General features: G+C 71.0%; 55 protein-coding genes and 1 pseudogene (2 of these 56 running past the window's edge). 23 read left to right on the forward strand and 33 right to left on the reverse strand.

Annotated elements, in window-relative coordinates:
- From ACZ43N_RS16060 to ACZ43N_RS16070, 3 genes are all read right to left on the reverse strand, one after another.
- A protein-coding gene (locus ACZ43N_RS16060) for a serine/threonine-protein kinase (protein ID WP_468098173.1) crosses the window boundary here: on the reverse strand, positions 1-994 show its 5' end (the start). 1,109 nt of this gene lie to the left of the window's left edge; the window shows 994 of its 2,103 coding nt (coding positions 1-994); the start codon lies at positions 992-994; its stop codon lies off the left edge, out of view.
- Between the two features lie 176 nt (positions 995-1,170).
- Positions 1,171-1,638: a MarR family winged helix-turn-helix transcriptional regulator gene (locus ACZ43N_RS16065; RefSeq protein WP_468097988.1), complete on the reverse strand. Its 468-nt coding sequence runs from the start codon at positions 1,636-1,638 to the stop codon at positions 1,171-1,173.
- Positions 1,635-2,243, reverse strand: a complete 609-nt coding sequence (locus tag ACZ43N_RS16070; RefSeq protein WP_468097989.1) for a DJ-1/PfpI family protein — start codon at positions 2,241-2,243, stop codon at positions 1,635-1,637. The genes ACZ43N_RS16065 and ACZ43N_RS16070 overlap by 4 nt, the downstream gene beginning before the upstream one ends.
- A 389-nt stretch (positions 2,244-2,632) precedes the next feature.
- Here ACZ43N_RS16070 and ACZ43N_RS16075 point away from each other — a divergent pair, with 389 nt between their 5' ends.
- Entirely contained in the window at positions 2,633-3,988 is a 1,356-nt protein-coding gene (locus tag ACZ43N_RS16075; RefSeq protein WP_468097990.1) for an aminotransferase class III-fold pyridoxal phosphate-dependent enzyme, read from the forward strand.
- A 91-nt stretch (positions 3,989-4,079) separates the two neighbouring features.
- Here ACZ43N_RS16075 and ACZ43N_RS16080 read toward each other — a convergent pair whose 3' ends face one another.
- Together ACZ43N_RS16080 and ACZ43N_RS16085 are read right to left on the reverse strand one after the other, a co-directional pair.
- Entirely contained in the window at positions 4,080-5,663 is a 1,584-nt protein-coding gene (locus tag ACZ43N_RS16080) for a helix-turn-helix domain-containing protein (RefSeq protein WP_468097991.1), read from the reverse strand.
- Between the two features lie 7 nt (positions 5,664-5,670).
- The gene (locus tag ACZ43N_RS16085) at positions 5,671-5,847 is read right to left on the reverse strand and encodes a hypothetical protein (RefSeq protein ID WP_468097993.1); all 177 of its coding nucleotides are present in this window, start codon (positions 5,845-5,847) and stop codon (positions 5,671-5,673) included.
- A 797-nt stretch (positions 5,848-6,644) separates the two neighbouring features.
- Here ACZ43N_RS16085 and ACZ43N_RS16090 point away from each other — a divergent pair.
- From ACZ43N_RS16090 to ACZ43N_RS16100, 3 genes are read left to right on the forward strand one after another with little or no spacing between them, the layout of a single operon-like run.
- The gene (locus ACZ43N_RS16090; protein WP_468097994.1) at positions 6,645-7,331 is read left to right on the forward strand and encodes a GntR family transcriptional regulator; all 687 of its coding nucleotides are present in this window, start codon (positions 6,645-6,647) and stop codon (positions 7,329-7,331) included.
- The gene (locus ACZ43N_RS16095) at positions 7,328-9,805 is read left to right on the forward strand and encodes a glycosyltransferase (RefSeq protein ID WP_468097996.1); all 2,478 of its coding nucleotides are present in this window, start codon (positions 7,328-7,330) and stop codon (positions 9,803-9,805) included. Before ACZ43N_RS16090 ends, ACZ43N_RS16095 begins: the two co-directional genes overlap by 4 nt.
- A gap of 55 nt (positions 9,806-9,860) precedes the next feature.
- Positions 9,861-10,511 (forward strand): hypothetical protein, encoded by a 651-nt coding sequence (locus tag ACZ43N_RS16100; protein WP_468097997.1) that lies wholly within the window; start codon positions 9,861-9,863, stop codon positions 10,509-10,511.
- A 50-nt stretch (positions 10,512-10,561) separates the two neighbouring features.
- On the opposite strand, the gene ACZ43N_RS16105 is transcribed toward ACZ43N_RS16100, so the two are convergent.
- Entirely contained in the window at positions 10,562-10,852 is a 291-nt protein-coding gene (locus ACZ43N_RS16105) for a hypothetical protein (RefSeq protein WP_055716663.1), read from the reverse strand.
- Positions 10,853-11,036: 184 nt separating this feature from the next.
- On the opposite strand from ACZ43N_RS16105, the gene ACZ43N_RS16110 reads away from it, so the two are divergent.
- Positions 11,037-11,489, forward strand: coding sequence for a hypothetical protein (locus ACZ43N_RS16110; RefSeq protein ID WP_468097998.1), 453 nt, complete (start codon positions 11,037-11,039; stop codon positions 11,487-11,489).
- 179 nt (positions 11,490-11,668) lie between these two features.
- Here the strand turns inward: ACZ43N_RS16110 and ACZ43N_RS16115 are convergent, their stop codons facing one another.
- A complete protein-coding gene (locus ACZ43N_RS16115; protein ID WP_468097999.1) occupies positions 11,669-12,055 on the reverse strand; it encodes a hypothetical protein in 387 nt (128 codons plus the stop codon).
- Positions 12,056-12,492: 437 nt separating this feature from the next.
- Between ACZ43N_RS16115 and ACZ43N_RS16120 the strand changes: the two genes are divergently transcribed.
- From ACZ43N_RS16120 to ACZ43N_RS16130, 3 genes are read left to right on the forward strand one after another with little or no spacing between them, the layout of a single operon-like run.
- Positions 12,493-12,762, forward strand: coding sequence for a hypothetical protein (locus ACZ43N_RS16120; protein ID WP_468098001.1), 270 nt, complete (start codon positions 12,493-12,495; stop codon positions 12,760-12,762).
- Positions 12,755-13,378 carry a DUF6879 family protein gene (locus ACZ43N_RS16125; protein WP_468098003.1) on the forward strand — a complete coding sequence of 208 codons (624 nt, stop codon included), beginning with the start codon at positions 12,755-12,757 and terminating at the stop codon, positions 13,376-13,378. The genes ACZ43N_RS16120 and ACZ43N_RS16125 overlap by 8 nt, the downstream gene beginning before the upstream one ends.
- A 50-nt stretch (positions 13,379-13,428) precedes the next feature.
- Positions 13,429-15,843, forward strand: a complete 2,415-nt coding sequence (locus tag ACZ43N_RS16130; RefSeq protein ID WP_468098004.1) for an ATP-binding protein — start codon at positions 13,429-13,431, stop codon at positions 15,841-15,843.
- A 989-nt stretch (positions 15,844-16,832) separates the two neighbouring features.
- On the opposite strand, the gene ACZ43N_RS16135 is transcribed toward ACZ43N_RS16130, so the two are convergent.
- On the reverse strand, positions 16,833-17,189 hold the full coding sequence (locus ACZ43N_RS16135) for a hypothetical protein (RefSeq protein WP_468098006.1): 357 nt from the start codon (positions 17,187-17,189) through the stop codon (positions 16,833-16,835).
- Between the two features lie 732 nt (positions 17,190-17,921).
- Between ACZ43N_RS16135 and ACZ43N_RS16140 the strand changes: the two genes are divergently transcribed.
- On the forward strand, positions 17,922-18,428 hold the full coding sequence (locus ACZ43N_RS16140; RefSeq protein ID WP_468098007.1) for a winged helix-turn-helix domain-containing protein: 507 nt from the start codon (positions 17,922-17,924) through the stop codon (positions 18,426-18,428).
- A 344-nt stretch (positions 18,429-18,772) separates the two neighbouring features.
- Here ACZ43N_RS16140 and ACZ43N_RS16145 read toward each other — a convergent pair whose 3' ends face one another.
- A complete protein-coding gene (locus ACZ43N_RS16145; protein WP_468098008.1) occupies positions 18,773-19,909 on the reverse strand; it encodes an alkene reductase in 1,137 nt (378 codons plus the stop codon).
- Positions 19,910-20,071: 162 nt separating this feature from the next.
- Between ACZ43N_RS16145 and ACZ43N_RS16150 the strand changes: the two genes are divergently transcribed.
- From ACZ43N_RS16150 to ACZ43N_RS16165, 4 genes are all read left to right on the forward strand, one after another.
- Entirely contained in the window at positions 20,072-20,638 is a 567-nt protein-coding gene (locus tag ACZ43N_RS16150) for a TetR/AcrR family transcriptional regulator (protein ID WP_468098009.1), read from the forward strand.
- Entirely contained in the window at positions 20,635-20,931 is a 297-nt protein-coding gene (locus tag ACZ43N_RS16155; protein ID WP_468098010.1) for a YciI family protein, read from the forward strand. The genes ACZ43N_RS16150 and ACZ43N_RS16155 overlap by 4 nt, the downstream gene beginning before the upstream one ends.
- 437 nt (positions 20,932-21,368) lie before the next feature.
- The gene (locus ACZ43N_RS16160) at positions 21,369-21,518 is read left to right on the forward strand and encodes a hypothetical protein (protein ID WP_468098186.1); all 150 of its coding nucleotides are present in this window, start codon (positions 21,369-21,371) and stop codon (positions 21,516-21,518) included.
- 115 nt (positions 21,519-21,633) lie between these two features.
- Positions 21,634-22,209, forward strand: a complete 576-nt coding sequence (locus ACZ43N_RS16165; protein ID WP_468098012.1) for a DUF4232 domain-containing protein — start codon at positions 21,634-21,636, stop codon at positions 22,207-22,209.
- A 1-nt stretch (position 22,210) separates the two neighbouring features.
- Here ACZ43N_RS16165 and ACZ43N_RS16170 read toward each other — a convergent pair whose 3' ends face one another.
- Together ACZ43N_RS16170 and ACZ43N_RS16175 are read right to left on the reverse strand one after the other, a co-directional pair.
- Complete coding sequence (locus ACZ43N_RS16170) at positions 22,211-22,588, reverse strand: hypothetical protein (protein WP_468098175.1); 378 nt, start codon at positions 22,586-22,588, stop codon at positions 22,211-22,213.
- A 54-nt stretch (positions 22,589-22,642) separates the two neighbouring features.
- Positions 22,643-23,101 (reverse strand): hypothetical protein, encoded by a 459-nt coding sequence (locus ACZ43N_RS16175; RefSeq protein ID WP_468098013.1) that lies wholly within the window; start codon positions 23,099-23,101, stop codon positions 22,643-22,645.
- 176 nt (positions 23,102-23,277) lie between these two features.
- Here ACZ43N_RS16175 and ACZ43N_RS16180 point away from each other — a divergent pair, with 176 nt between their 5' ends.
- Both ACZ43N_RS16180 and ACZ43N_RS16185 read left to right on the forward strand, forming a co-directional pair.
- Positions 23,278-23,658 (forward strand): hypothetical protein, encoded by a 381-nt coding sequence (locus ACZ43N_RS16180; RefSeq protein ID WP_468098014.1) that lies wholly within the window; start codon positions 23,278-23,280, stop codon positions 23,656-23,658.
- 417 nt (positions 23,659-24,075) lie between these two features.
- Positions 24,076-24,318, forward strand: a complete 243-nt coding sequence (locus ACZ43N_RS16185) for a DUF6087 family protein (protein WP_468098016.1) — start codon at positions 24,076-24,078, stop codon at positions 24,316-24,318.
- 167 nt (positions 24,319-24,485) lie between these two features.
- Here the strand turns inward: ACZ43N_RS16185 and ACZ43N_RS16190 are convergent, their stop codons facing one another.
- The 4 genes from ACZ43N_RS16190 to ACZ43N_RS16205 all read right to left on the reverse strand — a co-directional run bounded on the left by ACZ43N_RS16190 (position 24,486) and on the right by ACZ43N_RS16205 (position 27,571).
- Positions 24,486-24,794, reverse strand: coding sequence for a helix-turn-helix domain-containing protein (locus ACZ43N_RS16190; RefSeq protein WP_468098017.1), 309 nt, complete (start codon positions 24,792-24,794; stop codon positions 24,486-24,488).
- Positions 24,791-25,165 (reverse strand): type II toxin-antitoxin system RelE/ParE family toxin, encoded by a 375-nt coding sequence (locus ACZ43N_RS16195; protein ID WP_468098019.1) that lies wholly within the window; start codon positions 25,163-25,165, stop codon positions 24,791-24,793. The genes ACZ43N_RS16190 and ACZ43N_RS16195 overlap by 4 nt, the downstream gene beginning before the upstream one ends.
- A 467-nt stretch (positions 25,166-25,632) precedes the next feature.
- On the reverse strand, positions 25,633-26,151 hold the full coding sequence (locus ACZ43N_RS16200) for an AAA family ATPase (RefSeq protein WP_468098020.1): 519 nt from the start codon (positions 26,149-26,151) through the stop codon (positions 25,633-25,635).
- A gap of 136 nt (positions 26,152-26,287) precedes the next feature.
- On the reverse strand, positions 26,288-27,571 hold the full coding sequence (locus tag ACZ43N_RS16205; RefSeq protein ID WP_468098022.1) for an adenylosuccinate synthase: 1,284 nt from the start codon (positions 27,569-27,571) through the stop codon (positions 26,288-26,290).
- A 199-nt stretch (positions 27,572-27,770) separates the two neighbouring features.
- Between ACZ43N_RS16205 and ACZ43N_RS16210 the strand changes: the two genes are divergently transcribed.
- The 3 genes from ACZ43N_RS16210 (at position 27,771) to ACZ43N_RS16220 (ending at position 32,065) form a co-directional block, all read left to right on the forward strand.
- The gene (locus tag ACZ43N_RS16210) at positions 27,771-28,709 is read left to right on the forward strand and encodes a diacylglycerol kinase family protein (protein WP_468098024.1); all 939 of its coding nucleotides are present in this window, start codon (positions 27,771-27,773) and stop codon (positions 28,707-28,709) included.
- 1,071 nt (positions 28,710-29,780) lie between these two features.
- The gene (locus ACZ43N_RS16215) at positions 29,781-31,301 is read left to right on the forward strand and encodes an APC family permease (protein ID WP_468098025.1); all 1,521 of its coding nucleotides are present in this window, start codon (positions 29,781-29,783) and stop codon (positions 31,299-31,301) included.
- Between the two features lie 143 nt (positions 31,302-31,444).
- On the forward strand, positions 31,445-32,065 hold the full coding sequence (locus tag ACZ43N_RS16220) for a TIGR04222 domain-containing membrane protein (RefSeq protein ID WP_468098027.1): 621 nt from the start codon (positions 31,445-31,447) through the stop codon (positions 32,063-32,065).
- Positions 32,066-32,467: 402 nt separating this feature from the next.
- Here the strand turns inward: ACZ43N_RS16220 and ACZ43N_RS16225 are convergent, their stop codons facing one another.
- Positions 32,468-32,800, reverse strand: coding sequence for a hypothetical protein (locus tag ACZ43N_RS16225; RefSeq protein WP_468098028.1), 333 nt, complete (start codon positions 32,798-32,800; stop codon positions 32,468-32,470).
- A 286-nt stretch (positions 32,801-33,086) separates the two neighbouring features.
- Between ACZ43N_RS16225 and ACZ43N_RS16230 the strand changes: the two genes are divergently transcribed.
- Complete coding sequence (locus ACZ43N_RS16230; RefSeq protein ID WP_468098176.1) at positions 33,087-33,491, forward strand: DNA-binding protein; 405 nt, start codon at positions 33,087-33,089, stop codon at positions 33,489-33,491.
- Between the two features lie 26 nt (positions 33,492-33,517).
- On the opposite strand, the gene ACZ43N_RS16235 is transcribed toward ACZ43N_RS16230, so the two are convergent.
- A complete protein-coding gene (locus ACZ43N_RS16235) occupies positions 33,518-34,075 on the reverse strand; it encodes a GbsR/MarR family transcriptional regulator (RefSeq protein ID WP_468098029.1) in 558 nt (185 codons plus the stop codon).
- Between the two features lie 102 nt (positions 34,076-34,177).
- Between ACZ43N_RS16235 and ACZ43N_RS16240 the strand changes: the two genes are divergently transcribed.
- The 3 genes from ACZ43N_RS16240 (at position 34,178) to ACZ43N_RS16250 (ending at position 37,196) form a co-directional block, all read left to right on the forward strand.
- Entirely contained in the window at positions 34,178-35,140 is a 963-nt protein-coding gene (locus ACZ43N_RS16240; RefSeq protein WP_468098031.1) for an ABC transporter ATP-binding protein, read from the forward strand.
- Entirely contained in the window at positions 35,137-36,828 is a 1,692-nt protein-coding gene (locus tag ACZ43N_RS16245) for an ABC transporter permease (protein ID WP_468098032.1), read from the forward strand. The genes ACZ43N_RS16240 and ACZ43N_RS16245 overlap by 4 nt, the downstream gene beginning before the upstream one ends.
- 173 nt (positions 36,829-37,001) lie before the next feature.
- On the forward strand, positions 37,002-37,196 hold the full coding sequence (locus tag ACZ43N_RS16250) for a hypothetical protein (protein WP_468098034.1): 195 nt from the start codon (positions 37,002-37,004) through the stop codon (positions 37,194-37,196).
- Between the two features lie 33 nt (positions 37,197-37,229).
- On the opposite strand, the gene ACZ43N_RS16255 is transcribed toward ACZ43N_RS16250, so the two are convergent.
- From ACZ43N_RS16255 to ACZ43N_RS16320, 14 genes and pseudogenes are all read right to left on the reverse strand, one after another.
- Positions 37,230-38,012, reverse strand: a complete 783-nt coding sequence (locus tag ACZ43N_RS16255) for a carbohydrate-binding domain-containing protein (RefSeq protein WP_468098035.1) — start codon at positions 38,010-38,012, stop codon at positions 37,230-37,232.
- 323 nt (positions 38,013-38,335) lie between these two features.
- Positions 38,336-39,556: a cytochrome P450 gene (locus tag ACZ43N_RS16260; RefSeq protein WP_468098036.1), complete on the reverse strand. Its 1,221-nt coding sequence runs from the start codon at positions 39,554-39,556 to the stop codon at positions 38,336-38,338.
- Between the two features lie 142 nt (positions 39,557-39,698).
- Entirely contained in the window at positions 39,699-40,430 is a 732-nt protein-coding gene (locus ACZ43N_RS16265) for a dienelactone hydrolase family protein (RefSeq protein WP_468098038.1), read from the reverse strand.
- Positions 40,431-40,785: 355 nt separating this feature from the next.
- On the reverse strand, positions 40,786-41,451 hold the full coding sequence (locus ACZ43N_RS16270; RefSeq protein WP_468098040.1) for a response regulator: 666 nt from the start codon (positions 41,449-41,451) through the stop codon (positions 40,786-40,788).
- Positions 41,448-42,809: a sensor histidine kinase gene (locus ACZ43N_RS16275; protein WP_468098042.1), complete on the reverse strand. Its 1,362-nt coding sequence runs from the start codon at positions 42,807-42,809 to the stop codon at positions 41,448-41,450. The genes ACZ43N_RS16270 and ACZ43N_RS16275 overlap by 4 nt, the downstream gene beginning before the upstream one ends.
- A 118-nt stretch (positions 42,810-42,927) precedes the next feature.
- Positions 42,928-43,302: pseudogene (locus tag ACZ43N_RS16280) on the reverse strand (LuxR C-terminal-related transcriptional regulator); the annotation flags it as partial.
- A 376-nt stretch (positions 43,303-43,678) separates the two neighbouring features.
- The gene (locus ACZ43N_RS16285; RefSeq protein WP_468098044.1) at positions 43,679-44,584 is read right to left on the reverse strand and encodes an alpha/beta hydrolase; all 906 of its coding nucleotides are present in this window, start codon (positions 44,582-44,584) and stop codon (positions 43,679-43,681) included.
- Between the two features lie 345 nt (positions 44,585-44,929).
- On the reverse strand, positions 44,930-46,222 hold the full coding sequence (kynU, locus tag ACZ43N_RS16290; protein ID WP_468098045.1) for a kynureninase: 1,293 nt from the start codon (positions 46,220-46,222) through the stop codon (positions 44,930-44,932).
- Positions 46,215-47,060: a tryptophan 2,3-dioxygenase family protein gene (locus ACZ43N_RS16295; protein ID WP_468098046.1), complete on the reverse strand. Its 846-nt coding sequence runs from the start codon at positions 47,058-47,060 to the stop codon at positions 46,215-46,217. The genes kynU and ACZ43N_RS16295 overlap by 8 nt, the downstream gene beginning before the upstream one ends.
- A gap of 454 nt (positions 47,061-47,514) precedes the next feature.
- On the reverse strand, positions 47,515-47,928 hold the full coding sequence (locus ACZ43N_RS16300) for a DUF3151 domain-containing protein (protein WP_468098047.1): 414 nt from the start codon (positions 47,926-47,928) through the stop codon (positions 47,515-47,517).
- A gap of 72 nt (positions 47,929-48,000) precedes the next feature.
- Complete coding sequence (locus ACZ43N_RS16305; RefSeq protein ID WP_468098048.1) at positions 48,001-49,575, reverse strand: MFS transporter; 1,575 nt, start codon at positions 49,573-49,575, stop codon at positions 48,001-48,003.
- Positions 49,576-49,745: 170 nt separating this feature from the next.
- Positions 49,746-50,768, reverse strand: coding sequence for a class II fructose-bisphosphate aldolase (gene fbaA, locus ACZ43N_RS16310; protein WP_468098050.1), 1,023 nt, complete (start codon positions 50,766-50,768; stop codon positions 49,746-49,748).
- Between the two features lie 165 nt (positions 50,769-50,933).
- On the reverse strand, positions 50,934-51,488 hold the full coding sequence (gene pyrE / locus ACZ43N_RS16315; protein ID WP_055523665.1) for an orotate phosphoribosyltransferase: 555 nt from the start codon (positions 51,486-51,488) through the stop codon (positions 50,934-50,936).
- A gap of 34 nt (positions 51,489-51,522) precedes the next feature.
- Entirely contained in the window at positions 51,523-52,317 is a 795-nt protein-coding gene (locus ACZ43N_RS16320; protein ID WP_468098051.1) for an aldose 1-epimerase, read from the reverse strand.
- Between the two features lie 174 nt (positions 52,318-52,491).
- Between ACZ43N_RS16320 and ACZ43N_RS16325 the strand changes: the two genes are divergently transcribed.
- Positions 52,492-52,743: a hypothetical protein gene (locus tag ACZ43N_RS16325; protein ID WP_468098052.1), complete on the forward strand. Its 252-nt coding sequence runs from the start codon at positions 52,492-52,494 to the stop codon at positions 52,741-52,743.
- A gap of 175 nt (positions 52,744-52,918) precedes the next feature.
- Here ACZ43N_RS16325 and ACZ43N_RS16330 read toward each other — a convergent pair whose 3' ends face one another.
- Positions 52,919-53,860 carry an SRPBCC family protein gene (locus tag ACZ43N_RS16330; RefSeq protein ID WP_468098054.1) on the reverse strand — a complete coding sequence of 314 codons (942 nt, stop codon included), beginning with the start codon at positions 53,858-53,860 and terminating at the stop codon, positions 52,919-52,921.
- A gap of 111 nt (positions 53,861-53,971) precedes the next feature.
- On the reverse strand, positions 53,972-54,535 hold the 3' end of the coding sequence (locus ACZ43N_RS16335; RefSeq protein ID WP_468098055.1) for a polyamine aminopropyltransferase. The gene runs 1,083 nt beyond the window's last position; the window shows 564 of its 1,647 coding nt (coding positions 1,084-1,647); its start codon lies beyond the right edge, outside the window; the stop codon is at positions 53,972-53,974.

The following is a 54,535-nucleotide window of genomic DNA, read 5'->3' on the forward strand; positions in this document are numbered from 1 at the left end:
CGGCAGCCCCCGCGGCCCCGGCTGCGCCCAGGGCGCCCGCCCCGTTCTGCCCCTGGCTCCCCGGCGCGGCCTCCTCCGGGTCCTCCGCGTCCAGCAACTGGACCGCGTGGCGGCCGAGTTGGGCGACGAGGGCGCTCGGGAGCCAGGGGTCGCGGGAGCGCCCCGCGAAGACCGTGTCCTCGGCGCCGGTGCGCTGGAGGATCTGGGCGAGCGTGGGGCGGGCGGCGGGGTCCTTGCGCAGGCAGTCCCGTACGAGGTCGTAGAGCCCCTCGGGCAGGCCCACCAGGTCGGGTTCCTCCTCGGCGATGCGGAACATCAGCGCGTGGACGCCGGAGTTGGCGGCGCCGAAGGGGAGGTCGCCGGTCGCGGCGTAGGCGAGGACGGAGCCCAGACAGAAGACGTCGCAGGCGGGGGTGATGCGGTCGCCGCGCACCTGCTCGGGCGCCATGAAGCCGGGCGAACCGACGAGGGCGCCGGTGCGGGTGAGGCCGCCGTCGGTGACCGTCTCCAGCGCCCGCGCGATACCGAAGTCGATGACGCGGGGCCCGTCGATCGTCACGAGGACGTTGGACGGCTTGAGGTCGCGGTGGATGAGTCCCGCCGCGTGGATGTCCTCCAGCGCGTGGGCGAGTCCGGCGGCGAGGATGCGCACCGTCCGCTCGGGCAGCGCGCCGTGGTCCCTGCCGACCACGGCCTGGAGGGACGGGCCGGCGACGTATCCGGTGGCCACCCACGGGATGTCGGCCTCGGTGTCCGCGTCCAGCACCGGCGCGGTCCAGTACCCGCCGACCTGCCGGGCGGCCTGCACCTCCTGCCGGAACCGGGCCCGGAACTCCTCCTGGACGGCCAGTTCCTGCCGTACGTGCTTCACGGCGACGGTACGGCCGCGGTCGGACCGCGCCAGATACACGTTGCCCATCCCGCCGGCGCCCAGCCGCGCGAGCAACCGGTACGCCCCGATCCGCTGCGGATCCCCCGGCCCGAGCTTCTCCATGGCCACCGCCCCGCCTCTCCCCCGTGCGATCCCCAGCGCATCTGTACGCGCGCGTACGTAGGTGTACGCACGCCTGTCGCGTACGTACGGTTACGCCGTGTACATGCCGAACGTGCCGAACGTGCGCAACGAACCGATCGTAGTGCGGAGGCAGGAGGTGGCGGGCGAGCCGGTGTCTACGGTTCCGTAACAGCCTCCCGCCCGGCGGACAGGTCCTCCAGCACTGCCGACAGACCTTCCAGGACCCGTACGGTCTCCGCGAACCGCTCCTCGCCGAGGGCCTCGGCGAGCCGGTCGGCGAGGGCCGCGTGACCGGGGTTGATCTTCGCGACGGCGGCGCGGCCGGCCGGGGTCGGGGTGAGGAGCTTGGCGCGGCGGTGGGCCGGGTTGGGGACGTACTCGGAGAGGCCCCGGTCGACGAGGAGGTCGGCGACGCGCTGGACGCTCTGCCGGGTGATGCCCATCGCGCGGGCGACACCGGAGACGGGCAGCGGCTCGGGGAGCACCGCGCCGAGGACCTGCCACCAGGCCGCCGTGAGTCCCGCCGGTCGGGCCAGCTCGTCCGCGACGGACAGGAACTGGCCGTTGAGCCGGAAGATCCCGAGGGCGGTGCGGCTGAGCAGGTCCTGCCGTGCGCGGCTCATCGGGCGGCGGCTTCCAGGACGGCGTACGCCTCCGGGTCCGAGTCGTGGAACAGGCGGTACCAGGCGTCGAGCACCTCGCCCTCGTAGACGCCGAGGAGCCGGAGGACCTCGCGGGCGAAGGCGACGGGTTCGGTGGGGCCCGCGGTGACCAGCAGGCCGTCCGCGTCAGTCACGGCGTCCGCGTCGACGTAGTGCTCGGCACCCTTGTAACCGGTGGCGGCGAGATAGAAGGGGACCGCGCTGGTGTGGGCCCGGTCGTCCAGCAGCCCTTCCCGGGCGAGCCCGGCGGTCGCCCCGCAGATCGCGGCGACGGGGACGCCGGCGGCCAGGAACTCCCGCGCCTTGCGGGCGAACGGGGCGAGGTCGTCGCCGGTGTCCCAGAGGTCCGCGCCGGTGAGGATCAGCAGAGAGCTGTCCTGCGGGCGGAGGTCCGCGAGGGGGGCATCCGGCTGGATCCGGACGCCGGCGATGGTCCGCACGGGGTCTGTTGCCGGGCCGACCGTGCGGATCTCGTGGCCGGCGCGGGCCAGCCAGGCGGTGGTGTGGCCGGTCTCCCAGTCGGCGTAGGTGTCGTAGACGGCGAGGTGGACGGGGGCGCTGGTCATGGCTTCTCCTCCGGGGCCGTTCGCTGCTATGACAGCATGCTGACACTTTGCCAGGATGCTGTCAATGGGGGCCGCGTTATAGCTCGGGGTGCGCCGTCTCTTCGGCGGGTGCGGGTGCGTCGTGGTTTCTCGCGCAGTTCCCCGCGTCCCGGAAAGCACCGGGGCTGCCCCGCGCTTTTCAGGGGAGGGCGGGCCGCAGGCCCGGCCCTCCGGGGCGCGGGAAGCTGCGCGAACAACCCCCACCCACCCGCATCCGGCGTACAACAGGTGCCACCCCTCACCCGGCGCCCAACCGGCCCCCTGGGGCGACACACTGTCGCGGTGCGGCGCCCTGCCGCAGACAGGACGCCGATGTCGGGGCCGCACCACCGGCACCTACCCTCGACGCCATGACCCCTCAGCCCAACCCCCAGCTCGGCGCCGCGGTGAAGGCGGCGGACCGTGCGCACGTGTTCCACTCCTGGTCCGCCCAGGAGCTCATCGACCCGCTCGCAGTCGCCGGCGCGGAGGGGTCGTACTTCTGGGACTACGAAGGCAAGCGCTACCTGGACTTCACCAGCGGCCTCGTCTACACGAACATCGGCTACCAGCACCCGAAGGTCGTCGCGGCCATCCAGGAGCAGGCGGCGACGCTCACCACGTTCGCCCCGGCGTTCGCGATCGAGGCCCGTTCGGAGGCGGCCCGGCTGATCGCGGAGCGCACCCCGGGCGACCTGGACAAGATCTTCTTCACCAACGGCGGCGCCGACGCCGTCGAGCACGCCGTCCGCATGGCCCGCCTCCACACCGGCCGCCCCAAGGTGCTGTCCGCGTACCGCTCGTACCACGGCGGCACACAGCAGGCGGTGAACATCACCGGCGACCCCCGCCGCTGGGCCTCCGACGCCGGCACCGCCGGGGTCGTGCACTTCTGGGCGCCCTTCCTCTACCGGTCCCGTTTCTACGCGGAGACCGAGGAGCAGGAGTGCGCCCGCGCCCTGGAGCACCTGGAGACGACGATCGCCTTCGAGGGGCCGTCGACCATCGCCGCGATCATCCTGGAGACCGTGCCGGGCACGGCCGGGATCATGGTCCCGCCGCCGGGCTACCTGGCCGGTGTGCGGGGGCTGTGCGACAAGTACGGCATCGTCTTCGTCCTCGACGAGGTCATGGCGGGCTTCGGGCGGACCGGCGAGTGGTTCGCGGCCGACCTCTTCGACGTCGTCCCCGACCTGATGACCTTCGCCAAGGGCGTGAACTCCGGTTACGTCCCCCTCGGCGGTGTCGCCATCTCGCCCGCCATCGCGGAGACCTTCGCCCGGCGCCCGTACCCCGGCGGTCTGACGTACTCCGGGCACCCGCTGGCCTGCGCCGCCGCCGTCGCGACGATCGACGTCATGGCGGAGGAGCGCGTCGTCGAGAACGCGGCGGCGCTCGGCGCGTCCGTCATCGAGCCGGGGCTGCGCGCACTGGCGGAGCGGCACCCCTCGGTGGGCGAGGTGCGCGGCGTCGGCATGTTCTGGGCGCTGGAGCTGGTCCGGAACAAGGAGACCCGGGAGCCGCTCGTCCCCTACAACGCCGCGGGCGAGGCCAACGCGCCGATGCAGGCCTTCGCGGGCGCCGCCAAGGCACAGGGCCTGTGGCCCTTCGTGAACATGAACCGCACCCATGTCGTGCCCCCGTGCAACATCACGGAGGCCGAGGCCAAGGAGGGCCTCGCGGCCCTCGACACGGCACTGACGGTGGCGGACGAGTACACGACCTGACGCGCCTTCGCGGCCCGCACCGCCGCGGTCCCGGAACGCCGCGGTCCCGGCCCCCGGTGTCCCTGGGGCGACCGTGGACACCGGGGGCCCGTCATCTCTCGGGTGATCCCGTAGGTCTGTCCTCGGCCGCCGGGGAGTCGGGGTTCCGCGGTGTGCGGGGTGCGTACCAGTCGGTCGGCTGTTCCGGGCCGGTCCCACGCACGGCCGTCGGGCTCGGCCGGCCACCGGGGATGGTGATGCGCAGCCGCACCGGCAATCCGGCCGCCGTGGGCCGGTGGCCCGGTGCCCGCGCGCCGTGCTGACCACGGCCGAAGGCGAAGAAGTCGCCGAGCGCCCGTTGCGCGGACGAAGGGCGGTCCGTGGGGTCGGCGGCGGCGCGTCCGCCGCCGGGTGGAGCGGAGGTACCGCCCGCCGGGGGACCCTCGGGTTCCGGTGTCCGGCAGGGGATGTCGGCCTCGTGGTAGTCGCCGCAGGTACGACACCGCCAGTCGGGCGCCGTCCCGACCGGCCGAGCGCTGTCCGGCCGAGCGCTGTCCGGCCGAGCGCTGTCCGGCCGAGCGCTGTCCGACTGCGCGCTCTCCGTGATCGTCTCCAGGCCGGCCGCGTCCTGCGGCGTCGACGTGAAACCGTGCGCGGGGCCGGGCCACGCGCGTCCCGGCACCCGACGGGGCAGGCGCGGCCGTTCGACGGACGCGGGAACCCTCAGGGACAGCGTCGGGGTGTCCTGGGAACCGAGGGGCGGCGCGGAGGGGACGGCGCGCTCGACGACGGCCGGGGAACTGCACTCCGTGCACAGCGCGGCCCGCCAGCCCTGCGAGTCGTCGTACCCGAAGGACGGCCGCGCGCACTCGGGGCAGGACAGGTCTCCCCGCCGCTGCGCCTGGTCGACCAGGAGTTCGCGGGTCATACGGGCGGCCCGGTATGCCTCCGTCTCGTGCGGCTCGGGGATGTGGACCAGGAGCTTGATGCCCGGTCCCCGTCGCGCGGACGACTCCAGGTCGCTCATGAGGAGCTGGAGGTCTCGGGGGGTGACGCGATCGTGGGTGGTCAGGCGGTCGAGGAGACCGGTCTGCCCGGTGCGGCGAAGACGGGTGCGGGTGCTGCGCCGGGCGCGATCCGCCCTGTCCCAGGCCTTTCCCCACTCCGGGAGTTCGGACCTGCGCATGCTGAGAGCCTCGGCGAACGCCTGCACGAAGGGGCGGCTGGGCTTGGAGCGGCCCTTCAGAACCCGGCCGGCGGTGCTGTGCGGCAGCCGCCCCAGGCCGCCGATGCGGGCGTCCAGACTGCGCAGGGGCGGGCAGCCCGCGTTCTGGTAGAGCTCCAGCATCGCGGAGTGCAGGTCGGCGAAGTCCTTGACGAGGCTGATGTGCACTCCGCCCCGGCGCCCGCTCAGCACCATCAGCGCCTGTGCCTCGTCGCGCCGGGCGAGTCTCCAGTACTTCTCGGCTTCCTTGGCGGACAGGCCGCAGGCCCTCGCATAGGCGAGGACGACCTTCAGATTCCTGGGCACGCTCCGGCCGGACGCGGCGCGCGCCAGGGTGTCGGCGCTGTAGTCGGTGCGGGCGGCGAGTTCCGCGTAGGTGAGCCCCACCGCCTCGCGGCCGGCGCGAAGCCAGGCCGCGAGGGAGTGCAGGGTCTTGCCGCACTGACCGATCGGGTTCTCACGGCGGCCCATGAGGGGGTCAGACCTCGGGGGCCGGTTCGTCCCGGCCGCTGCGCAGCTGACGCAGCAGCCGCAGGCCGAGGGCCGCCGCCTCCGCGACGAGGAGGACCACGCCGGCGGTCGGGAGGCCCGTCGCGGCGAGGGCCGCCGCGACGACGACGATGACGATCAGAACCAGGGCCTCGGGGCCGGTCACCGGACGGGGCCTGGCGGAGGACACACCACAGGGAAACAGGGTCAACGTTCCTTCTCCAATTGTGCGCGTACTGCGGGCAACGAGGTTGCTGTGCAAGGCGGTTGCTGCCGCCCCTCGTGAGAAGTGATGTTGCAGCATGCGTCGGCCGCGGAGCTAACTCACGGCCCGCGTTACCGCAGGCGCGTCCCTTTGCCGGTCCCGCGGCCGGCGGTGCATGTGCCCTGGTCGCAAAGGTCACGCCGGCATCTTTCCCGCAGGTGCGTCCCACCTTTGTGGCCTGCAGGTCGGCCCCTCGCGGCGGATTCCGCAGCGGTGTCCCGAGCGCAGGCACCGCTTCCGGTACCCCGTCGACCCACTCCGCCGCAGGTCAAAGCCGTGGGGCCGGGGCGAATTCCGCACCGTCATCCCGGTGTTGACCTGACGGCACGGCATACCCGATCTTTGATCCTGCATCCGTCACCGCCCTCGGCCGTGGCGGAGCTTCTCCGATGTACTGCGGGCAAAACAGTGATCCGGAGACACCCGAAGACCCGTTGCTGCGCGTCTTCAACCGGTCCTGGCGCCCACACCCGGCGCCAGGACCTTTTCCCCGCGGGACAGGCCCCCCCCACACACGGACAGCTGCCCCGACAGGCCGGTCGCGCGGTTGACGCGCTGCCGTCGCGCGGCGTGAGACACCGGCCCGACCGAAACAGTGCTCCCGGAACCCGAACGCGTAAGGTGACGTGCTCGTAAGAGAACGCAGAGACCACGCACAGGAATGCGTACGCGTACGCGGATGGGGGAACCGGACCACGATGCCCGGCACCGGCGGCGGCAATGGCGCCGTGACTCGAAGCACCCTGCGGCAGCAGCTCGCGGACGCGCTCCGTGACGAGGTGCTGGCCGGCAGACTGAAGCCGGGGCAGGAGTTCACGGTGAAGGAGATCGCCGAGCAGTACGGGGTGTCGGCGACGCCCGTGCGCGAGGCGCTGGTGGACCTGTCCGCGCAGGGACTGCTGGACGCGGTGCAGCACCGCGGGTTCCAGGTGCACGAGTACTCGCCGGGCGACTACCGGCACATGGTCGAGGCCCGCACCCTCATCGGCGACGGCATGTTCCGCCGGCTCGGCGACCGGAAGATGGACACCCGTACCGCCGCGGCGCTCGCCGGGGTACGGCGGCGCGGCGAGGAGGCCCGGCGGGCCGCGACCGCCGGTGATCTCAACGTCCTGATCGGCTACGACCTGCGGTTCTGGCGCGAGCTGATCGTCCTGTTCGGCAACCCCTACCTCTCCGACTTCCTGCACCGGCTGCGGGTGCAGTCGTGGGTGTGCGCGGTGCAGCACCTGCGCCGGGCGGACGACCTCAGGGGCCGGCTGTGGGACCGGTACACCGACCTCGTCGACGCGCTCACCCGCCGGGACGCGATCACCGCACAGGAGATCATCGCCGAGTACGACGACCACTCGCTGACCCTCGTGGAACGGCTGGCCGACGGATGAGCGAGGCCCGCACGGGCGCCGGCCCCCGGGTCGGCGTCGATCTGTCCGTCGTCATCCCCGCCTACAACGAGGAGCACCGTCTCGCCCCCACCCTCGACGCGATCGTCGCCCACCTCACCGCGACGGAGGCCGCCGAGACCTGGGAGGTCCTCGTCGTCGACGACGGTTCGACGGACGGAACGCGCGAGGTCGTGGCCGCCGTCACCGAGCGCGACTCACGGGTGCAGCTCATCAGGGGCGGGCCCCGCAACCGGGGCAAGGGCCACGCCCTGCGCCTCGGGGTCTGCGCCTCGTACGGCCGCCGGGTCCTCCTCACGGATGCCGATCTCGCCGCGCCCATCGACGAGTTGGAGCAGCTCGACAAGGCGCTCAGCGACGGGCACGCGGCGGCGATCGGCTCCCGCGAGGCACCGGGTGCGCGCGTCGAGCGGCGGCAGCACCGGCTGCGTGAGAACCTCGGCCGCGCGGGCAACCTGCTGATACGCGGGCTCGTGGTGCCCGGAATCCGTGACACCCAGTGCGGGTTCAAGCTGTTCGACGGCGAACGGGCCCGCGAGGCGTTCGCCGCCTCCCGTCTCGACGGGTTCGGGATCGACGTCGAGATACTGCGGCACTTCCGGCGCGCCGACTGGTCCGTCGCCGAGGTGCCGATCCGCTGGTCCCACCAGCCCGGTTCGAAGATCCGCGCCCGGGACTACGCCCGCGTCCTCGGCGAACTCGCCTCCCTGAAGGGCCGTTCGGCGCGGTCGGCGGCGCGTTCCCTGCGCCCCGCCGACATGCTCGCGGTCCTCGTCTTCCTGCTGATGGCGGTGGCCCTCTACGCCGGCCGCTGGATCGACCCGAACGGCCGCTACCTCCCCGACTCCCTCCAGGACCAGAACCAGTGGGAGTGGTTCTTCGCCGTCACCGCCGACAACGTCGTCCACCTCAGGAACCCCCTGTTCACCGACTTGCAGGGCTTCCCCGACGGGGTGAACCTCATGGCCAACACGGTCATGCTGGGCCTGTCGGTCCCCTTCACCCCGGTGACGCTCGCCCTGGGGCCGGCGGTCTCCCTCGGTCTCGTCATGACGCTGGGCCTGGCCGCCACCGCCGCCGCCTGGTACCGGCTGTTCGTGCGACGGCTCGTACGGCACCGGGGCGCGGCCTTCACCGGCGCTGTCCTCGCCGCGTTCGCGCCCCCGATGGTCAGCCACGCCAACGCGCACCCGAACTTCATCGTCCTGTTCATGATCCCGCTGATCATCGACCGGGCGCTGCGGCTGTGCACGGGCGCCCGCACGGTACGGAACGGTGTCGTCCTCGGCCTGATGACGGCGTATCAGATCTTCCTCGGCGAGGAGCCCCTCCTGCTCGCCGCGATGGGCATGCTGCTGTTCGCCGCCGCGTACGGGGCCGTACGGCGGGACGTGACCCGCGCCTGCTGGCGCCCGCTGCTGAAGGGCCTCGGTGTCGCGGCCCTGACCACGCTCCCCCTGGTGGCGTTCTTCCTGTCCTGGCAGTTCTTCGGCCCGCAGAGCTACAAGAGCATCGGGCACGGTGACCACGCCGGGAACAGCCCCCTCGCCCTGCTCTCCTTCGCCGAGCGCTCGCTCCTCGCGGGCGACCGGGAGCGGGCGGACGCGCTCTCCCTCAACCCGACCGAACAGAACGCCTTCTACGGCTGGCCGCTGGTGCTGCTGGCCCTCGGCATCGTCGTACGCCTGTGGGAGCGCCCGCTGGTGAAGGCGCTCGGTTTCACCGCGGTCGCCGCCGCCGTCCTCTCCCTCGGCTCCGAGATCCGCCTCCCGCGGACGGACCTGGTGCTGCCCGGACCCTGGGCGCTGCTCGCCGACCGGCCGCTGTTCGAGTCGGTCATCGAGGGCCGGGTGGCGATGGTCTGCGCGCCGGTGCTGGGGACGCTGCTGGCGCTCGCCTTCGAACGTCTGGCGGCGGCGCCGGGCCTCGGCACCCGGTATGTGGGCTTCCTGGCGATCACGCTGGCGCTGCTGCCGATCGTGCCCGCCCCGCTGAAGTCGGTGGACCGGCCCGAGGTGCCGTCGTTCATCGCGGACGGCACCTGGCGGTCGTACGTCGACACGGGGGCCGGCGAGACGCTCGTCCCGGTGCCGCTGCCGGACCCCGGTAACGCGGAGGCGCTGCACTGGCAGACCACGGCCGACTTCGGCTTCCGGATGCCCGGCGGCTACTTCAACGGCCCCTTCGGCGAGGACCGCACCGGGATCTACGGCGCCGTCCCGCGCCACACCTCCGCCCTGCTGCGGGAGGTGCGCTACAGCGGGCGCACCCCCGCGATCGGGGAGGCCTGGCAGGCGCAGGCCCGCAAGGACTTCGCGTACTGGCACGCCGGGGCGCTGGTCCTCGTGCCGCAGTACTACGACAAGCAGTTGCGCGTCACCGTGGACAGGCTGGTCGGGCGTCCCGGTAAGTGGGTGGGCGGTGTGTGGGTATGGGACCTGCACGAAGGGGACTGAAGGCGGCGTTCAGCGACTACGCTTCTTCCCCGCCCACACTGTGAGGAGTGCTCCTTTGGCCTGTGACCTCTGGCTGGTCCCGCTCGTCGACGTGCTGTGCCACACGCCCGACAACCCCTTCGCCGAGGAACTCGCGCTCTACAACCAGGTGCTGGGCGAGGCAGGACTGCCGCCGGTGCCGGTGTACCAGTACATGCCCGGGCTGACCGGGGAGGTCGCCCCGATCGCGGGCTTCGACTACGACGCGCTGCACTTCCTGCGCCGGGCGTACCTGCTGCAGGTGTGCGGTCTGCCGGTGACGCCGGTGGGCGAGCTGGGCGGCGACTACGAGCAGTTGCTGGAGATGTTCGAGACGACGGCCCAGCAGTCGCATCTCGTCTGGCACTACGACCACGCGGGCGCGTACGTCCCCGTGGACTTCCCGCACCCGCTGGCGAACGACGAACTCCTCGCGGGCAACGGTCCCTTGGGTTCCTCCCAGGGCCTGCTGCGCGAACTCGAGACCGTGGGCCCGGCGATCGGGATCGACCCCGCGAACCCGCCTCTGGCCCCCGCCCCGCCGCTCGCGCCGACGTCCCTGGAGGAACCGGCCGCTCCCGCGCCGTTCGACTCCAGCCCCTTCGCGCGCGAACGCCACGTCTGGCTGGGCCTGAACGCGGCGGCCACCCGCAGCCTGGCCCAGGGCTCGATGATCATCTTCAGCTGACGGGGAGGCCGGGCCGGCTGCGGGGGCGGCGAGGGCCGGGGGACGCCGCCTCAGCTCAGTTTGGCGAGGCCCGTCTGCAGGTCGTCGAAGTTCATCACCGGCGTGTAGTCGATGCTGGCGCCCATCTCCATGAACAGCGGCTCGGCGATCGAGGGCATGTCGGAGGAGTCCGTCATATCGAAGAACAGGTACATCGTGCGCCGGCCCTGATCGACGGTGAAGTAGGTGGACTCCGGCCTGGTGCGCTCCATGAGCGCCTCCATCATCTGGGGCAGCTTGCCGCTCCGCAGCATCTCGCTGGACCGCTGGGTGTCGAAGGACGCCTTCAACAGCACGCGCATGGCAGTCTCCTCTCCGCCCCCCTGAGAACTCCCGGCCACCACCCCCCTCTCCCACCCCGTGGACCACACCGGGCACAACCTCAGGATATGCCCGCCAAGCGAACAATGTCCGCCGAGCCGCCAGGCCACCCCACCCCGCGAAAACCGGATGCCGACGAGCGAGAGCCCCGGGCACCATGCGCCCATGGCCACCGAACTGGACGGGATGATCGAATGCCGCCCCGGCGCGCGTCCGTGGGGCCCCGACGACGAGGACTCCGTCTGGCACGCCGCCATGGACCTCTTCGTCCTGAACGTCGGCAACGCGTACGACGCGCTCGCCTGCCTCTTCGGCGTCCGCGACGACACCGGTTTCCGCCCCCTCGCCGAGAACCGCGGCTTCCCGGACACCGCGTCCGAGGCCTTGCGGGACGCGTACGCCCCGTACGCGGACTCCACCGACCTTCGCGGCACGACATGGATCACCTGGTCGGAGCTCGCCTCCGCGGACTGGCACGAGACCGACCGCTCGGGCGGCCGAACCCGAGCCATGGCCGCCGGGCCCGACACCCACTGGGGCCCCGTCTGGACCGTGATGCGCACACTCTCCACCCTCCACGGCCCCGACAACGTCCGGCTTCTAAGGGCTGTCCCGTAATCCGCGGTGGATCAGCGCACGGCGTCGGATGCTGGGGGCACCTCCCACGCCGTTCAGGCAGTGGGGGAGCATCGCAAGGCGGAGGGGCGTCCGCATACTGGATGTATGCGGGCGTTCCGACAACGCGGCGAGGTGCCGTAGCCGGCGTCGTGCGCCCGCCGGGGATTACGGGACAGCCCTTAGCCGCCGATGTTCAGGTCGCCGTTGATGTCACGTGCCTGGACGACCGTGCCGTGGAACGTCCCGCCCGAGATCTCGTTGCGCACGTCACCCGGACCGGTCGGTGAGCCGTGCAGCGCTTCGGCCCGGCGGCGCCAGGACTCAAGCGCCCGGGCAAAGGCCGGATCCTGTCGGGCGCGCACAGCCAGCGTCTCGGACAGCTCCCGGGCCCGCTCGGCGTCGTCCGCCGCCGCGTCGAGAGCCGTCAGTTCGCCCCCTCCCCACGGCTCTCCTTCCGACTGCCGACGTCCGACGAGGTCGCGCAGTGATGCCCAGATCTGCTGCCCCGCGGCACCCGCGGTACCACCGGCAAGGGCCATGAGCAGTTCAGGCGCGATCGGGTCCACGAACACCCTCCCCCGTGTGTCAGCGGTGTACGTCGCGGACCGAGAGTAGGACAACACGACTCCGCGCGGACAGTGCGGACGACGGAACACCGGTGTGCTGTTCGCCCCGTACGCGGTGAGCGTGGATCCGGTGCCACGCGCTCCACTCGTCCATGACGTCCCGTCGCCCACGGGCGCGCATTGTCTTCCTACCCGCTCGGGTCCGGCGGTACGGGCCGGGCGTATCCGGGGCGGGCGTCCGGTGGGCGGATCCTGGCGTGAAGCCGGTACGCAGCAGCCCCCAGCGGTGGTCCCGTCAGCCGTCCCCCGCCCATGCGCTCCCGGAGCGGCACGGCCGGAAGCCGCCCCGCATTGACCCAATGCCCGGTTGTTCTGAGTATCGAAGCGGATACAATCCGTAGTAGCTGAATGTGCAACCAAATGGACTGGGGGCGAGGATGACCCGTGCATGGGAGGCCAACCCTTCCGCGTTATTCGAGCGGAGGCTGGGCAAGTCGGCCAAAGAGCTGGGCAATTCGGACGGCCGGGATGAATGCCCGGACATCTGGCAGCTGGACAACGGCGACATCGCTGTCATCGGCAGGGACCTCACGGCCGCCTATGACGCCCGCCTTCCTGACGGAGTGAGCCTCGCGCCGGACGAGCGTTTGGTGGTCATCCCCGGAAGCATGCTCAGCGCTGCGAAGGCGGACATCCCCGATGCTTGACCTACTTCCCCCGGTTCTCGCTCCCGAGGGCGGCGAACGCCTTACACGCGACGCCTACAAACGGGACTTCCGAGCACGTGAGGCAGCGATCCACGACGCGGACTCCTGGAAGCTGGAGCGGCTTCAGTACTTCGAGGAGCAAGGCAGTTCCAGCCGTGACGCCCTGCGCCGAGGAGATTGGGAGATGGCGCTGCGGCTGCTGGAGGACCGGCGGGACAGCCTGCTCGCCGCCGCTCGGGAGGACACCCGCAGGGGTCATCGCTTCCACCGCGTGCGAGTGGTCGAGAAGCCGTTGTCGCCGTACGTGCAGTGGGAGCTCCACTCGCACAGGCAGCGCGCCGAGTACGGAGAGCGGATTCGCGTCGTCACCGCCGAGCACGTGGCTTCGGTTGAGCGCGAGCACCGTCTGCCGGAAATCGTCGTCCTCGGTGGCGGCACTCTCTTCCAGGTCCTCTACACCGAGGCCGGGGCCACGCTCGGCGCGGTCCGCTACACCGACCACGATCCGGTCAGCAGCTGGGAGAACTACATCAGGAAGCTCTACGAGGCGGGGGAGGACGTGAGGTCCTATTTCGAGCGCGAGGTGGCGCACCTGCCCGCGCCCAGGACGCTGTAGCCTCCCCGGCCCCGGGGCAGCCTCGCAGGAGGACGGAGCAAGCGATCACCGTGTCCGGCACTGACGACGACAACCACCACCCCGGCAGCACCCACTCCGAGGTGTCGGGGACGTCCTCCCGCGATGTCGTACAGGCCAGGGACATCGCGGGAGGCATCCACTTCCACGAACCGGCGCTGTCAGACCGTGGCTCCGCGGCCCCCACGCCGCGGCAGCTTCCCGCCGACGTACGCGGTTTCGTCAACCGGACCGAAGAGCTCAACCAGCTGAACGCGGTGCTGACCAGCGAGAGCGACGATCCTCTCGTGGTGTCGTTGTACGTGATCGCCGGCACTGCGGGCGCGGGCAAGACCTCGCTCGCTCTGCGCTGGGCCCACCAGGTCCGCGATCGCTTTCCCGACGGCCAGCTCTACGTCAATCTCCGCGGCTACGATCCGGGGCGACCGGTCGGCGCCGAGGAGGCGCTGCGCCGCTTCCTGACCTCTCTGGGAGTCCGTGCGCAATCCGTGCCCCAGGACCTCGACGCCGCTGCCGCGCTCTACCGCTCGCTGCTGGCCGACCGTCGGACACTGATCGTCCTCGACAACGCTGCCACGGCGGCCCAGGTCCGTCCGCTGTTACCCGGCAGCGCGAGCTCCCTGGTCGTCGTCACCAGCCGGAGCCGGCTGTCCGGCCTTGCGGTCCGGGACGGAGCACGTCGGCTCACCCTGGGAACACTGCCAGAGCGCGAGGCCATCGCCCTGTTGCGGGCCGTCACCGCCGACTACCGGCCGGAGGACGACGAACAGCAACTCGCGGAACTTGCCCGGCTCTGCGCCCGGCTGCCCCTGGCCCTGCGCATCGCCGCCGAACGTGCGGCCAGCCACCCCCACATGCGACTGCACGACCTGACGGCCGACCTGCGTGACGAATCCGCCCTGTGGGACGCCCTGAGCACCGGCGACGACGACGAAGCCGAAGCAGTCCGCACCGTCTTCGCCTGGTCCTACCGGGCGCTGCCCGACCAGGCGGCCTGGCTGTTCCGTCTGCTGGGCCTACATCCCGGGCCCGAGTTCAGCCTGGCTGCCGCCGCGGCCCTCGCCGGCGTGACGCCGGTCCGGACGCGCCAACTGTTGGACTCCCTGGTCGGGGCCCATTTGCTGGAACAGACCGCCCCGGACCGCTACCAGTTTCACGACCTGCTACGCGCCTACTCCCTTGACCAGGCTCAGCACGAGGAGCCCGAGGAAGGCCGGAGAGCCGCACTGCGCCGCGTCCTGGAGTGGTATCTCCACACAGCCGACGCTGCCCAGAGCTGGATCAGCCCCGACGAGGACCACCTGGACCTCACGTCGCCTCCCGGAGGTGTGTGCCCCCTGTCGTTTCCCGACTACGACGCCGCGGTGGACTGGGCCGAGCGTGAACACTCCAATCTCCTGCAGGCTGTCCGTACGGCAGCCGCCACCGAGGAAGACGGTCTCGCCTGGCAGCTGTGCGCCGTCCTGTGGCACGCGCAGTACCCCTCTGCCGGGGGCGCCGACTGGCTGAGAGTGGGCCCCGTCGGACTGGAAGCGGCAGGCAGGTCCGGCGACCGTGCCGCGGAGGCCCTCCTGTTCACGGAGCTCGGTATGGCGCACTCCCGGGTCAACCGTCTGCCCGAGAGTCTGGAGTGCCACCGAAACGCGCTGGGCATCTGGAACGAGCTGGGCGACCGTCTCAACGCGGCGCACTCGCTCAACCTGATCGGACTGAACCACCTCCATCGCAGGCACCTCGACGCCGCCGCCCGCCACTTCGGTCAGGCCATCGCTGCCTTCGAGGAACAGCAATCGGCTCACTGGGCCGCCACCGCGCTGTCCAACCTCGCGACCACCCACTACCGAGCCGGACGCCTTCCACAGGCCGCGACAGCCATTGAGCAGGCGCTGACAGCACACCGAGCCCTGGGCAACAAACGCGGCGAGGGCAACGTCCTGCGCCTGTTGAGCGGACTTCAGAGAGAGCAGGGGGACATCGAGGAGGCCCTGATCTCCGCTCAGACGGCCGTCGACATCGCCCTCGGCCTCCGCAACCTCCGCCTGGAGGCCTACTGGCTGCTCGCTCTCGGCGAGGCCCAGCAGACCCGCGGCGACCTCGCCGACGCCCTGATCTCCTACCAGCGCTCCGCCACGCTCGAACTCCACCTCGGTGACCGCAGCAAGCAGGCCTTGGCGTGGCACCGTACGGGTGAGGTCTACCGTCGGCTCGACCGCCAGACGGAGGCGGCCGACTTTCACCGTCAGGCCGCCGCCACCCACCACGAACTCGGCGACGCCTGGCACGAGGCCCTGGCCCTCGACGGCCTGGGATCGGCCCTGTCCTACGAAGACCCTCGGGCGGCCCGCAGGCACTGGGCCGAGGCCATGAGGCTCCTGGCCGACTTCGACGACCCACGAGCGGTGGCGACGCGGGCGCGTGTCGAACTCCGCCTGGCGGAATCCGACTGAGTGCGTTGCGGCAAAGGTAGTCCCTGTTCGATGAGCAGGGGCTTCTTCGTGTGCGGGGCGTGATCGCGGAGAGGTAGGGCAGGCAGCGGACGGCTTGTTGTGGATCGAGGAGCGTGCGATGCCGTCGGTGCGGGTTGACGGAACAGCGTGAGGCGCGGAGGAGCAGGATCTGGAGTCCTGGACGGAGGTTCTGGAGCAGGCGCAGGCGGAGGTGGATGCCGCGCGGGAGCGGGTCGAGCGGGGCCGGGTGGGGTGTGAGGAGCTGGTGTCGGTGCTGGCCGAGGAGAGCCCCGTGAATACGCCGGTTCACATGCCGTCTGGCGGTGAGATGGCTGCCGCCGTGGGTCGAGCGGCTCCGGCACGGGGGCATGGCGAGAGGCCGCCGGTGTGGCGGTCGTCGGGGTGGCAGTACGCCTTCGGACGCCCGCCCTGTCTGAGCAGCCAGGCCGGCACCGGCATCGCGGAGCGGACCTCGGCCCACTCCGCGTCCGTCATGTCACTCGGACAGCACCGCGCCCGCCATCCCGGAGCGATCGAACCGAACCTGCGCACGTAGCAGTCACACCCAGGGGTGACCGCGGTGGACGCGAGTACAGCAGGGCTGGTCAACTCGTCGGACAACGGGTCCCCTTGCTCGTGACCGGCCTCAACAACCACGTCACTGCCAAGAGGCCCGTTTCTTCATGCCCACAACCACACCGGCAACCCTGTCCGAATGATCACCCGCACCACAGGCTTCGAACGAGATCCGGTTTGCCACAACGCACTGAGCCAAACCCTGCTGGAGTTGCACGACGCCATCCGGTTCAACAGCTGATGCCCTGGAGGAGAGCCCCGGCGACCGCCGGGACCTTGCTCAGCAGGGCGATCGGCTGACGCTGCTGCTGCAGGCTGCTGCAGTGGCGGTCGAGTCCGCGCCAAGCGCCTGTCGGCCATGCGGCTTGAACTCGGGCCAGAACGCAACCCGGTGAACCTGTGTGGTCAGAGCGCTAGCAGGTGATCGACTTGGTGGGGCCGGTCCTACTGTCGGTATTCTCCCCGTCCAGCCACACCCGCCAGGTGTGAGTACCACTGCACCTGGCCGGCAGGGAAATGTTGCCGGAGCTGTCGCCGCTGGCGTTCCAGCCGTCGCTGTTCGCGGTGTACCAGATCCCCAGGACCTTGCGCTGAATCTTGATCTTCATGTAACCGCAGCCGCTGCCGGTCCAGGCACCGTATCCGGTGACCTGGCCGCCGCCGGTCTTCAGCACATTGCCGGCCGTAACGCTGCAGGAGGCTGCGGCAGCCGGTGACTCTCCCGCGAGGAGGAGTCCCCCGGCCATGACACCTCCGAGCACAGCGGACATGGTCCTCTTCTTGAAGTTGCGCATGTTGATTCCCCCGTGGGCAGTCTTGAGGAGCGGAAAGGAGTAGATGAACGTGCGGAGTACGTGGTGCTGGTGACCTGGGCCCCCAGCACCACGGCTTCCCCTGCCTCAGACTGGACGGTCGACAGCTGAATCCACGACCTGATTCGGCCTGGACCGAACAACGACATAACGGAATTTCCGTAGGAGTTTGACTCACAGCTTCGGGGAGCGATGGTCTTTCGCATTCACTTCACAGCTGAGGATTTGGCCCGCACGAGAGTGGCCGAGGCGCCCATGCCGTTAGTAGAGCTGAAGGCGGCTGCACGGGCCTTGCAAGATCGCAGTCAACTGGCTCGGCTGAGTAGCTGGCGTCGTCATGCACTCGCACAGCTATCCCCTTCAGCACGTCTGACCCTGGACTTCATTCCCTCTGCAGGTTGGTCACCAACTCTCCTCGGTGCGCCCAGGGCCGGCGCGCCGGAGGAACTCATCGAGCAGGTACGTGCGACACCGGTGTCCCAGATCCGGAAGGAGTTGACTACGATCCTCCCGCGAAACAGCCCAGTCTCGCCTCTGACTCACCGCCTCACCGACGCAGACTTCCTCCAAGAAGTCTGCGATGGCCTCAGCGCTCTCTACGAGGCTCTCCTCGCTCCCTACTGGCCAGAGATAGTTGACGCCCTCGTATCTGATCGGTCAGTGCGTATGCGGCAGGTGCTGCACGGGGGCGTGGAGCTGCTACTCAGCCAGGTCAATCCGCAACGTATGCGCTGGAAGGCTCCGATACTGGAAATCTCCACACCGAAGGACGACAACGAATACGATCTGCACCTAGGAGGCCGAGGCCTGCTGCTCATGCCCTCGGTGATGCTGAACAGTCCTGTTATCCACTACGACGCTGAGCCCCAGCCTGCCGTCACCTACCCAGCCAGTTATGACCAGCCCTTGCGTCGGCTGACCTACTTCACGCCCAAAACCGTCCCCACACAAGGCACCGCACCAGTCGCAGCGCTGCTCGGGCACACACGTGCGGCTGTACTTGCGGCCATCGCCGAGCACCCAGGCTGCTCAACCAAGGAAGTTGCCGCCTTCACGGGGTTGTCCACATCCAGCGCCAGCGAACACGCCACCGTCCTCCGTGAAGCTGGGCTAACTACCACCGTCAGGCACCGCAACACGGCGCTGCACAGCCCAAGCCAGCTAGGGCTCAGCCTTTTGAACCACACCTCAAACTGAGCTGACACCGACCTCCGGTCCGTCCTGGTCTATCCCGTCGCGCGGCACCCGCTGTGGCTCCACGAGCTCAGTAGGCCGGGGACTGGGCCCGGTGGCTGTCGCTCCGTTTCCAGTCCCCGACCCTACTCAGACCCTGGGCATCGACAGTGGCTTCAGAAGCTGTTGTCTTTTCGATCTTGAGAGATGCGCGTCGAACGGGAGTCCCGATCGGGTGGTCGCGGGGTGCTGGGCGCATATGAACAGGGCCTCCTGAACACAACGGAACCGCTAGTGCTGAGATTGATCATGGAGCGGGGCCTCTGCGCGGGAGGGGACTGAGCGTCAGGAGCCGGTCCGGGGGCTGATCAGGGTGCAGACCCGGCCACGGTCTGGGCGTCGGCCTGGGGCGTGAGGGCGCGGGTCTGGGGTGCGTCGTCCCGGTAGGACGGGTAGTCCGTGTAGCCGGCCTGTCCTCCGCCGTAGAACGTGGCGGGGTCGGCGGCGGCCAGTGGCAGGTGCTCGCGGTAGCGGCGGACCAGGTCCGGGTTGGCGATGAACGGCGTGCCGAAGGCGACCAGGTCGGCATGCCCGGCGTCCAGCGCTGCTCGGGCGCGGGCGAGGTCGTAGCCGTTGTTGGCGATGTACGGGCCGGTGAACCGCTCCCGCAGCGCGCGGTAGTCGAGGGAGACGGCCGTCGTCGCCATGCCGCCTTCCAGGACGTGCGCGTAGGCCAGGTTGCGTGCGCTCAGCTGCCCGAGGAAGTACTCGAAGTGGCCCTGCGGGTCGGAGTCCGACATCGAGTTGAAGCCGTTCTCCGGTGTCAGGCGAACCCCCACCCGCTCGGCGGGCCACTGTTCGCATACGGCGTCGAGGACCTCGTTCAGCAGGCGCATGCGGTTGGCCGCGCTACCGCCGTATGCGTCCGTGCGGTGGTTGGTCTGGTTGCGCAGGAACTGGTCGATCAGGTAGCCGTTGCCGGCGTGGACCTCGATGCCGTCGAAGCCCGCCTGCTTGGCCAGCGCGGCGGCGCGGCGGAACTGGTCGACGATGCCCGGCAGCTCGCCGGCGTCGAGCGCGCGGGGCGTCACGAAGCCCTGCGGGCCGGTGTGGGTGACGGCCTGGCCGGCGGGTGCGAGCGCCGAGGGGGCGACGGGCACCTGCCCGTCCAGCAGGCTCGGGTGGGAGACGCGGCCGCAGTGCTGCAACTGGACGAAGATGCGCCCGCCCTCCGCGTGGACCGCGTCGGTCAGACGCCGCCAGCTCGCCGCCTGGGCGGCGGTGTGCAGGCCAGGCGTGAAGGGATAGCCGACCGCCTGCGGAGAGACAGTGGTGGACTCCGCGACGATCAGGCCCGCAGTGGCGCGCTGACGGTAATGGTCGACCATTAGCGAGGGAACGCAGCCGTCGGCGTCGGCGCGGTTGCGGGTCATCGGCGCCATCACCATCCGGTTGGCGAGCGTGAGGCCGCCCAGGTCGAACGGCGCGAACAGGTCGAGGTGCATGCGGAGCTCCAGCGTTGCGGCGAGCGTCGTAGGACAGTTGTCCTAGGGCGCCGTCACGCTAGGCCGCAGATCACGGCGGTGTCAACGGCTTGACGATCTAGGACGGCTGACCTACGTTATGCCTCTAGGTCGACTGTCCTACAGTGTCGGAAGGGGATCACCATGACTGCTGTGGCGACCCGCGAACAGATCGTCGCGGCGGCCGACCGGCTCTTCTACCACCACGGCTACGAGCACACCTCGTTCGCGGACATCGCCGGAGCCGTCGGCCTGTCGCGGGGGAACTTCTACTACCACTTCAAGTCCAAGGACGCGATCTTGGACGCGGTGATCGATGCCCGCCTGGCCGACACCCGGCGGATGCTGGAGCAGTGGGAGGCCGAGGCGCTGACCCCGGCCGGCCGGATCATGCGGTACGTCGAGATCGTGCTGACCAACCGCGCCGACATCCAGGACTACGGCTGCCCCGTGGGCACCTTGACCACGGAGCTGGCCAAGCTGGAGCACGCCATGCTCGGCCAGGCCGGCCGCCTGTTCACCCTGTTCCGCACCTGGCTGCGCGAGCAGTTCGCACTGCTCGGACCGGCCGAGCAGGCCGACGAGCTGGCGATGCACGTGCTCGCCTTCAGCCAGGGCGTCGCCGTCATGGCCAACGCCTTCCACGACGAGGCGTTCATCCAGCGCGAGGTCGACCGAATGCGCGACTGGCTGCGCACCTACGAGAGATGAGAGAAAGCATGTTCGTGGTCCTGCTCCGGTTCTCCGACAACAAGGCCGCCGCCGCCCAGCACATGGCCGGCCACCAGGAGTGGATCCAGCGCGGCCTGGACGACAAGGTCTTCCTGCTGGTCGGCAGCATCCAGCCGGGCCTCGGCGGCGCGGTCCTCGCCCACAACACCTCGCCCGAGGAACTGCGCAAGCGCGTCGACGAGGACCCGTTCGTCGTCCAGGACGTCGTCACGGCGGAGATCATCGAGATCGCGCCGGGCATGGCGGACGAGCGGCTGAACTTCCTACTGTGACGAGACCGTTCCTCGGCCCCGACGGCGCACCGCGCTGCGCGTGGAGCGGCGCCCTCCAGGGGGCGCGTCGTCCGACCGATTAGCCAGCAGCGGCCCTATCCCTGGTGGAAGCGTTTCGATCGAAACGCTTCGCACGGGCGTTCCAATCGTTTCGGTCGAAACGTTTGGTGTCCCATCCATGCCTCACGGCTCCGGTCAGCCCAAGATGCTGCCCCCTCCCGGGCCGACCGTACGCGCCGGGTGGTCTCGATCTCAGTGCCAACCGCAGCACCGTGCCTTACTTGCCTGACAGATCCAGATGCTCGCCGACCTGCTCAGGCGACCGGGGAACCCCAGATAACCCGCCTCGCGGTCGAGAGTGCCAAGGGCGTCTGCCACGGCGCGGATCAGCCGGCCGTGGACGGCCTCCAGGTCGCTGCGACGACCGCGCCTCCGGCATGGTCGACTCCGTCGACGCCAAGTCCCTCACGATCACGTGGGAGGGCGGCGTCGGCGACGAGACGTTCCAGAAGGCGGAGGGGGCGCTGCCCTCGGGGCTGCCGACGGATCTGACGGCGGATCTGCCGACGGCGAGCGCCGGGTCGTAGATGTCGTAGATCATGTGTCGGGCGGGCCGCGGAACCTCCGGGTTTCGCGGCCCGTTCGCACACAACCACACCGCCGGCTACGACAGCGGCCTTGAACTCCCCGGGAACCAACTCCATGCGCACCGTTTCCTTCGCCACCGCCGCCGCCCTTCTCGCGGCCCTCACGCTCACCGCCTGCAGTGGTGGCAGCGACGACGGGAACGGGGGTGGCTCGGGCGGCGGGGACTCCGGCAAGGGCACGAGCAGTTCCGCTGCCGCGAGTAGCGCCTGCACGACGGATCAGGGTACGCACACCGAAGTCGGGGCCCACACTGCTGCTCCGGCCGTCGGTGACGAAGGCGCCGTCCACATCATCGTGACCAACAAGGGCACCGACGACTGCACCCTGGAAGGCGCCCCCACCAAAGTCGAGTTGCTCGGCCCCACCGATTACGACGTCAAGCCGCAGGAGGGTGTCTCAGAGGCGGCGCCGCTGACACTGGCGCCAGAGCAAGCGGTCACATTTACGGTCTCGTACGTGCGTGGGGACGCCAGTAACGGCCAGAAGGGCGCGGGCTTTACCGGCCTGCAGTTCTTCCTGCCCGAGGACGACAAGGCAAGCGCCCACGAGTGGCCGGATGCCGACGTCGCAATCAAGTCCGAGGGCGAACTCGAGGCATCAGTGGGCCCCTTCCTGTCGGTCGGCGACTGACTCAGGGCAGCCTCGGCCGGACCCCCACCTGGGCCCGGTCCGCCGCCTCCGCGCCCTGTCGCCAGCCGGCGGCGTCGCGTGCCGCCGCCGTGGTGACCCGTCCGGCGTACCCGCCACGGGGCGAATGTGGGGACTGACCCGCAACCGGGCCCCCAGTGGTCGACGCACCGATGCCCGAGTACACGCCAGCTGTCTCATGAAGCCTCCCGGATCGCGGTCCAGCCCGCGCTGTTGAAGGCCTCGTCAGGTCCGGGAGCGGGGATCCGTAGGCGAAGCCGGTCGGTTCGTCGCCGTCGAATCCGACGACGCAGGTGAAGCCCGGCTTGCTGGTCCAGTGGTCGACGAACCAGTCGAATCGCTGGTGGAATTCGTCATCCATGGCGTCGGCGTAGGCGTCGGCGTGCACGTCTATCAGGCTGGCGACGCTCGTCACTCAGGTGCGTCTTGGCGGTGATCCAAGCCTCGCCGCCCCGGACGAAAGCCTCCGCCCGCCCGACCGCGCACCCCTTGGGGGCATGGAGGGTAAGAGATCGGTCCCCGGCGTCTTCACGTCCTTCTCGTCCGGCCCTGCCTGCATGACGCCGTGCAGCAGGAGGGTGGTGGCATCGCGGTTGGCCCCGGGCAGGGACTCGGCGGACACATGACGGGCGGCGGCACGCAGTTGGGAGAGGGCTGGGTCGGTGTGCGCGTCGCTCTGCATCCAGGCCGAGTTGCGGCGCAGGGCGGCCCGCAGGCGCCGCTCCAGCAGCACCTCCCGGTAGTCACCGCGTTCCCCTAACCCTTTCAGGCGGGCGCCCTCGATGTGTTGCCCGCCCATCGCCTTCAAGTGCTCCAGCAGCGGCCGTTCCGCCTCGACTTGCTCGGTCGTACCCTCTGCCGTTCCGGCAGCCATGGCCGCGCCTCCCCGGCGTCACGGTGATCCGTACGAGAAACATTGTGCTGCAAGGGTGGCGGTAGCGGTGGGGGCGCAGTTCTCCGATGCCCGCCCAGGCCATCCACGTCATCGCCTGGGCATCCACCACCACAGCTAAGATCAAGAAGCAGTGCAAGTGACGGGACTTCCTCACGATGACGACCTCCAAGGCACGCCTCACAGCACTGATCACACCGGTTGAGCAGGAAAGCCAGGACGAAGCGAAAGCACTGGCGGACGAGGGTCGGACGACCAAGGCAATCCGCCGACTGCGCAAGAACTCTGGCCTCGCACTCCATACGGCCCCGACCGCTTTGGATCTGCTCACCGAGGGGAAGCCTCTGCCGACCACCTATGGCCAGGCGCTGGAGGCACTACGTCGACTCGACGCGCCACTGGTCGAGGAGATGACGAACCTTCTCCGCAACGGCGACCGTGATTCCGCGATCAAATCCCTGCGGAAACAGACGGACATCGACCTGGCGGGCGGCTATCACCTCGTCATGGAACTGAGTGCACAACTCGACACTCACTGACGATTCCAAGAAGCGGTTTTCCGTCGCTCGTAGAATTGCACCGCAATGTTTTCGCCCACCCCTTGATCATCCAAGGGGTGGGCTGAGCGTGTTGGGGAAGAAGTAGAGGGCTGAATGCCTGCCTCTCCCACCAGAATCTGCGGCCCGAAGCGGCGGCATCGAGAACGGGGGAGCCGTGGAACAGACCGTCTGGACCGTAGTCGCGGCGATTGTCGTCGTGAACGTCTTGGGTTTCCTCGGAGCCATGCTGTTCGTCAAGGTGCACCGGATGTGGAAGCGCCGCCGGGGCTGAGCGGCCCACGGATGGTGCGGGTACCCCTGCGGTGAAGGAGCCTCGACATCGGCCGAGCACCCTCATGTGCCCAGACCATGTTGCAGACGTAGACACACCCGTGCTGCGAAGCGGCGAGGAACTGGATGAAGCCACGTCTGCCGAAGAGGGGAAGTTTCACCTCCTGGCTCATCACCCTGCTGGACGCCGCCAGCCCGTCCCGGACTGCCGCGCGGCGCCCGCCGATGGACGTCTTCCGACGCCACCGGCCCGTGCACGGCAGCGCAGGACACCTGCAACCGGACGAGCCACGTGTACTGGAGGAGTGGGATGACTTCACGTACCAGGTAGTCGGCACCGCCCCGAACCTCGCCACAGCCCAGGAGTGAACGGACTTCAGAACAGCGCCGACTCAACCGCGTGAACCGTCGTCGGCGCGACGGAGACCACCTGACACTTCGGCGCCGCTTGCCTGCGGATCAGGACTCCCACCTCAGGGCAGGAGCTTCAGCGCTGCCGTGCGCTACGCCAAGACCGGCGAACCTGGGCCGGTTGGCTACGCCGCGCGACTCTCGAAGCGGAACTCCGGTGTCGCGCGTGGGTCGATGAGCGCGCCGGAGTGCAGGGCCTCGGCCAGGCTCTCGATGAGTTCGAGGGTCGGGTCGACACCGCTCTCCTCGATGCGCTCGATCTCCTCCACAGCCAGCCCAGCCCGCTCAGCGAGTTCCGCGCTGCTCAGCCCCAGCTCCGAGCGCCGTTCGTAAACTGCGAGAGCGAAGTCCATACGCCGCCCGGCGGCCCTGTACGCGGGGTCCTCCCGGTCCTCGGGGGGGACGCTCCAGCCGGTGTGGTAGCCCCTGCTCATGATGCCTCCTCGCCCCTACTGTAGGTGCCGTGCTCGCCCGCCGGAGGATGCTCGGCTTCACAGACCTTCCGCGCCCGCTGAGCCCGGAGCACTTCCTCCGTCTGCCGCATCTTCGTCTTCCTGAACACCGTGAGCAGCACTGCCCTGCGCCCCGGGGCCAGCCAGTAGGTGACCCGGAAGGAACCGACGCGGAGTTCCCGCAGCCCGTCACCGAGGTGGCTTGCCAGCGGAAAGGGCAGAAGCGGTCCTTCCACAGCGAGCCGATCCGCGAAACGCTCGACCGCACGGTAGTCGGCGAGTGCGAGAGTCTCCAGCCACGCGCGTACCTCCGGTTCCAGCTCGATCACGTAGAGGACCGAGTCCTCACTCATTGCCGCTCCCGCATTGCTGCCGCACTCATCGCCACTGCCGCCAACTGACGTCGCCCTGCTCAGACAAGCAGCGCCGAAGCCGGGACATCGTCGGCCGAGGGGTGCGTCACTCGAACGGGAAGGGCTCCTCTCCCCCGTAGGCCCGTGTCCCGCGGCAGCCCTCACGAGACACGGGCCCGGACCTCCGGTCAGACGGTCAGGGCCGACGAGTGGTGAGGGTGCTCTTGCGGCGGTCGGGTGTTCGACCTCCACCCCGGCTATGCCCAGGTCGGCCACGCGCAGCAGTTCCTCGGCACGTCGGCGGAAGCCCTCACTGTTCAGGAGACGCTGCGCGGTGTATGCCTCACGCTGCGGGCGTTCCGTCTCCGGGGTGACGTCCCAGAGGTTCTCCCCGAACCAGTCGAAGACGGGCGCGAGCTGTTCGTGCCCGGCGTTTCCCGCGCGGGTGAGCAGCAGGGCGTCCGGGGTCATGGTGCGGGCCAGCCGTGCGCGGTCGTGGACCCGCTCGCCGGGGAAGTCGATGGGGTTCTCACGGGACGCGTCCCGCTCGTACCAGACCTGACGGCGGCCCTTGGGATAGGCATAGAGCCATTCCGTCTCGACCCTGCGCGTGCCCAGTTCGAAACCGTAGGTCCAGCGGACGCCGTCCTCCAGAACGATGTCCGCCTCATGAAGGAGGTCTCGGAAGCGGCCTTCGGATCGAGGGCGAACTCGTCGCGGGGGATGCCGTCGTTGGAGGTCCAGTCGGCATAGGAGCGCAACACGGCGCGGCGCATGTTCTTCAGGGCCGCGACGACATTGGACTTGCCGGACGCGTTGGCGCCGAAGACCCCGACCACGGTATGGACGGGGAGCCTGCGGCCGTCGGAGAGCAGCGTCTCGCGGGCGGCGGCGCGCTCCGTCTCGGAATCCTCGGGAGCGACGAACGACAGCTCCTGCTCGTCGCGCAGCGACCGGACGTTCGCCACCCGGAATCTCAGCAGCATCCTGGCTCCTTCATGGCGGAAAGACCAGTCACGTCGGCGGGTCCGCGGCTCGGATGTGCTGCTTTCGTATGTTCTCCGGCGGCCGGCCCCAAGTCGGGCCGACCGCCGGAGAAAGTACAGGGGCGATCCCAGGGTCCTAGATGAACGAGTTGATCTCGATCGTCTCGTCGCGGCCCGGGCCCACCCCGATGGCGGAGATCGGGGCGCCGGACATGTCCTCCAGGGCCTTGACGTACGCCTGGGCGTTCTTCGGCAGGTCGGAGAACGACTTGGCCTTGGAGATGTCCTCGGACCAGCCGGGGAGCATCTCGTAGACCGGCTTCGCGTGGTGGAAGTCGGTCTGGGAGTAGGGGAGCTCCTCGACGCGCTTGCCGTCGATCTCGTAGGCGACGCAGACCGGGATCTGCTCCCAGCCGGTGAGCACGTCGAGCTTGGTGAGGAAGAAGTCCGTCAGGCCGTTCACTCGGGTCGCGTACCGGGCGATGACCGCGTCGAACCAGCCGCAGCGGCGGTCACGGCCGGTGGTGACGCCCCGCTCGTGGCCGATGCGGCGCAGGGCCTCGCCGTCCTCGTCGAAGAGCTCCGTCGGGAACGGGCCGGCGCCGACACGGGTCGTGTACGCCTTCAGGATGCCGATGACGCGGCTGATCTTCGTGGGGCCGACGCCCGCACCCGTGCAGGCACCGCCGGCCGTGGGGTTCGAGGAGGTCACGAAGGGGTACGTGCCGTGGTCGATGTCCAGGAGCGTGCCCTGGCCGCCCTCGAAGAGGACCACCTTGTCGTCGTCGAGCGCCTGGTTGAGGACCAGGACCGTGTCGGCGACGTACGGGGCGAGCTTGTCGGCGTAGCCCAGCAGCTCCTCGACGACCTGCTCGACAGCGATGGCGCGCCGGTTGTAGAGCTTGGTCAAAATCTGGTTCTTGACGTCGAGGGCCGCCTCGACCTTCTGCGTCAGGATCGACTCGTCGTACAGGTCCTGTACCCGGATGCCCACGCGGTTGATCTTGTCCGCGTAGGTGGGGCCGATGCCCCGCCCCGTCGTGCCGATCTTGCGCTTGCCGAGGAAGCGCTCGGTGACCTTGTCGACGGTCACGTTGTACGGGGTGATGATGTGAGCGTTGCCGCTGATCAGGAGCTTGGACGTGTCGACGCCGCGCTCGTTCAGACCGCTCAGCTCGGAGAGCAGGACCGACGGGTCGACGACGACGCCGTTGCCGATGACCGGAGTGCACTCCGGAGTGAGAATGCCGGAGGGGAGAAGATGAAGGGCGTACTTCTGGTCGCCGACGACGACCGTGTGGCCGGCGTTGTTGCCGCCCTGGTAGCGGACCACGTAGTCCACGGATCCGCCGAGCAGGTCGGTGGCCTTCCCTTTACCCTCGTCACCCCACTGAGCACCGAGCAGCACAAGTGCGGGCACGCGCGTACACCCCTTCCGGGCGGGGCATGTCCAAGGTCGGGGGCGTACGCGGTGGCTTGAATGCTCACCGCGTGCACCGCGACCGCCGTTGGTCGCACACTGTGGACCCGGATGCCCCGGAATAGACGAAGCCCCTGGCGCAATAGCGCAAGGGGCTCTTGCACAAAGATGCTACCCGAGGAAGCGAGGCAGGACCGAGGTGGCAACTGGCGACCAGCTCCTCGTGGTCATCGACCCCCTCGCCCGTCACACGGACGGTGAGGCGGTAAGGATCGCGAAAGACGTGCTCAGCGCGGGTGCGGCGAGTACGAAAGTGTGCCTTCCGGAAGGGCCCGAGGAATTCGCTCGGGTGCTGGCGCGGAGGGGTTCGCGACGGCCGGTGGTGGTCGGGGACGACCGTGCTCTGCTGCGGGCGGTGGCCCTTCTGCACCGGCAGCGGGAGCTGGCGGCGTGCGCCCTCTCGCTGGTCCCGGTGGGGCCGGCGCTGGGGCTCTCCCGGTCGCTCGGCGTGCCGACCGGCGCCGTGGCCGCCGCGCGAACCGCCCTCGACGGGGTCGAACGACGGCTGGATCTGCTCGTCGACGACAGCGACGGGGTGGTGCTCGGCACACTGCGCATCCCGGCGCCCGCCGGGGCGACCGCCGTCGACACGGAGGCCGAGGCCGAGACGGACGCCGACTCCGGATCCGACGTCGGAGCGGAGGCCGGTGTGGGGGCAGGGGGAGACTCCTCCGGTCACTCGTGGCTGCGCAGCTGGCCGCAGTCCCTGGTGCGGACGTTGTCCGCGCGGCCGCCCCGGCTGACGCGAATCCCGCGGCCCGCCCGAATACGGGTCGCCTCCCCGGCCGCGGTCGGGCCCTCCCGGCTGCGGGTGGAGGTGGACGGGGTGACGCTCGTCGACCTCGACCAGCCGGTGCAGGGGGTGTCGATCGCCCCCGGCACGGACGGCGGCGCGGACGTCGAGGTCCGGCCGGTCTCGGTGGGCGCCGAGGCGGCGCCGCTGCGGGCGGTGGGACAGCGGGTGACGGTGTCCGGCGCGGACTTCCGCTACCGGGCCGACTCTCTGGTGGCCGGCCCGGTGCGCACCCGGACGTGGACGGTGCGGGAGGGAGCGTGGGGGCTGACGTTGCCAGGGTGACCCGGGGGACGCCTCGGGCGGGCCCCGACGGGCCCCGGTGACGCCCGGTGCCCGTACCGGCGACGCCCCCGGCCGACTCCGTAGACGTCTCGGGGCCAGGCTCGGCGGCACCTCAGGAACGGGCTCCTCGGCTCAGGACCGGGCTCCCCGGCGCCACAGGGCCAGGCCCGTGGACGCCCCTGGGCCGGACTCGTCGGCACCTCAGGAACGGGCGCTCGTCGGCACCTCGGGGCCAGGCCCGTGGACGCCCCTGGGCCGGGCCCGCCGGGGTCTTGGGGCCGGACTGGGCGGGGCCGGACTCGGCGGCACCTCAGGAACGGGCTCGTCGGCACCTCGGGACCAGGCCCGTGGGCGCCCCTGGGCCGGGCCCGCCGGGGTCTTGGGGCCGGACTGGGCGGGGCCGGACTCGGCGGCACCTCAGGAACGGGCTCGGCGGCACCTCGGGCCAACCCGTCGACACCCGGGCCCCGACACCGGCGACGCCCCGGGCGAACCCCGGCCACGCCTCGGGGCGGGCCCCGGTGACCGCTCGGGGCGGGCCCCGGTGACCGCTCGGGGCGGGCCCCGGTGACCGCTCGGGGCGGGCCCCGACGGGCCCCGGTGACGCCCGGTGCCCGTACCGGCGACGCCTCGGGCCGACTCCGTCGACGTCTCGGGGCCAGGCTCGTCGACGTCTCAAGCCAGACCCGTCGACGCCCCGATGCCGACAGGGGCGACGTCTCGGGGCGGCCTGCGCGTCCGGTGCGGGCGTCCTGCAATCGTCGGGCACCCTGAATCACCCGATCCGCGACTGTCGCCGCTGAGCGGCGATCGTCTGGTCAGCAGCCGGCGGCCCCTGCGGGGAGTCGGCCGCTGGAGCTGCGTGGCGGCCTTCCCTGCCTTTGTGCCGCTCTGCGGCCTATCACCCCATCCAGGACCCAGGGCAATTCGGGGAGGTGACGTGCAATTTCCAATGGTCTGGTTGACAAACAATTAACGCGTCGAGACTCTTGGCCGACTCATTCGGGCTAGAGAGTTCCGGTTCAGCGGCAGTGCGCGGCGCGATCACGGCAACCAGGAAGGGGCCACCCGATGGCAGTTCAAGAGGGCGTAGCCCCGGACGCGTCCGAGACGGGCGCCGGAGGCGAAGGCGCGGTTCACCGGCTCAAGCCCAACGCGGTGGGCCTGCTGGGCGTGGTCTTCATGGCCGTCGCCACCGCCGCACCGATCACCGCGATGACGGGCAACGTGCCGTTCATCGTCTCGTCCGGCAACGGCATCGGGGCACCCGCGAGCTATCTCGTCGCAATGGTCGTGCTGGCAATCTTTTCCGTCGGCTTCACGTCGATGGCGAAGCACATCACCTCCACGGGCGCCTTCTACGGCTTCATCTCCTACGGCCTCGGCCGTACGGCCGGCCTCGCCTCGGGGCTCCTCGCGACCTTCGCGTACGTCGTCTTCGAGCCGGCCCTGATCGGCATCTTCTCGGTCTTCGCGACGACGACCCTGGAGGACCAGACGGGCACGCACGTCCCGTGGTGGGCGTTCGCCGTCCTGATGCTGGCCGTGAACGCCATGGGCACCTGGTTCGGGGTGTCGGTCGCCGAGAAGCTGCTGGTGGTGCTGCTGGCCACGGAGGTCTTCATCCTGGCCCTGATGGCGGGGGCGGTCGCCCTGAACGGCGGCGGCCCGCACGGCTTCACCCTCGGCCCGGTCAACCCCGTGAACGCCTTCCAGGGCACATCAGCCGGCCTCGGCCTCTTCTTCGCCTTCTGGTCGTGGGTCGGCTTCGAGTCGACGGCGATGTACGGCGAGGAGTCCCGCGACCCGAAGAAGATCATCCCCAAGGCGACGATGATCTCGGTCCTCGGCGTCGGTGTCTTCTACGTCTTCGTCTCCTGGATGGCGATCATCGGCAACGGGGAGCAGGAGGCGGTCGCCGCCGCCTCCTCCGCGAACCCCCTCGCGATGTTCTTCAACCCCACCGAGCAGTACGTCGGCCACTGGGCGGTCGTCGTCATGCAGTGGCTGATGATCACCGGTTCGCTCGCGTGCGGCATGGCCTTCCACAACTGCGCGGCCCGCTACCTGTACGCGCTGGGCCGGGAGGGCGTTCTCCCGTCGCTCCAGCGGACCGTCGGCCGCACCCACCCCCGCCACGGCTCACCGCACATCGCCGGCCTGGTCCAGACGGCCGTCACCGCCCTCCTGCTCCTCGCGTTCGCCCTCGCCGGCAAGGACCCCTACACCGGCACGTACGTCCTGCTCGCCATCCTCGGCACGATGGCCATCCTGGTCGTCCAGGCGGTCTGCTCCTTCGCGGTGCTCGCCTACTTCCGCTCCCACCACCCCGAGTCCCGCCACTGGTTCAGGACGCTCACCGCCCCGCTGGTCGGCGGTGTGGCGATGCTCGCGGTGGTGGTGCTGCTGGTGTCGAACATGGGCGTCGCGGCGGGCCCGGAGTCCGGTTCGTTCGTCCTGCGGGCGACCCCGTGGATCGTCGCCCTGATCGCTGTCGGCGGCATCGTCTACGCGCAGTACCTCAAGCGCCGGGCCCCCGAGCGGTACGCGCTGCTGGGGCGGACGGTGCTGGAGGAGACGAAGGAGCGGTAAGCCGCGAGGGGCCGCCGGGCGCTCCGCCGGTCCTGGCCTGGAGGGGGAACCTCAAGTGTTGCTCTGAAGTGGCCGGGACGGGGGTTGTCGTCCCCTCGGGCCGGTGACACTGCGGGCAAGCGGGGTGCGCGAAGGGGGCCGGGATGCGGATCGGATTGCGGTGGCGGGCGGTGCCGGGGGACGAGACCCGGGCCCTGGACCTGTACGACGCCGCGTACCTGGCGGGCGGAGCGCACCGGGTGGCCGACTGTGCGGTGATCACGCTCGCCGAGCGCGGACAGCTCACCGTGCGGGGCTCACGTGTCCGCGCGGCGGGCGGCGACCGGCCCTCTCACCCTGTCGAACACGCCCTGATCGACTCCTGCCCGCGCAGCCGGAGCCTGGTCGCCGTGCACAGCGGACTGCAACGGTCGTCACCGGTCGAGGAGATCGGTCGGCGGCTCGCCGCGGAGGGGCTGGTGACCGGTTCCCGGCGCCGTCCCACCAGGGCGGGCCGCCGGCGCCTGCGGGCGGCCCAGGAGGGCGGCGCCCTCCCCACGTATGTGTTCGAGGGTCCCGCCGCGCTCCCGCGGGGGCCGGTCCGCCGCGGCGTCACCGGCGTCCAGCCGATCCCGTCCGGCCTCGGCCGCGCCCTGCTCCGCATGGGCAGGGCCCTGGACAACGACCACGACCACGACTCCGGCTCCGACTCGGGTTCCGATTCGGGTTCGGGCGACGGCTGGTCAGGAGGGTTCGGTTGCGGCGGCGGAGGTGGCGGCGACTGAGCAGGCCGACGCTCGCTTCAGCGGAGGGTGCCGAGCCGGTCGCGGGGAATTCCGGTCCGGCTGTCACAGAACCGAATGCCGGCCGGTCCTTCTCGTGTGCGCCGTCCGACGGGCGGCGCACCGGGTGCGGCGGTGTGGTCGCCGTGTCCGTCGGGAAGAGCGTCAGCGAACGGAGACAGTGATTCGGCCCCTGGCTGCCGCTTCCCGTCCGGAGATGCCTCGGTCGGTAACCGCCGCTCGTCCGTGCCGCCGTTGCCTCCGGAGTCGACCATCCCGCCCTCGGCCGGGACCCGCCTCGGCGTGAGGACGGCCCCTCGCCGGATCCTACGGCGGCGGCGTGGAACGGCCGGGCACGTCCTCGGGGTACCGGTCAGCGCGGTTTCGGCCGGACGTCCCGCGGGGTCACGCGGGGAGGAGACTCGGCCACCACGGTGGGACGTTGCCCGGGCAGAGGGGCGCGGGGTACGAGTCCGGAAGGCCGAGCCAGGTCACGAGGAACCAGGTGAACCACAGCGTGAACACCAGCCCCGCGGCCAGTGCCGCCCCTCGGTGACGGCGCCCGAGCGTGCCGTGCAGGACGAGCCAGGGGATCGCCGCGGCAACCCAGATGACCGGAGCGAGAAGCAGCAGAGTCATGCCGTTGGCGCCGCCGCCGACATCGCACGCGGCCCATGCCCTCCCTATGGCGACGACCGACACCACCGCGGCCAGCCCTCCGAAGAAGGCACCCGACACGACCCCCCTGAACCAGGGGCTCGGAGGACTCGACGGCCCCGCTCCCATGATCGCCTCCCCCCCGCCGTCACCGTAGAGGCGGAGAGTAACAAGGTGGGCCTGCCTGTCGGCTTCGCGCCTCTCCCCATGACTTGATGAATAAGGCGTTGACAACAAGTTGTTTGCGTTTGACGCTGGGCTCATGACATCGAAGCCCTCGGATCCGTCGACACCGCCCCCGGCCCCCTCCGCCCTCGCCACCCCCGCGCCGCATCCCGGCGCCTCAGCAGAGGTCGGCGACCCCTTCATGCCCCCGAGCGCCGACGAGGCGCGGGTGCAGCGGACCTACACCTCGTTGTTCCGTATCGCCGAGCGGCACGCCGCCACGGACGGGCAGCGCCGCCGACAGGTACACCCCTCTGTGCTGGGCCCGCACGAGGCCGTCCGGCTGGTGTCGTTCCTCCTCAGCGGTGCCGCGCTGCTGGAGGACGGGGAACCGGAGGTCGACCGGGCGGACATCACCGCCGCGCTGAGCCTCGTCCCGTCGGCCCGCGCCGAGATGGACGAACTGGAGGTCGGCCTCCTGGAGATGGCCCGCGGCCGGGGCATGACCTGGCCGGAGATCGCGTTCGGCCTGGGCCTCCAGACACCGCAGGCCGCCCGCCAGCGCTACGAACGCCTGGCCGGCCGCACCGACAAGGGCGCCGAATAGCGAGGGCGGGCAGCGAGCAGCGGGGGTCAGCGTCGGCCGAAGACCTCGTCGCGGTGGGCGCGCCAGCGGTCCATCATCGCCTCCAGCTCGCCCTCGATGAACTCGAAGAACGCGAGGGTCTCGGCGAGACGACGGCCCGCGGGGCTGTCGGCGCCGAGGCTGGCGACCCCCTCGCGCAACGCGTCCTCCCAGCGCTTGATGAGAGCCTCACGATTGGTCAGCGCCTCGTACCACTGGTCGCTGTGGACGCGGTAACGCTCTCGCCGTGAGCCGGGCTCGCGTTCCCGTGACACCAGGTGCACCTGGGCCAGGTAACGGACCGCGCCCGACACGGCGGCGGGGCTGATCCGCAGCTGTTCGCCCAGCTCGACGGAGGTCAGCGCGCCGGTGTCGGAAGCGAGGAGCGCGGCGAAGACGCGAGCCGGCATGCGCGGCACCCCGGCCTCCACGAGCTGCGCCGCGAAGTGCTCGACGAAACGCGAGACCGACTCGGGATCCCGCGCCGCCCCGCTCTCGTTCCCACCGCCCGCGGATCCCGCGTCCGGCACCCTCTCGAGCTCGGACCCGGACTTCGATTCCGCCATCGCTGGATCATCTCCCCTGGTCAGCCACCCCAGCCAGTCTACTGGCGATTCATACGCTTCCTTAACTTCACAAATTTCTGAAGTAAGCGTACCTTCTGAAGCATGACGAAGGCCAACCCCGCCATCGAGGTGTCCGCACTCCACAAGTCGTTCGGACGGACCCACGCGCTCGCCGGCCTCGACCTCACCGTCGACTCCGGCGAGGTCCACGGCTTCCTCGGCCCCAACGGGGCCGGCAAGTCCACCGCCATCCGCGTCCTCCTCGGCCTGCTCCGCGCCGACTCCGGGGCCACCCGGATCCTCGGCCGCGACCCATGGAAGGACGCGGTGGAGGTGCACCGCCGCATCGCGTACGTACCCGGTGATGTCACCCTCTGGCGGAACCTGTCCGGCGGCGAGGTCATCGACCTCTACGGCCGGCTGCGCGGAGGCCTCGACAGCCGCCGCCGCGCGGAGCTGATCGAACGCTTCGAACTGGACCCGACGAAGAAGGGCCGGACCTACTCGAAGGGCAACCGCCAGAAGGTCGCACTCGTCGCCGCCTTCGCCTCCGACGTCGACCTGCTGATCCTCGACGAACCGACCTCCGGCCTCGATCCGCTGATGGAGGAGGTCTTCCAGCGCTGCGTACGCGAGGAACGCGACCGGGGCCGCACCGTCCTGCTGTCGTCCCACATCCTCAGCGAGGTCGAGGAGTTGTGCGACCGGGTGAGCATCATCCGCAAGGGCGTCACCGTCGAGAGCGGCTCCCTGGCCGACCTGCGCCATCTGACCCGTACGGCCGTCGCCGCCGAACTCGCCTCCCCGCCCGGCGACCTGTCCCGCCTCCCCGGCGTCCACGACCTCGACGTCCAGGGCAACCGGGTCCGCCTCCAGGTCGACACCGACCGGCTCGACGGCGTACTGCGCTCCTTGACGGAGTCCGGCGTACGGTCCCTGACCTCGACACCGCCCACTCTGGAGGAACTGTTCCTGCGGCACTACCAGGACGACGGGGCGGACGGCGATGCCGGGGCAGGGGCCGGGACGGACGCCGGCTCGCAGGAGACGGCGGTGGCGCGATGACCGCCGTCGACAGCGCGTCCACGCCTCCGGTCCCGCCCCCATCCGGGTCCGGGTCACCGGGGGCCGGGGCATCCGGGTCCCGGGCATCCGGGGCCGGGTCCGCCGTACGGTCCGGCGGGTCACGTCAACTGGCCGGTACGGGAATCCTGTTGCGGTTCGCTCTGCGGCGGGACCGGGTGATGGTGCCGGTGTGGGTCGCGGTGACGGGGCTGATGGTCCTCTCCATGCCGAACAGCTTGCAGAGCCTGTACGGCACCGCCGCCGAACGCGCCGATCTGATGCGGCAGATGACCGCCAACTCATCGCTGCGCGCCCTGGTCGGGCCCGTCTTCGACGACTCCCTGGGCGCCCTGACCGCCTGGCGCGTCGGCGTCTACGCCGGTGCCCTCGCCGCCGCGATGAGTCTCCTCGTCGTCATCCGCCACACCCGCGACGAGGAGGAGAGCGGCCGGCAGGAAGTGGTCGCCTCGGGGATGGTGGGGCGCCGGGCCCCGTTGACGGCGGCACTCCTGACGGCACTGATCGCGAACGGTGCGCTGGCGCTCCTGGTCACGGCCGGACTGTCCGGGCACGGCGCTGCGGGCGCGCCGGCCTTCGGGCTGGGGATCGCGGGCGTCGGGATGGTGTTCGCGACGATGGCCGCGGTGGTCGCCCAGCTGACGGAGAGCGCGCGGCTGGCGCGCGGGCTGACGGCGGGGGTGCTGGGGGCGGCGTTCGTCCTGCGGGCGGCGGGCGACGCTTCCACGAACGATGGTTCGTCTTTGTTGACGTGGCTGTCGCCGCTGGGGTGGCTGGAAAACGAGCGTTCGTTCGCGGATGAGCGGTGGTGGGTGCTGCTGCTGTTCGTCGGAGCGGCGCTCCTCCAGGGTGCGGCGGCGTACGAACTCGCCGGGCGCCGTGATGTCGGCATGAGCTTCCTGCCGACCCGGCCGGGACCGGCGGCGGGGCGCCTGGCGACGGCGGGCGCGCTGGCCTGGCGGTTGCAGCGGGGCAGCGTGCTCGGCTGGAGCATCGGGTTCTTCCTCGCCGGGGTCGTCTACGGCGGGCTGACCGAGGGCGCGGCCGACCTGGTCGCCGACAACGAGGGCGCCCGCCAGATCTTCGAACGCATGGGCGGCCGGTCCGGCCTCACGGACGCGTTCCTCGCGTCGATGATCGGCGTGCTCGGGCTGATCGCCGCGCTGTACGTCGTGAGCGCCGTGCTGCGGCTGCACGGCGAGGAGACCTCGGGCCGGGCCGAGCCCCTCCTCGCCAACGCCGTCGGCCGGTTGCGGTGGGCCGCGGGCCATCTGGCCATCGCGTTCGCCGGCTCCGTGTGGATCATGTTGCTCGCGGGCCTGGGCTTCGCCCTCGGTTACGGCAAGGAGTTCGGCCCGATCCTGGGTGCCTGTCTCGTCCAGGTCGCCGGGGTGTGGGTCATCGGCGGGGCCGCCGTCCTCGTGCACGGCCTCGCCCCCCGGGCGGCCATGGCGGCCTGGGGCCTCGCCGGCGCCGTCCTCCTGATCGGCTGGATCGGCCCGGCGCTCGACGCCCCCCAAGCCGTACTCGACCTCTCCCCCTTCGGCCACCTGCCGAAGCTGCCGGGCGGGCAGATGGAGTGGGGTCCGGTACTGACCCTGATCGGGCTGGCTGTGGTGCTGGTGGCGGTCGGTCTGGCGGGGTTGCGGCGGCGGGACGTCATGAGTTGAGGGGTCCCGCGTCGGCGAAACCCCGGGCGGGGCGAGCCGACGAGAACCGTGGCGGAGCGGGCCGCGTCCCCGTCGTCGTGGACAAACCGGGGGCGCGGGACGGGACGGACGGGCGTGGGCGGCGGCCCGATCGGCAGAGCGCGCAGGCGTGCGCGGGGTGTGCGCTGTCGGCGGTGGGGGCGACCGCCGCCGCCCTCCTGTGGGCGTCCGCGCCCCGGACCCGGCGCCACATGGGCGGCGGCTTCGAGGGCGAGGACACCGACTACACCGTTCTCGTCACCGAGTTCCCCCTGGTGGTCGCGGCCGGAGCCGCCGTCCCCGCCCTCCTCTGTGCGCTGATCGCGCTGTTGCTGAACCGCCGGCGATGACTCCCGCGCGGACCGAGGGCGGCGGCAGGGCGGCTACAGCACGTCGACGAAGTCGCCGGTCGCCTTCACGGCCGGGGTGGTGGAGGTACCGGTGAAGTACCAGCGCCAGTAACCGTCCGCGGACGCGGTGACGGTGGTCGCGAGAGCGCCCGTGCCGGAGGTGTACACGGTCTTGACCGTGTTGTACGTGGTCGTGCCCGCCGGGCGGAACTGGAGCTTCACCGGCTGGTTGGTGTAGCCGCGGTAGTCGAGCGTGTCCCAGTTGGCGCGGGTCAGCGAGCCGGTGACGTTGAGGGTCTTGCCCTTGGCGATCGGCTCCGGGCTCGCGTTCACGGACAGCCTGGCGTGCCGCTGCAGCCGGGTCGTGGTGTATGCGTCCCGTACCGTCCAGCTGCCGTCGTTGGCGGAGACCGTGACCCAGACCTTCCAGCTTCCGGCGTCGGCGTTGGTGACCCACCAGTCCGGTTCGAAGGTGAAGGTCTTCGAGCAGGTGGAGGTGGTGGCGTTGGACGCCGAGACGACGCAGTCCGCGGGCGTGGTGTCCTCGTTGGGCGTGATGTAGCCGTCGGGGTTGTCGGGATCGGTCCCGCGCCACAGATGGAAATCCGCGTCCCAGATCCCCGAGGGGTCGGTGGCGGTCACCGAGACGGTGACCGTCCGGTCGGCGGTGTCGATCACGATGTCCTTGCCGCTGCTGAAGGCCACCTTCGTGATCTGGATGTCGCCGACTATCTCGTCCGCGGACGCGGACGGGCCGGTGGCGCCGCCCAGCACGGTGGCGGCGGCGAGCCCGGCGAAAAGCGCGCGCTTGCGCATGCATCTCCCTCGCGAGTGACGATCCGACCGCCTGACGGCTCCACGGCGACCGACGCCGTGAACGCGTACCAGCGCGGACGAGCCTCTACGAGCACGGAGGCATCGACGCGCACGGTGCACGCCTTGGGTGCGTCGGCGAACCGGCTCACACGGCGGGCTGCGCACGCCGACGGGTGACGGCCGGCGCAGGCGGACGGACGAACAGGCCAACCGTAGTGATCACACGAACCAATGACAATCAGCCAGCGAAGTCATCGGTTTCCGGCCCCGGCGGGAAGCGGCGCGGGCCGCCGCCGACCCTCGGCACCGCGGCGGGCTCCGCTCTACGCCAGCTCCACCTGGAGCCCTTCCAGCCCCCGGATCACGAAGTTCGGCTTGCGCTTCGGCTCCGCCGCGAGGGACAGGGTGGGGGCCTGCTCCAGCAGGGCCCTCATCGACGCCGCCAGCTCGATCCGTGCGAGGGGCGCGCCGATGCAGTAGTGGATACCGGCGCTGAAGGAGATGTGCGGGTTCTCCTTACGGGTGAGGTCCAGCTTCTCGGGGTCGTCGAAGACGGCCGGGTCGTGGTTCGCGGAACCGAAGAGCATCGCGATCTCCGCGCCCCGGGGGACGGTCGTGCCGTCGATCTCGATGTCGTCCAGCACCCAGCGCTCGAAGAGCTGCAGCGGGGTGTCGTACCGCATCAGCTCCTCCACGGCCGTCGGCACCAGCGCATGGTCCGCGCGCAGGGCGGCCAGCTGGTCGGGGTTGCGGAACAGCGCCCACCAGCCGTTCACCGTGGCGTTCACCGTCGCCTCGTGGCCCGCGTTCAGCAGCAGCACACAGGTCGAGATCATCTCCTGCTCGGTGAGCCTGTCGCCCTCGTCGTACGCCGCGATCAGCCCCGAGATCAGGTCCTCGCCCGGCTCCGCCCGGCGGTGCGCGATCAGCTCCCGGAGGTACTCCGAGAACTCCACCGACGCCCGCACCGCCTTCTTCGCCGTCGCCTGCGACGGGCTCAGCTCGTACATCCCGCAGATGTCCGCCGACCAGGGCCGCAGCTGCGCCCGGTCCGACTCGGGGACACCGAGCATCTCGGCGATCACCGCCACCGGGAGCGGCTCCGCGACATCCGCCAGCAGATCACCGCCGCCGGCCTCGACCAGTCCGGCCACCAGCTCGCCCGCCAGCCCCTCCACATACGGCTTCAGCTGCTCCACCGTGCGCGGTGTGAACGCCTTCGACACCAGCCGCCTGATCCGGGTGTGGTCCGGGGGCTCCAGATCCAGCATCCCGTGGTCGTTCAGCGTGTGGAACGGCTCGTGCTCAGGCGGCGGCGCACTGCGGCCGAAGTCCTCGTGCGTGAACCTGTGCTGGTACGTCCTGCCCAGCCGCCGGTCCCGCAGCAGCGCCGAGACATCCGCGTGGTGCGGGACGAGCCACTGGTTCGTGGGCTCGAAGTACCGCACCCGGCCCCCCGCCCGCAGCTGGGCGTACGCCGGGTACGGGTCCGCCACGAAGTCGGGGTCCCAGGGATCGAATGCGAGATCGGAAGCAGCTGCCATGAACGGACGCTAACCCGCGACCCACCTCGCTGAACAGAGCCATCTTGCCGCATGACCTCGACAAACTTCCACTCGCCCTCCCCTCCCCATGTCTTCTCCCCCGTGCGGCGCCGAGCTGCCGACGCCGCACGGCAGCGGTGTCTCAGCTCAGGTGGCGGGCGAAGAACCGTATGGTGCTGTCCAGTTCGAAGCGCGGGATCTCCCCGTGCCCGCCGGGGTTGGCGTGCAGGGTCTTCTCGGCCGAGCCCAGGGCGTCGAACAGTGCCAGCCCCTGCTCCCTGGGCACCCGCTCGTCGTCCCACTGCACCAGGAACTCCACCGGAACGGTGATCCGCCCGGCGACCTCCGCCGAGGCCAGCGCACCGCCCAGTCCCAGCACCGCCGCACGGACCCGGGGCTCGGCGGCGACGAACGGAACACCGAGCCCGCACCCCAGGGACACCCCCCAGTAGCCCACCGGCCCTGCGCCGACGAACGGGAGCTCCTGCACCGCGTCCACAACCGCCCGCCATTCCGGTACGGTCCGGCGTGCCACGAGCGCCTGGAACCCGGCGATCAACGGAGCCAGTTCCTCTCCGGCAGCCGCCCGAGCCTGGTTCTCCGTCACTATCCGGTCGTACTTCTCGTCCTTGGGCCGGTCACCGTGTCCGGGCACGTCCACCGCCACGACGGCGAAACCGCACTCGGCGACGAAACGGAGCGCACGCGCCACGATGCCTGGCGCCTTCTTGTGCTGTCCGCCGCCATGGCCCATCACGATCAGCGGACGAGTACCGACGGCGCCTTCCGGCGCCCACAGCACGCCGGGAATCTCATCGAGGGTGAAGAGGTGTTCGCAGACGCCACCGGACGACGTCTCGGAGTTGAAGCGCATGAGCGATTCAAGCCTTTCGGGATGCCTTCTGCGGGCGCTCCCTAAGGGCTGTCCCGTAATCCGCGGTGGATCAGCGCACGGCGTCGGATGCTGGGGGCACCTCCCACGCCGTTCAGGCAGTGGGGGAGCATCGCAAGGCGGAGGGGCGTCCGCATACTGGATGTATGCGCGCGTTCCGACAACGCGGCGAGGTGCCGTAGCCGGCGTCGTGCGCCCGCCGGGGATTACGGGACAGCCCTTAGGCCATGCGAAGGAGGGAGCCCCGACCTGTCACAGCGTTGATCGGTCTCACCTCCTCGGTTCGCGGCGAAGCACGGCACCGCCGAACCTATCACCAAGGGCTCTTCCGGCCGGCTCAGCCGGGGGTGACCAGCCTGGCCTCGTAGGCGAAGACCGCCGCCTGGGTACGGTCGCGCAGGCCCAGTTTCACCAGGACCCGGCTGACATGGGTCTTGATGGTCGACTCGGCCACCACCAGACGCTCGGCCATCTCGGAGTTGGAGAGCCCGTGGGCGATCAGGACCAGCACCTCCGTCTCCCGGTCGGTGAGCTCCCCGTAGGCCAGTCGGGCCGCCGCCAACGGGCGGGGGGTCTCGGCGAGCCTGGAGAACTCGGTGATCAGACGCTTGGTGACCGAGGGGGCCAGCAGCGCCTCACCTGATGCCACAACCCTTACGCCCTCGGCGAGTTGGCGGGCCGAGGCGTCCTTGAGCAGGAACCCGGAGGCTCCCGCGCGCAGCGCCTGGTACACGTACTCGTCGAGGTCGAACGTGGTCAGCACCAGCACCTTGGCGCCGCCGTCCGCCGCCACGATCTCCCGTGTGGCCTCGATGCCGTTCAGCTCCGGCATACGGATGTCCATCAGGACCACGTCCGGGGACAGCTCCCGGACGCGGTCGACGGCGTCGCGGCCGTTCACCGCCTCGCCGACCACCTCGATGTCCGGCATCGCGCCGAGCAGCACCGAGAAGCCCTCACGGACCATCATCTGGTCGTCGGCGATCAGCACACGGATCGTCATGCGTCGGCCTCGCTCGCCGTGGCCACAGGCAGGAACACCGTCACCTCGTAGCCTCCGTCCTCCGTCTCGCCCGTGGTCATCTCGCCGTTCAGCATGGTGACGCGCTCGCGCATGCCGGTGATGCCGTGGCCGGCACCATGGGTGGACTTCACCAGGGTCACTTCCGGAGAGGGGCCGTTGACCACGCGCAGGCCCAGTCCGCCGAGGACGTAGCCGATCTCCACGCGGGCCGTCGCGCCGGGGGCGTGCCGCAGAGTGTTGCTGAGGGCCTCCTGGACTATTCGGTACGCCGACAGCTCCACGCCCTGCGGGAGTTCGCGCACCGCTCCGGTGACCACCTTCTCGACGGTCAGGCCGGCGTCCCGCACATTGGCGAGGAGACCGTCGAGATCGGCGAGGGTGGGCTGCGGGGCGTCCGGGGCCTCGTAGTCCTCGGCGCGGACGACACCGAGGACGCGACGCAGCTCGGTGAGCGCGGCAACGGCGTTCTCCCGGATCGTGGCGAACGCCTGCTCCAGCTCGGGCGGCGGATTCTCCACGCGGTAGGGGGCGGCCTCGGCCTGGATGGCGACCACCGACATGTGGTGGGCGACCACGTCGTGCAGCTCGCGGGCGATCGTCGTGCGCTCCTCCAGGAGGGTCCGCTTGGAACGCTCGTGCTCGGTCACCGTCTGCTGGGCGGTCACCTCCTGCTGGGCCGTACGCCGTATCTGCCAGACGGAGACGGACAGGAGGATGAAGGCCGAGACGGTCAGCATCGGCCCGCTGTTGGCGCTGTAGTAGCCGTAGTTCAGGTAGCGGGAGGCGAAGAACGTCTCGGCGGTCAGGCTGTAGAGCGCGGTGATGCCCCACATCCACGCGGCGATACGGGGCCTGGTGCGCAGGGCCACGACCGTGAGGACGATGACGTGGGTCACGAAGGCACCGGGGAACCACGGCCAGTCGTTGAAGTCGCTGCCGATCACGGTGCCGATCAGGGTCGCGCCCATCGAGGCCCAGAAGGCGCCGACGGGCCTGGCGAGCGTCAGCAGGACCGCGGTCAGGGAGAGGATGCCTGTGATCAGCTGGGTGACGTCACTGCCTCCGTTGCCCTCCGTCGAGGCGTACATCGCAATCAGGGCGCCGACGGCCACCGCCGCGTGCGGGGCCCAGACGGCGCGCTCGCGGAGCCGCGGGGGCAGCTGCCGGACGAACGGGCCGTCCCTGCGCATGCGGGGCAGTGGCCGGTACGCGAAGGCGTTGTGGAACATGTCCTGCCACAGCCCGTTCAGAGCGTTCACGGCCAGTCTGAACTCCGGGGTGCGTTCCTTGGCATCGCGTCGCGGTGGCGTGTGCTGGGTGTGAGTCGTCTCGGTCACGTTGAAAACGGTAGGTGGGGGGCGCGGTCGCCGTCGTCACCTGTGAGGAGGGTCTGTCCGGGTCCGTCTCAGGTACTACGGGTCGCGCGTACCGCCCGGCGCTGCCCGTGGTGCGCGCTCAGTAACCCGTGGGCCGGATCAGGCCGCACTCGTAGGCGAAGACCGCTGCCTGGGTGCGGTCACGCAGGCCCAGTTTCACCAGGATGCGGCCCACGTGGGTCTTCACGGTCTGTTCGGCGTCGACGAGACGCCGGGCGATCTCCGCGTTGGACAGGCCCTGGGCGATCAGGGACAGCGCTTCCGTCTCCCGCTCCGTCAGGTCGCCGACGCGGTCCTTCAGCGGGGCGCGGGGCGCTGTGCCGAGACGGGAGGACTCGGCGATGAGTCTGCGGGTGATGCCGGGTGCGAGCAGGGCGTCGCCCGCGGCCACCACCCGTACCGCTTCGGCGAGCTGGTCCGCGGAGGCGTCCTTGAGGAGGAAACCGGAGGCGGCAGTGGGGCTGCCTTCGACCCTGTCACGGCCCCCATGTCCCCCGCCCCTTCCCCTTCGGCGCCCGGCTGCCGGGCGTTCTGGAAGGAAGCTATGAATCGGAGGCCGTGGTCGGCGTCACGCCACAGAGCTCACCTGCGAGGTAGCTCTCAGGTATGACGGGTATCGGGCGTGCCGGGCGGGTATCGGGCGTGCCGGGCATCGGGCGTGCCGGGTATCTGACGTGAGGGGTGGCAGACGTACCGGGCACCCGGCATGCCGGGCACAGGCACCGGGCATGCCCGGCACCGGGCGTAACCGGATTCAGGAAGGGATGGAAACCAAGGGCCGCCCGGCAGCACCCCCACCCGGCGGCACCCCCACCCGACAGCACCCCCGCTCACCAGGCCAGTTGTGCGATCTCCTCCGCCACCACCGCGCACGCGTCCGCCGCCGGGTCGATCAGGGGGAAGTGGCCGACGTCCTCCAGGAGCGTCAGGCCGACGACCTCACCCGCCTTGGCCGCGGCGTCCGCGTACGCCTCGGCGACGGGCTGCGGTACGACGATGTCGGTGCGGCCCTGGACGAGGGTCGTGGCGATGCCCGTCGGGAGGAGCAGGGCCGGGTCGGCGTAGGGACGGCGTTCGGTGACCTTGTCCTGTCCGCCCAGGAGTTGCGTGGTCGCACCGCCGCAGACGTCCAGTTTCTCGGCGACGGCGAAGTCGGCGATGGGCGCCAGGGCGACGACGCCGCGCAGCGGGGCCGGGCCGGCCGTGCGCCACGGCGCGTCGGGCGGGAGGACGTGGCGGGCGGCGGCCCACAGGGCGAGGTGGCCGCCCGCCGAGTGGCCGGTGAGGACCGTGCGTCGGGAGTCCGCCTGGGGCAGGGCGTCCCGGACGAGGTCCGGAAGGGCGTCGAGGGCGGCGGCCACGTCGTCGAACGTCTCCGGCCAGCGGCCCGCGACCGGACCCCCGCTGCCGCCGGGGCCGCTCTGCGCGGGCAGCGCGCTTCCCCTGCGGTACTCGACGTTGGCCACGGCGAAGCCCCGGCGGGCCAGGAAGTCCGCGAAGGGGGTGATGTGCCGGCGGTCGTAAGGGGCGCGCCAGGCACCGCCGTGCAGGACCACGACCAACGGAGCCGCCGCGGTGGCCGACGAGCTGCCGGAGACGGCGCGCGGGGCGTAGAAGTCGATCACCTGGTCGGGGTGGTCGCCGTAGGCGGTGGTGACGTCCGGGTCGACCGGGGGGTGCGAGAAGGCGGATGCCTCTTCGGCGGCATCGCGGGCTGCGGCGTCGTCGTCCGGCATGCTCCAACCTCTCAAGGGTGAAACGGATTTGGATGGGTTTGGGGGTGGCCGGGCCCAGGGCTGGGGATGCCTGCCGTTGGCGGGGACGGTATCAGGCCGGTGACGTGCGTCGACACGGGGATATGACGCTGGGTCAGCGTCGACGGCTCCGGGGGTTCCCGGGCTCGGCGGCGGCGGGTGCGTGCCGAGGGCGCGTGGGGTCGGAGCGCGCGCCGGTGGCCGGTGCTGGGTGGGGCGGAGCGGGGCGGGCAGCCCCATGGCCCAGCGCGAAAGGCCCCGGGCGGCGCGGGCACGGATGCCGCGCGCCGCCGGGGTGTGCCGGTCACCAGCCGACGGGCGGGGTGCTCAGCCGGTGGACTTCAGCGTCTCCGCCAGGACCCGTGCCGCCCGCTCCACGTCGGCGAAGCCCACGTAGAGAGGGGTGAAGCCGAAACGGAGGACGTCGGGGTGGCGGAAGTCGCCCACGACGCCCTGCTGGATGAGGCGCTTCATGACGTCACCGGCGTCGTCGCAGCGGAGGGCGACCTGGCTGCCGCGCTCGGCGTGGGCGACCGGGGTGAGGCACTCGACGCGGCCCTCGGGGACGTACGCCGCGACGCAGCGCAGGAAGAAGTCCGTCAGCGCGAGGGACTTGGCCCGAACCCCTTCGATCGTCACCCCGGACTCCGCCCCGCCCCCGTCCCACACGTCCAGCGCCGCCTCCAGCGCCAGCATCGACAGGATGTCCGGCGTGCCGACGCGGCCCCGGAGGGCGCCGCCCGCCGGTGCGTAGGACGGGCGCATGCCGAAGGGGTCCGTGTGGGAGTTCCAGCCCGGGAGCGGGGAGTCGAAGCGGGACTGGAGGTCTCGGCGTACGTAGAGGTACGCCGGTGAGCCGGGGCCGCCGTTCAGGTACTTGTACGTACAGCCCACCGCGAGGTCGACGCCGTGTTCGTCGAGGCCGACGGGAAGGGCGCCCGCGCTGTGGCACAGGTCCCAGACGGCGTACGCGCCCGCCTCGTGGATCGCCGCCGTCAGGGACGGCAGATCGTGGAGGCGGCCGGTGCGGTAGTCGACGTGGTTGAGGAGCACCGCGGCCGTACGGGGCCCGAGGGCGTCCGGCACCTGCGCCGGCGTCACCGGGCGGAGCGTACGGCCGGTCATCCGGGCGGCCGACTCGGCGATGTAGCCGTCCGTGGGGAAGGTCGTCGCGTCGACCAGGATCTCGTCCCGGACCGGCCGCCCCTCGCCCCCTCCCGTGTCCTCGTCGGCCATCCGGACCGCCGCCACCAGTGCCTTGAAGACGTTGACGCTCGTGGAGTCGCCCACCACGATCTGGCCGGGCGCCGCACCCACCAGCGGGGCGATGCGGTCGCCGATCCGCTCGGGCGCCGTCCACCAGCCGCTCTCGTCCCAGGAGCGGATGCGCAGGGAGCCCCACTGGCGGCGTACGACGTCGTCGACCCGGCCGGGGACCGAGGCCGGCAGTGCGCCGAGGGAGTTGCCGTCGAGGTACACGGCGTCGTCGAGGACGAAGCGGTCACGGAGGCCGGACAGCTCGTCGGCCTCGTCCGCCTTCCTCGCCTCCAGGGCCAGTTCGGAGTACTCGTGCGCGGCGTCGTCGACGGGCCGCTCGTTGGTCCCGGTGAGATCAGACATGGGAGCGCGCCGTCCACAGCTCGGGGAAGACGTTCTTCCGGGCCCTCTTCTCCAGCCAGGCCACTCCGGCGGAACCGCCCGTGCCGGCCTTGGCGCCCATGGCGCGGCGCGTGGCGACGAGGTGGTCGTTGCGCCAGCGCCAGACCAGTTCGGCCACGTCGGTCAGCGCCTCGCCGAGGCGGGCGAGCTCGTGGTCCGGGTCCCCGGAGTACAGCTCCGTCCACACCTCCTCGACCTCGGGGGACGGCTCGTAGCGCTGGGAGACGTCACGCCGTACGACGGACTCGGGGATCGCGTGGCCGCGGCGGGCCAGGAGCCGCAGGACCTCGTCGTAGAGGCTCGGCTCGTGCAGCGCCTTCTCCAGCTCGGCGTGGACACGGGGCGCCCCGCGGTGCGGTACCAGCATGGACGCGGACTTCTCGCCGAGCAGGAACTCCATGCGGCGGTACATCGCCGACTGGAAGCCGGAGCCCTCGCCGAGGGCGGCGCGGTACGAGTTGAACTGGGCCGGCGTGAGCTGGCCGAGCGGCTTCCAGGAGGCGTTCAGCGCCTCCAGCTCTCGCACGGAACGCTTCAGCGCGTCCCTCGCGGTCGGGACGTCGTCGCCCCGCAGCGCGGCGGTGGCGGTCTCCCACTCGTGCACGATGACGGTGAACCACAGCTCCATGACCTGGGTCGTCACCAGGAAGACCATCTCTCCGGGGTCGTCGGAGAGGGGGTGCTGGAGGTGGGTGAGGACGTCCGCCTGGACATAGTCCTCGTACGGGGTGGTTCCCTGGAAGTCGAGATGCGGGGTCTCGGGCTCCGAAGCCTCGACGGGCTGAGCCTGCTGGGACATCGCTGTCTCCTGTTGTGTACTCCGGGTAGCGGTCCGCCCCTGCCGTTATCGACACGGGGGCCCCGGTCCCCACCCGCATAGTCGGGGATGCGCCCACGAAATCGCAAGGTCCGCCTGATCACATCAGGCGGACCTGCGAAAACACGGCCCCGAGGACGTCGTCCTCCGAATTTCAGGCCTCCGGGCGACAGCCGCGGCCCAACAAGCCCACACATCCACAGACCTGCTCATCTGCAGACCTGCTCATCTTCGGACCCGCTCATCTTCGGACCCGCAGACCTGCACATCTGCAGACCTACAGGCCTGCGGGCCTGCGGGCCTGCGGGCCTGCGGGCCTACGGGCCTACGGGCCTACGGGCCTGCGGGCCTACGGGCCTACGGGCCTACGGGCCTACGGGCCTGCAGGCCTACAGGCCTACAGGCCTACAGGCCTACGGGCCTACGGGCCTACGGGTCAGCTCAGGGTCTGGGCCGCCGTCGAGGACGAGTCCTTCAGGAACTGGGTGCAGCGCTCGTACTCCTCCTGCTCGCCGATCGCTCCGGCGGCGCGGGCGAGGGCGTGCAGAGCACGGAGGAAGCCGCGGTTCGGCTCGTGCTCCCAAGGGACCGGGCCGTGGCCCTTCCAGCCGTTGCGGCGCAGGGCGTCCAGGCCCCGGTGGTAGCCCGTACGGGCGTAGGCGTACGACTCCACCACGCTGCCCCGCTCGAACGCGTCGTCGGCGAGCTGGGCCCAGGCGAGGGAGGAGGTGGGGTACTTCGCGGCGACGTCGGCCGGGGGCGTGCCGTTCGCGAGGAGTTCGCGGGGGCCCGGGTCGTCGGGAAGGTGCGTCGGGGGCGGGCCCCCGAGGAGGTTCTCGTGAATCGTCATGGGTTCCAGTCTGGCCCATGCCGGGAGGCCGGGTGGCCGGGTGGGGCCGGGTCCCGGACCGGGGCACGGCTCTCACTCCCCGGAGGGGCCCGGCCTGCCCGGCCCGCCTTCCCCGGCGGGTCCCGGACCGCCCGGTTCGCGCTCCCCGGCAAGGCCCGGACCGCCCCGCTCGTCCTTCCCGGAGGGGTCCGGCCCGCCCTGCTCTCCCTCCAGCGGGGGAGCAGTCACCGAGGCGTGGGTGCGGCATTCCGGGTGCCGGCAGTCGGGGGGCGGACGGCGGACCGTGGTGAAGGCCAGGCCCGCGGCGGCCAGGAGTGCGGCCGCGCAGACCGGCATGGCCGTGGTGAACGCGTCGTCGAACTGGGCGGGGTCCCGGTACGCCTCCGGGCCCATCCCGGCGATCAGGGGGAGCGCGGCGACGGCGATGAGGCCGGCGGCGCGGGCCGCGGCGTTGTTGATGCCGCTGGCGAGACCCGCGTGTTCGGTGGAGACGGAGGCGAGGACCGTGGCCGTCAGCGGCGCCACCAGGGTGACCATGCCCAGGCCCAGGACGAGGAGGGCGGGCAGCACGTCCGTCGCGTACGAGGCGCCGGGGCCCACCCGCAGCATCAGCAGGACGCCCGCAGCGCACAGCACGGGGCCGACGGTGAGGGGAATACGGGGGCCGACGCGTTCGCCGAGGGCACCCGCCCGGGACGAGAGCAGCAGCATCAGGACCGTGATGGGGAGCAGGGCCGTACCGGCGGCGAGGGCCGAGTACCCGGAGACCACCTGGAGCTGGAGGGCGGCGAGGAAGAAGAAGCCGCCGAACGCCGCGTACACGAAGAGGGTGACGATGTTGACCGCCGTGAACTGGCGGGACGCGAAGATCTCCGGCGGCATCATCGGGTCGGAGCGTCGGCGCTCCACCAGGACGAAGGCCACGCCGGTGGCGACGCCTGCCACGGCCGTGACGACGACCGGGACCGAGCCCGTCGCCGCCTCGATCAGGGCGTAGGTGACGAACGCCAGGGACAGGGCGCCGAGGGTCGCGCCGAGGACGTCGAAGCCCCGGCCGTGGGCGCGGCCGTCGCCCGATTCCGGCACGTGGCGGACGGCGACCGGGACGCAGAGGAGAGCGAGGGGGACGTTCAGGAGGAAGACCCAGCGCCAGCCGGGGCCGTCCACGAGCCAGCCGCCCAGGAAGGGGCCGACGGCCGCGCCGATGCCGCCGAACCCGGACCACAGGCCCACCGCCCGCGCCCGGTCGTCCGGGTGGAAGGAGGCCTGGATGAGGGCGAGGGAGCCGGGGGTGAGGAGGGCGCCGCCGACGCCCTGGAGGGCTCGGGCGGCGATCAGTACGGCCGCGTCGGGGGCGATCCCGCAGAGGAGGGACGCGGCGGCGAACCACACCACGCCCACGACGAAGATCCTGCGGCGGCCGAAGCGGTCGCCCAGGGCACCGCCGAGGAGGATCAGACCGGCCAGGGTGAGCATGTACGCGTTGACGGTCCACTGGAGGGCGGCGAGGTCCGCGTCCAGGGCGCGCCCCATCCGGGGAAGGGCGACGTTGACGACCGTCGAGTCCACCATGGCCATGCTGGAGCCGAGGACCGTGGTGAGGAGGATCCACTTGCCCTGCGGGGAGGCGAGCCGTACGTCGGCCATGGAGGGATCATCCCGTGCCGGAGGTGTTCGGGCCAGGGGGCTCAGGCGCGCTGCCCGCGGCCGAGCAGGTGGGACGCACAGGCGGCGGAAGCGGGACGCACGGGCCGGAAACGCGACTGCCCGCAGCCGTGCGGGCTGCGGGCAGTCGAGGAGCAACCGTCAGGCGGGGGCTACTTGATCTTCGTGCCCGCCGAGCGGAGGTTGTTGCAGGCCTCGACGACACGGGCGGCCATGCCGGCCTCCGCGAGCTTGCCCCAGGTGCGGGGGTCGTAGGTCTTCTTGTTGCCGACCTCGCCGTCGACCTTCAGGACGCCGTCGTAGTTCTGGAACATGTGCGCGACGACCGGACGCGTGAAGGCGTACTGGGTGTCGGTGTCGATGTTCATCTTGACGACGCCGTTCTCCAGGGCCGTGCGGATCTCGTCCTCCGTGGAGCCGGAGCCGCCGTGGAAGACGAAGTCGAACGGGGACTCCTTGCCGAAGCGGGCGGCGACGCCCTCGTTCAGCTCCTTGAGGAGGTCGGGGCGCAGGACGACGTTGCCCGGCTTGTAGACGCCGTGCACGTTGCCGAAGGACGCGGCCAGCAGGTAGCGGCCCTTCTCGCCCAGGCCCAGGGCCTCGGCGGTGCGGATCGCGTCGTCGACCGTGGTGTAGAGGGAGTCGTTGATCTCGTGGGAGACACCGTCCTCCTCACCGCCGGTCGGGGTGATCTCGACCTCCAGGATGATCTTCGCGGCGGCGGCGCGGGCGAGCAGCTCCTGGGCGATCTCCAGGTTGTCGGAGAGGGTCTCCGCGGAGCCGTCCCACATGTGGGACTGGAAGAGGGGGTTCTCGCCGCGGGCGACCCGCTCCTCCGACACCGCCAGCAGCGGACGGACGTAGCCGTCGAGCTTGTCCTTCGGGCAGTGGTCGGTGTGCAGCGCGACGGTGATGTCGTACTTCTTGGCGACGATGTGGGCGAACTCGGCCAGGGCGACGGCGCCGGTGACCATGTCCTTGTTGTGCTGGCCGCCCAGGAACTCGGCACCGCCGGTCGAGATCTGGATGATGCCGTCGCTCTCCGCCTCCGCGAAACCGCGCAGCGCGGCGTGCAGGGTCTGGGACGAGGTCACGTTGATGGCCGGGTAGGCGAACTTTCCTGCCTTCGCCCGGTCGAGCATCTCGTTGTAGACCTCGGGGGTTGCGATGGGCATGGTCCGCTCCTTGTATGTGCGGGTGGCGTTGTGCTTACGAGCCCTGACCTAGGGTTGCGACATCATCGTCGGCCCCATCTTTCCAGACGTGACCGGATGCTCCGGCCAGGGCGTCCGAAACTGGGCGGTAACCCCTGATCTTGGTGTTCATACGACGGACGGGGCTCAGTCGAGCCCCAGCTCGTCCTTCGAGAACGCGAAGCGGTACGGGACCCCGGCGCCCTGCTCGATCTTCTCCGCGGCGCCGGTCGCGCGGTCCACGATGGTCGCGACGGCGACGACCTCGGCCCCGGCCTCCCGGACGGCCTCGACGGCGGTCAGCGGGGAGCCGCCGGTGGTGGAGGTGTCCTCGACGACGAGCACACGGCGGCCCGCGATGTCCGGGCCCTCGACCCGGCGCTGCAGCCCGTGCGCCTTGGCGGCCTTGCGGACCACGAACGCGTCGAGCCTGCGGCCCCGGGCGGCGGCGGCGTGCAGCATCGCGGCGGCCACCGGGTCGGCGCCCATGGTGAGACCGCCGACCGCGTCGAAGTCGAGGTCGGCGGTCAGGTCGAGCAGCACCTGCCCGACCAGGGGGGCGGCCTCGCCGTCGAGGGTGACACGGCGGAGGTCGACGTAGTAGTCCGCCTCCAGGCCCGACGACAGGGTCACCTTGCCGTGCACCACGGCCTTGTCCTTGATCTGCTGCAGCAGCGAGCCACGTACGTCCACGTCAGTCATGGCAGCCAGCTTAAGGGGGCCGTTTCGCCCGCCCTCACAGCCGCCGCCAGGTCCACGTCGTGGTCGCCTCCAGCGGCTCGATGGGCGTGACCAGCCGGGGGTGGGTGTTCAGACCGTTGGGCGGGCCGGTCTGGGGTTCGACGCACACGGCCTCCGCCTGCTCGTCGTAGACCACGACCCACTCCTCCCGCGAGGCCACCTTCAGCTCCAGCCGGCCGGGCCAGGTGAGGGTGACGTCGACGCCGTCGGGCATGCCGAAGCAGTCGTCCCAGGGCCCGGGCTTCGGGTCGATCCGGTTGCCGGTGGGGAGGTGGTCGGCGCCGCGCTCCTCCTGCCACACGGGGGCGAAGTCGAGCCGTACGTCCTCGCCGCCGTCGTCCAGGGTCCGGTTGAACCACGGGTGCCAGCCGATCTGGGCCGGGAACGACGACTCGTACGTCTCCACGGACATGGTGAGGGTGAGGGCGTCCGGCGTGAGGGTGAACACCTGGGTGACACGGCCGGGGTACGGCCACGGGTCGACGAGGTCGTACGTGAGGACGGCCTCGGTGTCGGTGCGGCTCGCCACCTGCCACGCGCCGTCGCGTGCGGTGCCGTGGATGGCGTGGGGCGGGGCGTTCAGGGGCATCTGCTGGACCGCGCCGCCGCTGAGGAAGCGGCCGTCGCGGACACGGCCGCACCAGGGGACCATCGGGAAGCAGCCGAAACGGTCGCCCTTGCGCAGGAGTTCGAGCCCGTCGATCCGTAGGCTCGCCACCCGTCCGCCGTTGGCCGGGGTCAGGACCGCCTGCGCGTCGGCCGCGGCCAACGTGATCTGTTCGCTACTCACGTTGTCGAACCCTACTGGGGTTGCCGCCCCGGGGTCCCGCTGACATGACCGCCCGGGCCAAAGGGCGGCGTGGGGAGGCGATTTGAGTGTGTGTCACGGCAGGACGGGGGCCGTCGGGGGAACGGCGCCGCGGAACTCCTTGTCTCGCGCGGGCGTCCTACCAGGTGAGGCTCGATGTTCGTGGTACGCGACGAGAGGCGGGTTCCCATGCAGGCGGACGACACGGCCAAGCTCGAGACCACGTTGGCGGACGGGCGGCGGATGACGCTGTCGCTGCCGCCGACGGACGCGGGATGGGCCGCCGAGGGCATCAAGGGGCTGCGTGCGGTCCCGCCCACGCACACGGGTCGGGGCGAGGAGCCGCCGGCCCTGCCCGAGCGCCCGGTCCTCCCGTTGGAGATAGCTCTGCTCGGTCTGGGCGCTTAGGGGTCCTTTCCCTATGAGCGTCCGATCAGATCGCGTGGTCCGGTGCCGTGCATCGCAAGGCGCCGGAAGGTCCTCGTAGCGGAGCTACCAGGACCTTTGGGCAACGCGGCGAGGTGCGGTGCCAGACCGCGCGACCCGGGCGGGCAGAGTGAAAGGACCCCTTAGGCGTAGCGCCTCAGCGGCGTCTGCGCAGGGCCCGGGCCACGATGACGGCGGAGGCCACGGCCAGGGCCGCCGCCGGGGCCGCCCAGCGGAGGGCGGCCGTCCCGACGGAGACGGTCTCCTGGGCGGGGACGGGGGCGTAGCGGCCACGCGGTGGCGCGTGGTCGACCTCTTCCGCGCTGCGGCCGATCATCGTCCGCCGGGCGTGCGCGGCCTCGGCCGGGGGCTCGCCGCCGGCCACGAGGTCGTCCTCGGCGAACGGATCCAGCGAGGGCGGCGGCACCTCGGTGTCGAAGACGGAGGCCGGCGGCACCTCCCCGACACCGGCACCGACCTCGGCGTCGTCATCCTCATCCGTCCCGGCCTCGTCTCGCACGGAGGCTCCGGCGTCGTCGAGGTCGTCGTTTCCGCTGTGTGCCGCGGCCTCCGGTTCACCTTCGTCCGGGGCCTCGGGGGTGGGTTCCTTTCCTGTCGGCTCGGTGGCGGTCTCCTCCTTCGCCGCCGCTTCCGCCTCACCCTGTTTCTCCTTCTCCGTGGCCGCCTTGCCCAGCTTCTCCGCGAAGCGGGTCAGGAGGCGGCCCGTCGCCGCGGTGACCGCGTCGGCGGGGAGTTCGGTGATCCTGCCGTCGGCGGTGGCCGTGCCGGTGAAGTGGATCGTCGTGCCCTCGGGGGCGGAGGTGAGCCGGATGGTCAGGGCAAGCCGTACGGTGCCGCTGCCGCGGACCTCCGTGGCGTCGCCCTCGATCACGTACGAGCCGTCGTCGGCGCCGGACACCCGCAGGGCACCGCGGTAGGTGATGGTGTGGCCGGCGGCGCGCATCTTGAGGCGGCCGGCGACGGGCGGGGTGCCCGCGTCGTGCTGGAGCCCGGGGACCGCTCGGGCCACCCGCTCGGGGTCGGACAGCGCCTCCCGGAGGCGGCCGACATGAACCGGAACGAACACCTCATGCTCCATGGCAGGGGAGCCTACCCACGAGTCGCCGCACCGCACCCTTACCTGCGCGTGATTGCCCGCGTTCCGCCCCCTGCGGCCGTACCCCGTGGTACCGGCGCCGTCACGCCGGGTTCAGTGGGCGTACCTCGGATGCACGAGGGTCGACGGCGGCAGCCCCTCGACGCGGGCGGCGTCCCCGAGGCGGGTGCCGGTGCCGCCGAGGTCCACCGCACGGCCCGCGCCCGCCGTGTCGCGGGTGGCGATGACGAACCCCCAGTCGCGCGGGACGCGGGCGGTGTGGGTGCCGGAGCCGGGGGTGTGGGCGACCACCTGGTAGGCGTGGGTGTGCAGGCCGGCGGCGCGCAGGGTGGCGTCGACCGTCCAGAAGACAGCGCGGCGGGACGCCACCGGGCCCGCGTGCACGACCAGCCGGCCGTCGTCGGCGAGGACGTCGCGGACCAGGCCGTAGAACTCCTGCGAGTACAGCTTGGCGCTGTCGGTGATACCGGGGTCGGGGAGATCGGCGATCACGACGTCGTACGGGGCGGGCGGGCGGCTACGGCGGAGCCAGGTGAAGGAGTCGGCCGTGACGACGTGTACGCGGTCGTCGGCGTAGGCGTGCCCGTTGAGGGCGGAGAGCGCGGGGTCGGTGCGGGCGAGGCGCAGCACGCCCGGGTCGAGTTCGACGACGTCCAC

It is taken from the genome of Streptomyces sp. NPDC030814 (assembly GCF_055572155.1).

What these genes read in the sequence shown, in the direction of transcription:
- ACZ43N_RS16295 (WP_468098046.1), bottom strand. Translation starts at nt 47,060, where the DNA reads ATGTCCCAGCAGGCTCAGCCCGTCGAGGCTTCGGAGCCCGAGACCCCG.
- ACZ43N_RS16125 (WP_468098003.1), top strand. Translation starts at nt 12,755, where the DNA reads ATGCTTGACCTACTTCCCCCGGTTCTCGCTCCCGAGGGCGGCGAACGC.
- ACZ43N_RS16150 (WP_468098009.1), top strand. Translation starts at nt 20,072, where the DNA reads ATGACTGCTGTGGCGACCCGCGAACAGATCGTCGCGGCGGCCGACCGG.
- ACZ43N_RS16330 (WP_468098054.1), bottom strand. Translation starts at nt 53,860, where the DNA reads ATGGAGCATGAGGTGTTCGTTCCGGTTCATGTCGGCCGCCTCCGGGAG.
- ACZ43N_RS16325 (WP_468098052.1), top strand. Translation starts at nt 52,492, where the DNA reads ATGTTCGTGGTACGCGACGAGAGGCGGGTTCCCATGCAGGCGGACGAC.
- ACZ43N_RS16135 (WP_468098006.1), bottom strand. Translation starts at nt 17,189, where the DNA reads ATGTCCGCTGTGCTCGGAGGTGTCATGGCCGGGGGACTCCTCCTCGCG.
- ACZ43N_RS16075 (WP_468097990.1), top strand. Translation starts at nt 2,633, where the DNA reads ATGACCCCTCAGCCCAACCCCCAGCTCGGCGCCGCGGTGAAGGCGGCG.
- ACZ43N_RS16240 (WP_468098031.1), top strand. Translation starts at nt 34,178, where the DNA reads ATGACGAAGGCCAACCCCGCCATCGAGGTGTCCGCACTCCACAAGTCG.
- kynU (WP_468098045.1), bottom strand. Translation starts at nt 46,222, where the DNA reads ATGTCTGATCTCACCGGGACCAACGAGCGGCCCGTCGACGACGCCGCG.
- ACZ43N_RS16090 (WP_468097994.1), top strand. Translation starts at nt 6,645, where the DNA reads ATGCCCGGCACCGGCGGCGGCAATGGCGCCGTGACTCGAAGCACCCTG.
- ACZ43N_RS16255 (WP_468098035.1), bottom strand. Translation starts at nt 38,012, where the DNA reads ATGCGCAAGCGCGCGCTTTTCGCCGGGCTCGCCGCCGCCACCGTGCTG.
- ACZ43N_RS16175 (WP_468098013.1), bottom strand. Translation starts at nt 23,101, where the DNA reads ATGGCTGCCGGAACGGCAGAGGGTACGACCGAGCAAGTCGAGGCGGAA.
- pyrE (WP_055523665.1), bottom strand. Translation starts at nt 51,488, where the DNA reads ATGACTGACGTGGACGTACGTGGCTCGCTGCTGCAGCAGATCAAGGAC.
- ACZ43N_RS16260 (WP_468098036.1), bottom strand. Translation starts at nt 39,556, where the DNA reads ATGGCAGCTGCTTCCGATCTCGCATTCGATCCCTGGGACCCCGACTTC.
- ACZ43N_RS16170 (WP_468098175.1), bottom strand. Translation starts at nt 22,588, where the DNA reads ATGGATGACGAATTCCACCAGCGATTCGACTGGTTCGTCGACCACTGG.
- ACZ43N_RS16270 (WP_468098040.1), bottom strand. Translation starts at nt 41,451, where the DNA reads ATGACGATCCGTGTGCTGATCGCCGACGACCAGATGATGGTCCGTGAG.
- ACZ43N_RS16235 (WP_468098029.1), bottom strand. Translation starts at nt 34,075, where the DNA reads ATGGCGGAATCGAAGTCCGGGTCCGAGCTCGAGAGGGTGCCGGACGCG.
- ACZ43N_RS16220 (WP_468098027.1), top strand. Translation starts at nt 31,445, where the DNA reads ATGCGGATCGGATTGCGGTGGCGGGCGGTGCCGGGGGACGAGACCCGG.
- ACZ43N_RS16165 (WP_468098012.1), top strand. Translation starts at nt 21,634, where the DNA reads ATGCGCACCGTTTCCTTCGCCACCGCCGCCGCCCTTCTCGCGGCCCTC.
- ACZ43N_RS16065 (WP_468097988.1), bottom strand. Translation starts at nt 1,638, where the DNA reads ATGAGCCGCGCACGGCAGGACCTGCTCAGCCGCACCGCCCTCGGGATC.
- ACZ43N_RS16190 (WP_468098017.1), bottom strand. Translation starts at nt 24,794, where the DNA reads ATGAGCAGGGGCTACCACACCGGCTGGAGCGTCCCCCCCGAGGACCGG.
- ACZ43N_RS16180 (WP_468098014.1), top strand. Translation starts at nt 23,278, where the DNA reads ATGACGACCTCCAAGGCACGCCTCACAGCACTGATCACACCGGTTGAG.
- ACZ43N_RS16080 (WP_468097991.1), bottom strand. Translation starts at nt 5,663, where the DNA reads ATGGGCCGCCGTGAGAACCCGATCGGTCAGTGCGGCAAGACCCTGCAC.
- ACZ43N_RS16300 (WP_468098047.1), bottom strand. Translation starts at nt 47,928, where the DNA reads ATGACGATTCACGAGAACCTCCTCGGGGGCCCGCCCCCGACGCACCTT.
- ACZ43N_RS16215 (WP_468098025.1), top strand. Translation starts at nt 29,781, where the DNA reads ATGGCAGTTCAAGAGGGCGTAGCCCCGGACGCGTCCGAGACGGGCGCC.
- ACZ43N_RS16120 (WP_468098001.1), top strand. Translation starts at nt 12,493, where the DNA reads ATGACCCGTGCATGGGAGGCCAACCCTTCCGCGTTATTCGAGCGGAGG.
- ACZ43N_RS16305 (WP_468098048.1), bottom strand. Translation starts at nt 49,575, where the DNA reads ATGGCCGACGTACGGCTCGCCTCCCCGCAGGGCAAGTGGATCCTCCTC.
- ACZ43N_RS16105 (WP_055716663.1), bottom strand. Translation starts at nt 10,852, where the DNA reads ATGCGCGTGCTGTTGAAGGCGTCCTTCGACACCCAGCGGTCCAGCGAG.
- ACZ43N_RS16265 (WP_468098038.1), bottom strand. Translation starts at nt 40,430, where the DNA reads ATGCGCTTCAACTCCGAGACGTCGTCCGGTGGCGTCTGCGAACACCTC.
- ACZ43N_RS16145 (WP_468098008.1), bottom strand. Translation starts at nt 19,909, where the DNA reads ATGCACCTCGACCTGTTCGCGCCGTTCGACCTGGGCGGCCTCACGCTC.
- ACZ43N_RS16160 (WP_468098186.1), top strand. Translation starts at nt 21,369, where the DNA reads ATGGTCGACTCCGTCGACGCCAAGTCCCTCACGATCACGTGGGAGGGC.
- ACZ43N_RS16155 (WP_468098010.1), top strand. Translation starts at nt 20,635, where the DNA reads ATGAGAGAAAGCATGTTCGTGGTCCTGCTCCGGTTCTCCGACAACAAG.
- ACZ43N_RS16245 (WP_468098032.1), top strand. Translation starts at nt 35,137, where the DNA reads ATGACCGCCGTCGACAGCGCGTCCACGCCTCCGGTCCCGCCCCCATCC.
- ACZ43N_RS16095 (WP_468097996.1), top strand. Translation starts at nt 7,328, where the DNA reads ATGAGCGAGGCCCGCACGGGCGCCGGCCCCCGGGTCGGCGTCGATCTG.
- ACZ43N_RS16070 (WP_468097989.1), bottom strand. Translation starts at nt 2,243, where the DNA reads ATGACCAGCGCCCCCGTCCACCTCGCCGTCTACGACACCTACGCCGAC.
- ACZ43N_RS16285 (WP_468098044.1), bottom strand. Translation starts at nt 44,584, where the DNA reads ATGCCGGACGACGACGCCGCAGCCCGCGATGCCGCCGAAGAGGCATCC.
- ACZ43N_RS16110 (WP_468097998.1), top strand. Translation starts at nt 11,037, where the DNA reads ATGGCCACCGAACTGGACGGGATGATCGAATGCCGCCCCGGCGCGCGT.
- ACZ43N_RS16200 (WP_468098020.1), bottom strand. Translation starts at nt 26,151, where the DNA reads ATGCTGCTGAGATTCCGGGTGGCGAACGTCCGGTCGCTGCGCGACGAG.
- ACZ43N_RS16230 (WP_468098176.1), top strand. Translation starts at nt 33,087, where the DNA reads ATGCCCCCGAGCGCCGACGAGGCGCGGGTGCAGCGGACCTACACCTCG.
- fbaA (WP_468098050.1), bottom strand. Translation starts at nt 50,768, where the DNA reads ATGCCCATCGCAACCCCCGAGGTCTACAACGAGATGCTCGACCGGGCG.
- ACZ43N_RS16185 (WP_468098016.1), top strand. Translation starts at nt 24,076, where the DNA reads ATGAAGCCACGTCTGCCGAAGAGGGGAAGTTTCACCTCCTGGCTCATC.
- ACZ43N_RS16195 (WP_468098019.1), bottom strand. Translation starts at nt 25,165, where the DNA reads ATGAGTGAGGACTCGGTCCTCTACGTGATCGAGCTGGAACCGGAGGTA.